At 66.2% G+C, this 56,295-nt stretch carries 57 protein-coding genes, 1 tRNA gene and 1 pseudogene (1 of these 59 only partly in view); 35 read left to right on the top strand and 24 right to left on the bottom strand.

What is annotated here, in order from left to right; all coding sequences use genetic code 11:
• Both AC5Y4T_RS22935 and AC5Y4T_RS22930 read left to right on the top strand, forming a co-directional pair.
• Nucleotides 1-636, top strand: the 3' portion of a protein-coding gene (locus AC5Y4T_RS22935; RefSeq protein ID WP_499949699.1) for a family 1 encapsulin nanocompartment shell protein. 162 nt of this gene lie to the left of the window's left edge; the window shows 636 of its 798 coding nt (coding positions 163-798); its start codon lies off the left edge, out of view; it ends in the stop codon at nt 634-636.
• A gap of 69 nt (nt 637-705) precedes the next feature.
• Nucleotides 706-1,446: an SDR family NAD(P)-dependent oxidoreductase gene (locus tag AC5Y4T_RS22930; protein WP_499955579.1), complete on the top strand. Its 741-nt coding sequence runs from the start codon at nt 706-708 to the stop codon at nt 1,444-1,446.
• 3 nt (nt 1,447-1,449) lie between these two features.
• Here the strand turns inward: AC5Y4T_RS22930 and AC5Y4T_RS22925 are convergent, their stop codons facing one another.
• Nucleotides 1,450-3,162 (bottom strand): MOSC domain-containing protein, encoded by a 1,713-nt coding sequence (locus AC5Y4T_RS22925; protein ID WP_499955577.1) that lies wholly within the window; start codon nt 3,160-3,162, stop codon nt 1,450-1,452.
• Between the two features lie 232 nt (nt 3,163-3,394).
• Between AC5Y4T_RS22925 and AC5Y4T_RS22920 the strand changes: the two genes are divergently transcribed.
• The 10 genes from AC5Y4T_RS22920 (at nt 3,395) to AC5Y4T_RS22875 (ending at nt 11,547) form a co-directional block, all read left to right on the top strand.
• Nucleotides 3,395-4,264: an alpha/beta fold hydrolase gene (locus AC5Y4T_RS22920; protein ID WP_499918893.1), complete on the top strand. Its 870-nt coding sequence runs from the start codon at nt 3,395-3,397 to the stop codon at nt 4,262-4,264.
• Between the two features lie 58 nt (nt 4,265-4,322).
• Nucleotides 4,323-5,018, top strand: coding sequence for a TetR/AcrR family transcriptional regulator (locus AC5Y4T_RS22915; protein ID WP_499918894.1), 696 nt, complete (start codon nt 4,323-4,325; stop codon nt 5,016-5,018).
• Between the two features lie 24 nt (nt 5,019-5,042).
• Nucleotides 5,043-5,714, top strand: coding sequence for a TetR/AcrR family transcriptional regulator (locus AC5Y4T_RS22910; RefSeq protein ID WP_499955575.1), 672 nt, complete (start codon nt 5,043-5,045; stop codon nt 5,712-5,714).
• 121 nt (nt 5,715-5,835) lie between these two features.
• The gene (locus tag AC5Y4T_RS22905; RefSeq protein ID WP_499955573.1) at nt 5,836-6,882 is read left to right on the top strand and encodes a zinc-binding dehydrogenase; all 1,047 of its coding nucleotides are present in this window, start codon (nt 5,836-5,838) and stop codon (nt 6,880-6,882) included.
• 54 nt (nt 6,883-6,936) lie between these two features.
• Nucleotides 6,937-7,818, top strand: coding sequence for a DUF427 domain-containing protein (locus AC5Y4T_RS22900; protein WP_499955571.1), 882 nt, complete (start codon nt 6,937-6,939; stop codon nt 7,816-7,818).
• A gap of 2 nt (nt 7,819-7,820) precedes the next feature.
• Nucleotides 7,821-8,246, top strand: coding sequence for a VOC family protein (locus AC5Y4T_RS22895; protein ID WP_499955569.1), 426 nt, complete (start codon nt 7,821-7,823; stop codon nt 8,244-8,246).
• Nucleotides 8,247-8,285: 39 nt separating this feature from the next.
• Nucleotides 8,286-8,879, top strand: coding sequence for a TMEM175 family protein (locus tag AC5Y4T_RS22890; protein ID WP_499955567.1), 594 nt, complete (start codon nt 8,286-8,288; stop codon nt 8,877-8,879).
• Between the two features lies 1 nt (nt 8,880).
• The gene (locus AC5Y4T_RS22885) at nt 8,881-9,564 is read left to right on the top strand and encodes a haloacid dehalogenase type II (RefSeq protein ID WP_499955565.1); all 684 of its coding nucleotides are present in this window, start codon (nt 8,881-8,883) and stop codon (nt 9,562-9,564) included.
• A gap of 54 nt (nt 9,565-9,618) precedes the next feature.
• Complete coding sequence (locus AC5Y4T_RS22880; protein ID WP_499955563.1) at nt 9,619-11,076, top strand: dihydrolipoyl dehydrogenase family protein; 1,458 nt, start codon at nt 9,619-9,621, stop codon at nt 11,074-11,076.
• A 3-nt stretch (nt 11,077-11,079) separates the two neighbouring features.
• Nucleotides 11,080-11,547, top strand: a complete 468-nt coding sequence (locus AC5Y4T_RS22875; RefSeq protein WP_499955561.1) for a cupin domain-containing protein — start codon at nt 11,080-11,082, stop codon at nt 11,545-11,547.
• Here the strand turns inward: AC5Y4T_RS22875 and AC5Y4T_RS22870 are convergent.
• A complete protein-coding gene (locus AC5Y4T_RS22870; protein WP_499918909.1) occupies nt 11,541-11,939 on the bottom strand; it encodes a VOC family protein in 399 nt (132 codons plus the stop codon). The genes AC5Y4T_RS22875 and AC5Y4T_RS22870 overlap by 7 nt on opposite strands.
• 147 nt (nt 11,940-12,086) lie before the next feature.
• On the opposite strand from AC5Y4T_RS22870, the gene AC5Y4T_RS22865 reads away from it, so the two are divergent.
• Together AC5Y4T_RS22865 and AC5Y4T_RS22860 are read left to right on the top strand one after the other, a co-directional pair.
• Nucleotides 12,087-12,914 carry an Rv0792c family HTH-type transcriptional regulator gene (locus AC5Y4T_RS22865; protein WP_499955559.1) on the top strand — a complete coding sequence of 276 codons (828 nt, stop codon included), beginning with the start codon at nt 12,087-12,089 and terminating at the stop codon, nt 12,912-12,914.
• A 108-nt stretch (nt 12,915-13,022) separates the two neighbouring features.
• Entirely contained in the window at nt 13,023-13,490 is a 468-nt protein-coding gene (locus tag AC5Y4T_RS22860; protein WP_499955557.1) for a hypothetical protein, read from the top strand.
• A 12-nt stretch (nt 13,491-13,502) separates the two neighbouring features.
• On the opposite strand, the gene AC5Y4T_RS22855 is transcribed toward AC5Y4T_RS22860, so the two are convergent.
• Nucleotides 13,503-14,576 (bottom strand): NAD-dependent epimerase/dehydratase family protein, encoded by a 1,074-nt coding sequence (locus tag AC5Y4T_RS22855; RefSeq protein WP_499955555.1) that lies wholly within the window; start codon nt 14,574-14,576, stop codon nt 13,503-13,505.
• 148 nt (nt 14,577-14,724) lie between these two features.
• Here AC5Y4T_RS22855 and AC5Y4T_RS22850 point away from each other — a divergent pair, with 148 nt between their 5' ends.
• Together AC5Y4T_RS22850 and AC5Y4T_RS22845 are read left to right on the top strand one after the other, a co-directional pair.
• Nucleotides 14,725-15,540: a lysophospholipid acyltransferase family protein gene (locus AC5Y4T_RS22850; protein WP_499949715.1), complete on the top strand. Its 816-nt coding sequence runs from the start codon at nt 14,725-14,727 to the stop codon at nt 15,538-15,540.
• A 29-nt stretch (nt 15,541-15,569) separates the two neighbouring features.
• Nucleotides 15,570-16,985 carry a WS/DGAT/MGAT family O-acyltransferase gene (locus AC5Y4T_RS22845; protein WP_499918921.1) on the top strand — a complete coding sequence of 472 codons (1,416 nt, stop codon included), beginning with the start codon at nt 15,570-15,572 and terminating at the stop codon, nt 16,983-16,985.
• On the opposite strand, the gene purQ is transcribed toward AC5Y4T_RS22845, so the two are convergent.
• The 3 genes from purQ to AC5Y4T_RS22830 all read right to left on the bottom strand — a co-directional run bounded on the left by purQ (nt 16,952) and on the right by AC5Y4T_RS22830 (nt 18,661).
• Nucleotides 16,952-17,626, bottom strand: coding sequence for a phosphoribosylformylglycinamidine synthase subunit PurQ (gene purQ / locus AC5Y4T_RS22840; protein WP_499949718.1), 675 nt, complete (start codon nt 17,624-17,626; stop codon nt 16,952-16,954). The genes AC5Y4T_RS22845 and purQ overlap by 34 nt on opposite strands.
• Entirely contained in the window at nt 17,623-17,862 is a 240-nt protein-coding gene (purS, locus tag AC5Y4T_RS22835) for a phosphoribosylformylglycinamidine synthase subunit PurS (RefSeq protein WP_499949719.1), read from the bottom strand. Before purS ends, purQ begins: the two co-directional genes overlap by 4 nt.
• 64 nt (nt 17,863-17,926) lie before the next feature.
• Complete coding sequence (locus tag AC5Y4T_RS22830) at nt 17,927-18,661, bottom strand: ATPase (protein WP_499918927.1); 735 nt, start codon at nt 18,659-18,661, stop codon at nt 17,927-17,929.
• Between AC5Y4T_RS22830 and AC5Y4T_RS22825 the strand changes: the two genes are divergently transcribed.
• Nucleotides 18,638-19,276 carry an MBL fold metallo-hydrolase gene (locus AC5Y4T_RS22825; RefSeq protein WP_499918928.1) on the top strand — a complete coding sequence of 213 codons (639 nt, stop codon included), beginning with the start codon at nt 18,638-18,640 and terminating at the stop codon, nt 19,274-19,276. The genes AC5Y4T_RS22830 and AC5Y4T_RS22825 overlap by 24 nt on opposite strands.
• Nucleotides 19,277-19,420: 144 nt before the next feature.
• On the opposite strand, the gene AC5Y4T_RS22820 is transcribed toward AC5Y4T_RS22825, so the two are convergent.
• The gene (locus tag AC5Y4T_RS22820; RefSeq protein WP_499955553.1) at nt 19,421-21,088 is read right to left on the bottom strand and encodes an FAD-binding dehydrogenase; all 1,668 of its coding nucleotides are present in this window, start codon (nt 21,086-21,088) and stop codon (nt 19,421-19,423) included.
• Nucleotides 21,089-21,135: 47 nt separating this feature from the next.
• Nucleotides 21,136-21,840 (bottom strand): DUF2334 domain-containing protein, encoded by a 705-nt coding sequence (locus AC5Y4T_RS22815; RefSeq protein WP_499918931.1) that lies wholly within the window; start codon nt 21,838-21,840, stop codon nt 21,136-21,138.
• 152 nt (nt 21,841-21,992) lie between these two features.
• Between AC5Y4T_RS22815 and AC5Y4T_RS22810 the strand changes: the two genes are divergently transcribed.
• Nucleotides 21,993-23,612 carry a DHA2 family efflux MFS transporter permease subunit gene (locus tag AC5Y4T_RS22810; RefSeq protein WP_499918933.1) on the top strand — a complete coding sequence of 540 codons (1,620 nt, stop codon included), beginning with the start codon at nt 21,993-21,995 and terminating at the stop codon, nt 23,610-23,612.
• Between the two features lie 27 nt (nt 23,613-23,639).
• Here the strand turns inward: AC5Y4T_RS22810 and AC5Y4T_RS22805 are convergent, their stop codons facing one another.
• Both AC5Y4T_RS22805 and AC5Y4T_RS22800 read right to left on the bottom strand, forming a co-directional pair.
• Entirely contained in the window at nt 23,640-25,760 is a 2,121-nt protein-coding gene (locus AC5Y4T_RS22805; RefSeq protein WP_499918935.1) for a S9 family peptidase, read from the bottom strand.
• Complete coding sequence (locus AC5Y4T_RS22800; protein ID WP_499918936.1) at nt 25,757-26,659, bottom strand: phosphoribosylaminoimidazolesuccinocarboxamide synthase; 903 nt, start codon at nt 26,657-26,659, stop codon at nt 25,757-25,759. Before AC5Y4T_RS22800 ends, AC5Y4T_RS22805 begins: the two co-directional genes overlap by 4 nt.
• Nucleotides 26,660-26,711: 52 nt before the next feature.
• Between AC5Y4T_RS22800 and AC5Y4T_RS22795 the strand changes: the two genes are divergently transcribed.
• Nucleotides 26,712-27,350: a hypothetical protein gene (locus AC5Y4T_RS22795; RefSeq protein WP_499918938.1), complete on the top strand. Its 639-nt coding sequence runs from the start codon at nt 26,712-26,714 to the stop codon at nt 27,348-27,350.
• Here AC5Y4T_RS22795 and AC5Y4T_RS22790 read toward each other — a convergent pair.
• From AC5Y4T_RS22790 to purB, 3 genes are read right to left on the bottom strand one after another with little or no spacing between them, the layout of a single operon-like run.
• Entirely contained in the window at nt 27,297-28,319 is a 1,023-nt protein-coding gene (locus AC5Y4T_RS22790; protein WP_499918939.1) for a tellurite resistance/C4-dicarboxylate transporter family protein, read from the bottom strand. The two genes, AC5Y4T_RS22795 and AC5Y4T_RS22790, sit on opposite strands and share 54 nt — an antisense overlap.
• Nucleotides 28,316-29,572, bottom strand: coding sequence for a cytochrome P450 (locus tag AC5Y4T_RS22785; protein WP_499918941.1), 1,257 nt, complete (start codon nt 29,570-29,572; stop codon nt 28,316-28,318). The genes AC5Y4T_RS22790 and AC5Y4T_RS22785 overlap by 4 nt, the downstream gene beginning before the upstream one ends.
• Nucleotides 29,569-30,987 carry an adenylosuccinate lyase gene (purB, locus tag AC5Y4T_RS22780; protein WP_499918942.1) on the bottom strand — a complete coding sequence of 473 codons (1,419 nt, stop codon included), beginning with the start codon at nt 30,985-30,987 and terminating at the stop codon, nt 29,569-29,571. The genes AC5Y4T_RS22785 and purB overlap by 4 nt, the downstream gene beginning before the upstream one ends.
• Before the next feature lie 49 nt (nt 30,988-31,036).
• Between purB and AC5Y4T_RS22775 the strand changes: the two genes are divergently transcribed.
• On the top strand, nt 31,037-31,819 hold the full coding sequence (locus AC5Y4T_RS22775) for a DUF429 domain-containing protein (protein ID WP_499918944.1): 783 nt from the start codon (nt 31,037-31,039) through the stop codon (nt 31,817-31,819).
• On the opposite strand, the gene AC5Y4T_RS22770 is transcribed toward AC5Y4T_RS22775, so the two are convergent.
• The gene (locus AC5Y4T_RS22770) at nt 31,791-32,408 is read right to left on the bottom strand and encodes a TetR/AcrR family transcriptional regulator (RefSeq protein WP_499918946.1); all 618 of its coding nucleotides are present in this window, start codon (nt 32,406-32,408) and stop codon (nt 31,791-31,793) included. The genes AC5Y4T_RS22775 and AC5Y4T_RS22770 overlap by 29 nt on opposite strands.
• 61 nt (nt 32,409-32,469) lie before the next feature.
• Between AC5Y4T_RS22770 and AC5Y4T_RS22765 the strand changes: the two genes are divergently transcribed.
• On the top strand, nt 32,470-33,387 hold the full coding sequence (locus tag AC5Y4T_RS22765; RefSeq protein WP_499919061.1) for an alpha/beta hydrolase: 918 nt from the start codon (nt 32,470-32,472) through the stop codon (nt 33,385-33,387).
• An 18-nt stretch (nt 33,388-33,405) separates the two neighbouring features.
• Entirely contained in the window at nt 33,406-34,989 is a 1,584-nt protein-coding gene (locus AC5Y4T_RS22760) for a gamma-glutamyltransferase family protein (RefSeq protein WP_499918947.1), read from the top strand.
• Here the strand turns inward: AC5Y4T_RS22760 and purD are convergent.
• Together purD and AC5Y4T_RS22750 are read right to left on the bottom strand one after the other, a co-directional pair.
• Complete coding sequence (purD, locus tag AC5Y4T_RS22755) at nt 34,986-36,254, bottom strand: phosphoribosylamine--glycine ligase (protein ID WP_499918948.1); 1,269 nt, start codon at nt 36,252-36,254, stop codon at nt 34,986-34,988. The genes AC5Y4T_RS22760 and purD overlap by 4 nt on opposite strands.
• Before the next feature lie 53 nt (nt 36,255-36,307).
• Entirely contained in the window at nt 36,308-36,715 is a 408-nt protein-coding gene (locus AC5Y4T_RS22750; RefSeq protein ID WP_499918949.1) for a MarR family winged helix-turn-helix transcriptional regulator, read from the bottom strand.
• A 74-nt stretch (nt 36,716-36,789) separates the two neighbouring features.
• Between AC5Y4T_RS22750 and AC5Y4T_RS22745 the strand changes: the two genes are divergently transcribed.
• The gene (locus tag AC5Y4T_RS22745; protein WP_499955551.1) at nt 36,790-37,884 is read left to right on the top strand and encodes an aldo/keto reductase; all 1,095 of its coding nucleotides are present in this window, start codon (nt 36,790-36,792) and stop codon (nt 37,882-37,884) included.
• Between the two features lie 15 nt (nt 37,885-37,899).
• Here the strand turns inward: AC5Y4T_RS22745 and AC5Y4T_RS22740 are convergent, their stop codons facing one another.
• From AC5Y4T_RS22740 to AC5Y4T_RS22725, 4 genes are read right to left on the bottom strand one after another with little or no spacing between them, the layout of a single operon-like run.
• Nucleotides 37,900-38,328 carry a carboxymuconolactone decarboxylase family protein gene (locus AC5Y4T_RS22740; protein WP_499955549.1) on the bottom strand — a complete coding sequence of 143 codons (429 nt, stop codon included), beginning with the start codon at nt 38,326-38,328 and terminating at the stop codon, nt 37,900-37,902.
• The gene (locus AC5Y4T_RS22735; RefSeq protein WP_499918956.1) at nt 38,328-39,185 is read right to left on the bottom strand and encodes an NAD(P)-dependent oxidoreductase; all 858 of its coding nucleotides are present in this window, start codon (nt 39,183-39,185) and stop codon (nt 38,328-38,330) included. Before AC5Y4T_RS22735 ends, AC5Y4T_RS22740 begins: the two co-directional genes overlap by 1 nt.
• Nucleotides 39,182-39,931, bottom strand: coding sequence for an SDR family oxidoreductase (locus AC5Y4T_RS22730; protein WP_499918957.1), 750 nt, complete (start codon nt 39,929-39,931; stop codon nt 39,182-39,184). The genes AC5Y4T_RS22735 and AC5Y4T_RS22730 overlap by 4 nt, the downstream gene beginning before the upstream one ends.
• Nucleotides 39,932-39,961: 30 nt before the next feature.
• Nucleotides 39,962-41,431: an aldehyde dehydrogenase gene (locus AC5Y4T_RS22725; protein ID WP_499918958.1), complete on the bottom strand. Its 1,470-nt coding sequence runs from the start codon at nt 41,429-41,431 to the stop codon at nt 39,962-39,964.
• Nucleotides 41,432-41,637: 206 nt separating this feature from the next.
• Here AC5Y4T_RS22725 and AC5Y4T_RS22720 point away from each other — a divergent pair, with 206 nt between their 5' ends.
• The 8 genes from AC5Y4T_RS22720 (at nt 41,638) to AC5Y4T_RS22685 (ending at nt 48,174) form a co-directional block, all read left to right on the top strand.
• Nucleotides 41,638-42,267: a TetR/AcrR family transcriptional regulator gene (locus tag AC5Y4T_RS22720; protein ID WP_499918960.1), complete on the top strand. Its 630-nt coding sequence runs from the start codon at nt 41,638-41,640 to the stop codon at nt 42,265-42,267.
• Nucleotides 42,268-43,485: a cytochrome P450 gene (locus AC5Y4T_RS22715; protein WP_499918961.1), complete on the top strand. Its 1,218-nt coding sequence runs from the start codon at nt 42,268-42,270 to the stop codon at nt 43,483-43,485. It begins immediately after the preceding gene.
• Complete coding sequence (locus tag AC5Y4T_RS22710) at nt 43,486-44,310, top strand: SDR family oxidoreductase (protein WP_499918962.1); 825 nt, start codon at nt 43,486-43,488, stop codon at nt 44,308-44,310. It abuts the gene before it with no gap.
• Nucleotides 44,307-45,662, top strand: coding sequence for a lanosterol 14-alpha demethylase (gene cyp51 / locus AC5Y4T_RS22705; protein WP_499918964.1), 1,356 nt, complete (start codon nt 44,307-44,309; stop codon nt 45,660-45,662). The genes AC5Y4T_RS22710 and cyp51 overlap by 4 nt, the downstream gene beginning before the upstream one ends.
• A 12-nt stretch (nt 45,663-45,674) precedes the next feature.
• Nucleotides 45,675-45,884 carry a ferredoxin Fdx gene (fdx, locus tag AC5Y4T_RS22700; RefSeq protein WP_499918966.1) on the top strand — a complete coding sequence of 70 codons (210 nt, stop codon included), beginning with the start codon at nt 45,675-45,677 and terminating at the stop codon, nt 45,882-45,884.
• A gap of 4 nt (nt 45,885-45,888) precedes the next feature.
• A complete protein-coding gene (locus AC5Y4T_RS22695) occupies nt 45,889-46,434 on the top strand; it encodes a nuclear transport factor 2-like protein (protein WP_499918968.1) in 546 nt (181 codons plus the stop codon).
• A gap of 167 nt (nt 46,435-46,601) precedes the next feature.
• The gene (locus AC5Y4T_RS22690) at nt 46,602-47,729 is read left to right on the top strand and encodes an NDMA-dependent alcohol dehydrogenase (RefSeq protein ID WP_499918970.1); all 1,128 of its coding nucleotides are present in this window, start codon (nt 46,602-46,604) and stop codon (nt 47,727-47,729) included.
• Nucleotides 47,730-47,745: 16 nt separating this feature from the next.
• The gene (locus AC5Y4T_RS22685) at nt 47,746-48,174 is read left to right on the top strand and encodes a ketosteroid isomerase family protein (protein ID WP_499918971.1); all 429 of its coding nucleotides are present in this window, start codon (nt 47,746-47,748) and stop codon (nt 48,172-48,174) included.
• A 28-nt stretch (nt 48,175-48,202) separates the two neighbouring features.
• On the opposite strand, the gene AC5Y4T_RS22680 is transcribed toward AC5Y4T_RS22685, so the two are convergent.
• A complete protein-coding gene (locus AC5Y4T_RS22680; protein ID WP_499918972.1) occupies nt 48,203-48,859 on the bottom strand; it encodes a dihydrofolate reductase family protein in 657 nt (218 codons plus the stop codon).
• 160 nt (nt 48,860-49,019) lie between these two features.
• Here AC5Y4T_RS22680 and AC5Y4T_RS22675 point away from each other — a divergent pair, with 160 nt between their 5' ends.
• Entirely contained in the window at nt 49,020-49,424 is a 405-nt protein-coding gene (locus tag AC5Y4T_RS22675) for an HIT family protein (RefSeq protein ID WP_499918975.1), read from the top strand.
• On the opposite strand, the gene AC5Y4T_RS22670 is transcribed toward AC5Y4T_RS22675, so the two are convergent.
• Together AC5Y4T_RS22670 and AC5Y4T_RS22665 are read right to left on the bottom strand one after the other, a co-directional pair.
• Complete coding sequence (locus AC5Y4T_RS22670; RefSeq protein ID WP_499955547.1) at nt 49,412-50,854, bottom strand: sensor histidine kinase; 1,443 nt, start codon at nt 50,852-50,854, stop codon at nt 49,412-49,414. The genes AC5Y4T_RS22675 and AC5Y4T_RS22670 overlap by 13 nt on opposite strands.
• Nucleotides 50,855-50,879: 25 nt before the next feature.
• On the bottom strand, nt 50,880-51,599 hold the full coding sequence (locus AC5Y4T_RS22665; RefSeq protein ID WP_499918980.1) for a response regulator transcription factor: 720 nt from the start codon (nt 51,597-51,599) through the stop codon (nt 50,880-50,882).
• A 153-nt stretch (nt 51,600-51,752) separates the two neighbouring features.
• On the opposite strand from AC5Y4T_RS22665, the gene AC5Y4T_RS22660 reads away from it, so the two are divergent.
• Nucleotides 51,753-52,469, top strand: a complete 717-nt coding sequence (locus AC5Y4T_RS22660) for a hypothetical protein (protein WP_499918982.1) — start codon at nt 51,753-51,755, stop codon at nt 52,467-52,469.
• A gap of 29 nt (nt 52,470-52,498) precedes the next feature.
• Nucleotides 52,499-52,570 (top strand) — tRNA-Thr (locus AC5Y4T_RS22655).
• 125 nt (nt 52,571-52,695) lie between these two features.
• On the opposite strand, the pseudogene AC5Y4T_RS22650 reads toward AC5Y4T_RS22655, so the two are convergent.
• Nucleotides 52,696-54,248: pseudogene (locus tag AC5Y4T_RS22650) on the bottom strand (MFS transporter).
• Nucleotides 54,249-55,027: 779 nt separating this feature from the next.
• Here AC5Y4T_RS22650 and AC5Y4T_RS22645 point away from each other — a divergent pair.
• On the top strand, nt 55,028-56,295 hold a 1,268-nt coding region (locus AC5Y4T_RS22645; RefSeq protein WP_499918983.1), incomplete at its 3' end, for a condensation domain-containing protein.

Here is a 56,295-nt window from a genome sequence, read left to right as displayed (position 1 = left end):
CTCGCCAACGTCGCAGCACCCACGGAAGGCGTAGAGGCTCACCTGCGCGAGAGCAAACCCCTTGTCCGACTGCGGGTTCCGTTCACCCTGTCACGCTACGAGATCGACAACGTCGAGCGCGGCGCCAACGATTCCGACTGGGACCCGGTCAAGGAAGCCGCCAAGAAGCTGGCATTCGTGGAAGACCGGGCCATTTTCGAGGGCTACGCCGCGGCATCGATCGAGGGCATCCGCTCCGCCAGCTCGAATAAGTCACTGACCTTGCCGGCGGACCCGCGGGAGATTCCCGACGTCATCACTCAGGCGATCTCCGAACTCCGGCTGGCCGGTGTCGACGGTCCGTACTCGGTGCTGCTGTCCGCCGACGTCTACACGCGGGTCAGCGAGACGACCGAACACGGCTACCCGATCCTCGAACACATCGACCGATTGGTTCCCGGCGACATCATCTGGGCGCCGGCGATCGACGGCGCCTTCGTGCTGACCACCCGCGGCGGCGACTTCGACCTGCAGCTCGGACACGACGTGTCGATCGGGTACACCAGCCATGACGCGGACACCGTGCAGCTGTATCTCCAGGAGACGCTGACCTTTTTGTGCTACACCGCCGAGGCCTCCGTTCCCCTCAACCCGTAGGAATAATTGGCGGCAAGCCCTTGCTTACCGGGAGAGCAACTGAACTTCTCTCTTGGAGGCAGGGTTTCGATGGCAACAACTTTGGCCGGCTCGACCGCATTGGTCACCGGCGCGACATCGGGTATCGGCCGGGAAATCGCACTGCAGCTTGCGGCTCACGGGGCCGAGGTCGTGGTGCAGGGCCGCAATGCCGAACGCGGCGCCAAGACCGTCCGCGATATTGAAAATGCCGACGGCACGGCACGTTTCGTCGCAGCAGACCTCAACGACGCCGACGATGTGCGGCGATTGGCCGCCGAGGCGGGACCGGTCGACATCCTGATCAACAATGCCGGAATCTACGAATTCGGTCCCACCGCGGACACCGACGACGCGACCTTCGACGAACACGTCAACGTCAACCTGCGCGCGCCGTACATTTTGGTGCAGCAGTTGGTGCCGGCCATGGCCGCTCGGGGTAACGGCGCCGTGGTGAACGTGAGTACCCTGGCCGCTTCCGTGGCAACCCGCGGCGCGGGTGTCTACGGGGCCACAAAGGCCGGCTTGGAGCAGCTGACCCGCGTGTGGGCCGATGAGTTCGGCGAGTCGGGCGTGCGGGTGAATGCTGTAGCCGCCGGACCGACCGAAACGCCTGGGGCCGCGGCCCTTCCGGGTGTCCTGGATACCATCGCGGCGATCACCACGGTGAAACGCGTGGCCGACGCGGGCGAAATCGCCAGTGCCGTGGTCTTCCTCGCATCTCCGGACGCCAGCTATGTCAACGGCGCCATTCTGCACGCGACCGGAGGTCAACGAGCGATTGCCGCGTAAACGCTAGAGGTCGAGAACCACATCGGTCTCCGGGGCCGCCGAGCAGATCAGCACCGACCCCTGGCCGGGCGGCTCCAATGGCCGTTGCACGTAGGCGGTCGTCCCGGCGATGATCCCGGTTACACACAGGTGGCACACCCCGCTGCGGCAGGAAAAACGGGTTGGCACGTCGCAATCTTCGGCCAGGTCGAGGATGCTGTGGTACTGGGGGGACCAGCTTACCGTTAATCCGCTGCGCGCAAAGGTGATCGCGGGCCCCGTGCCCCGCGGTCCTACAGGTTGATGCGGTGGCTTGTGATCACCGGTCTCGACAATGCCCGGGCTGATCGCGGGCAGCGCGCCGAACAGCTCGCTGTGAATGCGCGTGGAGTCGAATCCAATGCCGATCAGGGCCTCGCGCATATTCGACATGAATTGCGTTGGTCCGCAGAGATATACGGTGGCATCGGTGGGCAGGCCCAACGCCGCGATGGATTCGCGCCGCAGGCGGCCTTGTGTTTCGGTGTAGAAGATTTGCTGCCTGGCGTGCGGCAATGACTCGATGAGCGTCGTGACTTCGTCTGCGAAGGCCTGGGTTTCGCGACTGTGAGTGGTGTGCAACCACCAGATGTCGCGACGGCTCGCGGCCGCGGACAGCGCATGCAGCATCGCCAGCACCGGCGTCGCCCCGATACCGGCGGAGAACAGGATGACCGGGCTGGAGTCGTCGGTGAGGAAGAAGGCGCCGCGGGGCGCGGCCGCCGCGATCACCGACCCAGGGTGAATGCGGGTGTGCAACCACCGGCTGACCACACCGTGGTCCTCGCGCTTGACGCTGATGCGGTAATAGCCGGCGCCGGATCCGTCGGACAGCGAGTAGCTGCGCATCGGTGCGGGCTCACCGGCGCCAGCGATCTTGACCGTCAGGTACTGGCCGGGAAGCGCCGGTGGCAGCGGACTGTGGTCGTCGGCTTCCAGTCGGAACGAAAGTACTTGTGGACTCTCCCGGCGTGTTTGGGTCACACGCAAGTTGCGGAAGCCTGTCCATCCCGGTTCGGCTCTGATGGGCGGCGCTAGCGCGGGTGCCGCGCCGTCGTGTGCGGCCAGCAGCTCGTGAAACGACTGTTGCCAGCCGGGGCTGAGCGCCGGAACGTCGATGGCCTTACGCAACATTTCGTCGTCGCGGTCGGGCAGATAGAGCAACGCGTCCACGTCGGCGACGCTGAGTTCGTGGCGGCCTCGGCGGGTCCGCACGATGTCGTCGCCGGCCCGCACGTGGCCGTCGGTGATTACCCGGAAGTAGAAGCCCGGGCGATGTTGAGAGACAAGCAGATTGGGCATGTTCGGCTCGTCGAGTCGGATGCCGACCCGAAAACAAGTGACCCGCGGCTGGGTGACCTCGAACTCGGCATCGCCGATGCGATAGCGGTCTCCGATGCAGACGTCGTCGTCGGCGAGTCCGGTGACGGTGAAGTTCTCGCCGAAGTGTCCGGGTTGCAGGTCGTCACGACCCAGATATGCCTTCCAGAAGTCGTATGCTTCGGTCTGGTACACCATGACGGCGCGTTGCTCCCCACCATGCCCGGCAAGGTCCCCCTGGCCGTCGCCATCGACGTTCAGCCGGCGCACCATGACTGGCCCCTCGATCGGAGCCTTCCAGATCCCGGTGTAGACCGCTTTGTCTCGCCATTGGACGTTCTTGGGCATGCCCACGTTCACCGAGACAAGCCTGCCCACTGTGTCACCTCGAACCGGCTCGTATTCGTACGAGCCCCAACTGGGATGGTTCGCCCAGAATATGGCAGGCCGGTTCGTGCGGCAACACCTCGGCTTCACGGGCTGTCGCGAGCCGCCCGTTTGGTGCATACTGGGTCATACAACCCATAATCTAGAGTCTGGGTTCCGCGCACCTCCATCGGACGCCGCCGAGGCGCACGATGCTGAAATGCATTGACTCAGGAGGAATGCCATGCCTGCGGTTCATCATCGCTACGCCAACGTCGACGGTCATCAGATCTTCTACCGGGAGGCCGGCGATGACGCCGCCCCCGCGGTGGTTCTCCTGCACGGTTTTCCCACCAGCTCGTACATGTTCCGCCACCTGATCCCCGCCCTCGCCGACGAATACCACGTCATCGCACCGGATCACCTCGGCTTCGGGCTGTCCGACGCCCCACCGGTCGACGAGTTCGACTACACCTTCGACGGGCTGACCGACCTCACGGCGGGTCTGCTGGGAACCCTGGGCGTCAACCGGTACGCCATGTACGTTCAGGACTACGGCGCGCCGATCGGCTGGCGACTCGCGTTGCGCGACCCGGCCGCGATCACCGCGATCATCAGCCAGAACGGCAATGGCTATGACGCGGGATTCGTCGAGAGCTTCTGGAAGGTCGTGCAGGCGTACCAACAGGAGCAGACGGCGGATACCGAGGCGGCGGTGCGCCAGTTCCTCACCCTGGATGCCACCCGTTGGCAGTACGTGACCGGCGTGGCCGAGGAGACGCTGGTCGATCCCGAATCCTGGCAACATGACTACGCCCTGATCTCCCGTCCCGGCAACGATCTGGTGCAACTCAAGTTGTTTCGCGACTACGCCACCAATGCGGCCCTGTATCCGCGCCTGCACGACTACTTCCGGGCCGCCCGGGTACCGCTGCTGGCGGTCTGGGGCCGCGGCGACGAGATCTTCGGCCCGGCCGGCGCCGAGGCGTTCGCCGACGACCTGCCCGACGCCGAGATCCATCTGCTCGACGGCGGACACTTTCTGCTGGAATCCGCGTGCGACGACGTCGCCCGGCTGATCCGGAACTTCCTCGCGACCCAAGCCCAGGCCTGAGCCGATGTTTGGGCTGGAGATCCCATGAATGGGGGCGCTCCCGGGTTAGCCTGGCGCGATGGCCCATCCCGATGTTCACGACGAACAACGGTTGACCGCCAAGGGGCGAGCCACCCGCGACCGAATCGTGCAGGCCGCCGCTCAGCTGATCGTTACCGAGGGCCTGTCCGCGTCCAACATGGACAGCGTGCGCCGGGCGGCTTCGGTCAGCGGCTCGCAGCTTGCCCACTATTTCACCGACAAGGCGGCGCTCATTCGCGCGGTGATCAGGCGCCAGATCGGCGTCGTCTTGGATTTTCATCGCCAGCCCACCCTTCGCGGCCTAGGTTCGTTTGACGACTTCGAGCGCTGGATCGATCTGAACATGCGCTACCTGCGGCGCATCGGCTATTTCGGCACCCCTACCTACCACGCCTTGACCGCCCAGTTGGCGAAGTCAGACGACGCCACCCGCGAGGCGCTGGCCGCCGGGTACCGGCAGTGGATTGAATTGCTGGAACGGGCAATTGCGCGGATGAAAGACGACGGGTTGCTGGTTCGCGATGCCGATCCAAACCAACTGGCGTTGGTGATCGTCACCGCGCACCAGGGCGGTGGTGTGCTGACCTTCACCTACCAAGAGGAGTGGCCGCACGCCGACGCCATTCGCTTCGCAATCAACTATTTACGTCTGTTCGCCACCGACCCCGCCGAGCGAGCACCCCGTCCGCCGCGCCGGTCCCGCGCGCGCCGCCCGGCGCGACGGGCCGGGTGAGCGATTGGTCCCGAAGGCGGCGAAGTGACCGAACGCAACCCATCGCGCTTCACCCGCAAGGGACTGGCGACGCGCGCGCGAATCATCGAGGTCGCCGCCCGGTTGATGTTCGAACGGGGCGTCGCCAACACGAGCGTCGACCAGGTTCGTCGCGGCGCCGCGGTGGGTGGATCCCAGATCTCCCACTACTTCGGCGATAAGCGCGACCTGACCCGCCATGTCATCGATGCGCGCCGTAATGACGTGCGAGCCTTCCACACTCGGCCGCAGTTCGCCGGGCTCGACAGCCTCGCTGCCCTGCAGGCCTGGGCCGATGGCTGCGTGGCCGACATCGACGCCGTGTACCGCGTCGGCGGTTGCGTCTATGGGTCCCTGGCCGGTGAGCTGATCGAGGCCGACCGCGAGATACACGATGAGTTGGCCGCGGGATACGACCAGTGGATCGACCTGTTTCGGGCCGGCCTGGAGTCGATGCGTGAGCGCGGCGACCTGCGCCCGGAGGCCGACGCGCGGCATCTGGCCGTATCCATGGTCGCCGCGCACCAGGGCGGCGCGATGCTCACCCACGTCACCGGTGATCCGCAACCGCTGCGGGCCGCCGTCGATGCCGCGGTCGACTATGTGTGCTCCTTCGCGGTGCAACCCCCGCGGCGTAAGAGTCAACCCGCGTCGTCGCGCGCGCAGCGCAGCGTCTGAGTGTTGACGTTTCGCTGGACATGGGGGATATGGTCACCCATAATAATGGGTCAGTTGGCCCATTATTATGCGTCGCGCCACCTGGTGCCGTCGCCGCCGACGATGGTGAAAGAGGCAGCCGATGTCCATGCTCGAGTCACCTCAGCTGCCAACCGCACCGGCGGTCGTACGCGAGCAAGCCGGTGGACAAGCCATGCGGGCGATCATCTTGGAAAAGTTCGGCGGTCTGGACAGCCTGGTCTACACCGAAATTCCCAAGCCGCTGCCGAAAGATGGCGAAGTCGTCATTGCGATAAAGGGTTTCGGCATCAACCATGCCGAGATCCACATGCGTCGCGGCGAATGGGCCGAAGCGGCCGAGGTCAGCGGCATCGAATGCGTCGGCATCGTCGACTCGTGCCCGGGCGGCGAATTCCCGGTCGGGGCCAAGGTCGCGGCGCTGATGGGTGGCCTGGGGCGCACCATCAACGGCAGCTACGCAGAGTACACCCGCGTCCGCGCAGCCAATGTTGCGCCCATCGAATCCGACCTGCCGTGGTCACAGCTGGCGGCTCTGCCGGAAACCTATGCGACGGCGTGGACCTGCCTGTACCGCAACCTGAATCTTGCCGCGGAACAGACCTTGGTGATCCGTGGGGCGACTTCGGCTATGGGTCAGGCCGCTCTAAAGATGGCGGTGATCACCGGCGCCGAAGTCATTGCCACGACGCGCAGCCGGCAACGCTTCGGCATGCTCGAAGAGCTGGGCGCGACCCGGGTGGAGGTGGAGCGCGGTGACCTTGCCGCCCACATCGCGGAAGCCAAGCGTATCGACGCCGTACTCGACCTCGTCGGCAACAGCACCATCCTCGACTCCCTGGACATGTTGCGCCGCGGCGGCACCGCCTGCCTCGCCGGGTGGCTGGGTGGTCTGGCACCCATCCGCGATTTCAATCCCCTCGCGCGAATGGCCAGCGGCGTGAGCTTCAGTTTCTTCGCGAGCCCCGTATTCGGGAACCCCGGGTTCCCGGTTTCGGATGTGCCGTTCGGTCAGATCGCTCAGCAGATAGCCGACGGCAAGCTCGACGCGGCACCGGCGCGGGTCTTCTCGTTCGACGACATCCGCGAAGCGCACCGCGTCGCCGAGGCGGGTGAAGCCGCAGGCAAGCTCGTCGTCGTGCTGGAGTGATGCGGACGAGAAACACTACTGCGCGAACGAATTTCAGGAAAGGAGGGGCTTTCCATGGGTCTGGCATGGCAACAAGGGCCGCTGGCGAAGGGATCGCTCGGACACTTTTTGACCGAGCAGCCGATGCCGCCGCGGTTGCTGTTCGCCGAGCCGTTGCGTCGCCGAATGCGAGTGCGCTTCGCTGATCGATGGATCGCCGACAGCGAGGATGTGATGCTGTTGCACGAGCCGGGTCGCTACCCGGTCGCCTACTTTCCGCGCGGCGATATCGAAGAGGGAACGCTGCTTGCCGAAGACCGGGTGACGCAGCACCGTGACCTCGGGGCCACCCAGTGGTTCACCGTCAACGCATCAGGACGCGAGACCAACCACAGCGCCTGGGAGCACACCGGGCTGCCGGCCCATGCAGCGGTACTCGAGGGCCGGGTGGCATTTGCCTGGCGTGCCATGGACGGGTTCTACGAAGAAGAGGAGCGGATCGTCGGGCACGCCGCTGACGCCTATCATCGCATCGACATCCGTTCCACGGCGCGGCATCTGGTCGTCCGGGATGGCGACCGAGTGATCGCCGATACCCATCGCCCGCTGGCACTGTATGAGTCCGGCTTTGCGCCCCGATGGTACGTGCCGCGCCAGGATATCGATGAGTCAACCCTCAAACCTATTGATATTGAGACTTTTTGCCCATACAAAGGGATTTGTTCGTACTATGACATCGGCAACCACCGGCGCGCGGCATGGTCTTACGTCGGCGCTTGGACGGAGGTCGCGCGGGTTCGCAATCTGGTGTCCTTCGAGCCGGACAAGGTCGATGTGCACCTCGACGGCAAGCAACTTCAACTCGAACCGGGCCAGACCGTCATTCCACACGGCGTGGATCGCGGGCTCGACACAGAGGAGATCTTGGGAAAGAACCCGGCCGGGAGCGCACCATGAGGATGTCCTTGGAAGTCGTGATCCTGCCCGTCGCGGATCCGGACCGGTCGTTGCGGTTCTACCGTGACCAGGTTGGCTTCAACCTCGAGGTCGATTACGCCCCCACGCCCGAGTTCCGGGTCATCCAGTTGACGCCTGAGGGATCGGGCACCTCAATACAATTCGGCGTGGGGCTGACGGATGCGCCGGTTGGCTCCGTGCGGGGCTTGTATCTTGTCGTCTCCGACATCGAAGCCTGCCGCGCCGAGCTCACTGATCGCGGCGTAACAGTCAGCGAGATACGGCATAAGGACACCGACGGCGGCTGGAGCGGCACCTTTCTCGCGGGTGCCGATCCAGATCGCGGCGACTATGCGAGCTTCGCCGATTTCCGCGATCCTGACGGCAATGCTTGGGTGGTCCAAGAGCGGGACCATCAGCCGGCCTAAAAACGGCTTCGGTGCAATGCGGCAGATCGGAAGGTAACGGTGACGGAACAAGGCACCACTCCCGAGCGGGTGCGCGGGTTCTCCGACGGCGTCTTCGCCGTGCTCATCACGATCTTGGTGTTGGCACTCAGGCCGCCGAGCGCACATGGCTTCGGCGCCCTCCTGCCGCTATGGCCCACCGGACTCAGCTATGTGGTCAGCTACCTGTTCATCGCCATCGTCTGGGTTAACCACCACCACGTGTTGAACTACGCGCAGGTCGCGACACCGCGCTTGGTGTGGTCGAACTTCGCCCACCTGTTTTCGGTATCGCTGATCCCTTTCACCACCGAGTGGATCGCCGACAGCAGGCTGGCCGCGGCACCGGTGTCCTCATACGCCGCGGTCTTCGTCCTGGTCAACATCACCTACCTGGCGCTGTGCTGGGAGGCGGTCGATCGGCCTTTGCACCAGAATGCTTCGGCGCGGATGCGACGCATGCTGCGGATGAGGTCCTTCATCACGCTGGGCGTGTTTGTGACGGCGGCGCTGATCGCCTTGTGGTGGCCGGTGGCCGCGATGTTGCTGATTGTGCTGTGCCTGGTGGGTTACCTACGACCGGATATTCCCCAACGAAAGAATGTCGAGCACTAGCATGACAGCACCGTCCGTCCTCGTCTTCGACGTCAACGAGACACTGCTCGACATCGAGTCCATCGCACCGCTTTTCGGTGAGCTGTTCGGCGATGAGCGCATGTTGCGCGAATGGTTCGCTCAACTCGTCATGTACTCGATGTCGATCACGCTGGCCGGCAACTACGTGACGTTTCCGGTGCTCGCCGAGGGGGTGCTGCGCATGCTGGGCGACATCTACCGGGTGAACGTTTCCGAAAGCGACGCGCAGCGGCTGAAGGCCGGGCTGCTCACGATGCCGGCGCACCCCGATGCCGCCGAGGGGCTGGCTGCGCTGCGTGACAACGGCTTTCGGCTGGTGACTTTGAGCAACTCCCCGCCCAATCCGGATGGCCCGACCGCACTGCAGAATTCCGGGCTGGCTAGCTATTTCGAACATCAACTGAGCGTCGATGCCCGCAGCGTCTTCAAGCCTTCGCCCGCCGTGTATCGGTACGCATGCGAGACGATCGGGGTGGCTCCGCCCGATTGCATGATGGTGGCCGCGCACGTGTGGGACACCATCGGTGCGCAGCATGTCGGATTCGGCGGGGCCCTCATTACCCGGCGCGGCAACGCACCGCTGCCGATCGACGGCCTGCCGCAGCCGAACATCGTCGCCAGTGATGTGCGTCAGCTCGCCGAGCAACTGACCAATCTCCGATGAATACCCGGAGCGGGGCCTCGGCGCCGCGGCCACCACGCGAGAGGATCGTCGACCATGGCAGCAGCTGAGGCAGAAGAGTTCGACGTCGTGGTGCTCGGCGCCGGCCCGGTCGGCCAAAACGCCGCCGAACGGGCCCGAGCCGCAGGACTGCGCGTTGCTCTGATTGAGCGCGAACTCGTTGGCGGCGAGTGCTCGTATTGGGCGTGTGTGCCCAGTAAAGCACTGCTGCGCCCCGTGATTGCGCTTTCCGACACCCGCAGGATCGACGGCGCGCGGGAGGCGGTCACAGGCTCGCTGAGCACCGACGGCGTATTCGGCCGCCGCAACCGCTACGTCACCGACTGGGACGACAGCAGCCAGGCCCACTGGGTGAGCGGGACCGGCGCGACCCTGATACGCGGGCACGGGCGATTAGACGGGCCGCGCCGCGTCGTCGTCACCGACGCCACCGGCGACCAGTTGGCGGTCGCCGCACGGCACGCGGTGGTCATCTGCACCGGAAGCCGCACCGCGTTGCCCGACCTGCCCGGCCTCGCCGAGGCGAGACCATGGACCAACCGGCGGGCCACCGATAGCAGCGCCGTCCCGGAGCGGCTGGCGGTCGTCGGCGCCGGCGGCGTAGGTGTCGAAATGGCCACGGCGTGGCGGGGATTGGGCTCCGAGGTGACCCTGTTGGTGCGAGGTTCGGGACTGCTGCCCAGGATGGAGCCCTTCGTGGGCGAGCTGATCGGGCGCGGCCTCGCCGAGGCGGGCGTCGACTTGCGCACGGGGATATCGGTCCGCGCGTTGCGCCGCCCGGACGATTCCCATGTCGTCCTCGATTTGGATGACGGCACCGAGTTGCCCGTCAACGAGGTGCTCTTCGCCACCGGCCGCGCCCCGCTGACCGACGACATCGGTTTGGAGACAGTGGGATTGAGGCCGGGCAGCTGGCTCGAGGTGGACGACACCTGTCTGGTGCGCGGCGCCGTCGACGACGGCTGGCTCTACGCGGCTGGCGACGTCAATCGCCGGGCGCTGCTCACCCATCAGGGCAAGTACCAGGGCCGCATTGCCGGTGCGGCCATCGGCGCCCGTGCTGCGGGAAAGCCGTTGGACACCAAACCGTGGGGTGCGCATGCCACGACCGCCGACCATCACGCGGTGCCGCAGGCCTTTTTCACCGACCCCGAAGCGGCTGCCGTGGGACTGACGGCTGAGCAGGCCGGCCAAGCCGGACACCGAATTCGCACAGTCGACATCGAAATCGGCGATGTGGTAACGGGAGCCAAACTTTACGCGGACGGCTACACGGGCCGCGCGCGGATGGTGGTAGATGCGGATCGCGGCCACCTGCTCGGCGTCACCATGGTCGGCCCGGGCGTGACGGAGCTCCTGCACTCGGCCACCATCGCCGTCGCAGGCCAGGTGCCGGTCGACCGGTTGTGGCATGCGGTACCGTGCTTCCCCACCATCAGCGAGCTATGGCTGAGACTGCTCGAGGCGTATCGAGACGCCCCGGACGATAATTGACCCGTGGCCACTTCAGACGGATTCCATCCAGACTTCGACAGCACGGCGACGCCGCCCGCGCGCAACCGGGTGCGTCACGTCAAGGCGTCGGAGATCAGCTCCGACACAGCGCAATCGGAGGGGCTGCGGCACTTCGCCGCCCTGTCGGGCAGCTCGGTCGGCGCGGAGAAGCTCTGGATGGGCGAGACGCACGCGGCGCCGCAATCGGCTTCGGACAACCACCATCACGGCGACTCCGAGACCGCCATCTATGTCCGAAAGGGCAACCCGGGGTTCGTCTTTCATGACGGCACCGGAGAGGTCCGCATCGCCGCCGCTCCCGGCGACTACGTTTTCATCCCGCCGTACCTGCCGCACCGGGAGGAAAACCCCGACCCCAACACCACCGCCGAGGTGGTGATCGCGCGCAGCAGCCAGGAAGCCATCGTGATCAATCTCCCGGCCCTGTATCCGCTGGCCGACCCTCAGTAGACGGCGATCTCGATCAGGTTGCCGTCGGGGTCACGGCAGTAGTGCGAAGTCATCTCGCCCAGCGCCCCCACCTTGGTCACCGGTCCGGAGATCACCTTCACTCCGCACGCGGCCAGGTGGGCGCGCACGTCATCCGGGCCGGAACGGGTGACGAAGCACAGGTCTTCGGAACCGGCGGCCTCAACGGACCCGGTGAACCAGTCGGGATCGTCGGCCAATGCGCCGACTTGCCGCAGATTGATCTTCTGATCCCCAAAACACAGCGCCGTCCGACGCGAGGGCCCGAACGTCTCGCGCCGCATCCCGAGCACGCGCTCGTACCATGCGGCGGTGGCCTCAACGTCGCGGCAATTCAGGACAATGTGGTCGAACCGTTCCACCGCGATCGCCACCCTTGACCCTCCTGACCCGCGCAAACCCGTCCATCGGCTGCTCACGCGCGAAAACCGTTCGCTACCAGAGTAATCCGTCCAACGCGTGTCGCCCGCGCCTGGGAGCGCCGCTTTACGCCCAGTGGATAGGACGTTTTAATACATCTCATGGGCCCCGACCAGCTGGACCTCGACGTTGCCGACCTCCGGATCTCCCGCGGCAGCGTGCCGGCCAGCACCCAACTCGCCGAAGCCCTCAAGGCGGCCATCGTCAAACAGCGCCTGCCGCGCGGAGCGCGATTGCCGACCGAGCGAGAACTCATCGATCGCACCCGCGTGAGCCGGGTCACCGTGCGCGCGGCTGTCGGACTTCTCGAACGACAGGGATGGCTGGTGCGCAAGCAGGGCCTGGGCACGTTCGTGGCCAACCCGGTGAAGCAAGAACTCGGGCCCGGCGTGCGCACCATCACCGAGGTGCTGGCCGACTCCGGGATCACGCCGAACGTCGACGTCCTGTCGCATCGCGTCGAAGACGCGCCACAACGCATCGCCGAAACATTGGGGCTATCCAAAGTTTTGTGCGTGCACAGGCGTTTTCGTGACGGGGACCAACCCCTGGCCCTGATGATCGCCTACCTGCCAACGGATTTAGGCAAAGCCACGGAACCACTGCTGAAGAGCGCGATCGACGAGCAGACCGCGCTTGCGATGGAAAGCACCTACACCATGTGGGAGCGGCGACTGGACGTTCCCATCTCCCGCGCCAACTATGAGATTCATGCGGCCGGTGCCTCCCTGGAAGTGGCCGGCGCGCTGAATCTGCCGCTGGGCTCTCCGGTGCTGGTGCTCGAACGCACCAGCTACGACCAAGACGGAAAGCCGATCGAGGTCGTGGAATTCCACTATCGCCCCGAGCGGTACAGGTTTTCGGTCACGCTGCCGCGCACCGTGCCCAGCCCCGGCGCCGGCATCGTGGAACGGCGCGAGCCGACCTGAGCGCGGGACCAAATCCGGGGTCGACTCAGCGAATTCTCAACCGATTCTTCGGCGCCGCTTGGCTTGCCTCCAAGCATTCCCAAAGTCACAGGCCGCACCATCGAACGCATGACGAACGAGCAGCTGTGCGCGGACCGGGTCGAACGTTACCTACGCACCCGCGGGCGGCGATACTTTCGCGGCCACCACGACGGCGAATACTTCTTCGTCAGCAACGCCCCGCGGCGGTTGCATGTTCACTTCGAGATCTCTCCCGCGCACGACGACGTGCTGATCATCCGCGTCAATCCCGGATGCTATTTCCCGGCAGCCGACCGCCCCTGGGTGACGTACTTCTGCGACCGGTGGAACCGTCTCGACCGCCAGGTCACCGCGGTCGTGCACGGTTCGTCGGATCCGCAGCGCATCGGTGTGATGGCCCGAAAGTCGCAATGGATCCGAAACGACCTCTGCTTCAACGAGTTCGCCGCCTTCCTCGACAACACCATCGCGGACGCCACCGAGTTGTTCGAGGAATTGAACCCGCCGGTCGAATTGCCGCCCACCGAACGGCCGTTGCTGCGCGACGCCGGCTGAACTACGGGCGGGCTACCCGCCGGCCGGAGCATCCGGGCGCGGATCACCCAGCCTGGCCCGGATCGCGCCCCACGGGTCGGCGTAGCGTCCAGGGGTATCCCGGTAGGCCGCACGGCTTTTGAGGAACCGTCGCGCCACTGGCGAGATCAGCCGCATCGGGTACCGCCGCCACCCGGCCGCGGCCCGCATCTCGGTGAGCATGTCCGGCCACGAGTGGCGCTGGAATCGCAGAACCTGCTGGGAACGAACCGTATCCATCCAGTCCGTGACAAACCAGTCGTCATCGCTGTCCGGATCGCCCGGCCGGCCGACGGGCAACACATCGACCAGGCCGCGGGCGGCGGCCAGTGCCTTGCCGACGTCGCCCTGCCGCAGCAGGTGCGATTCGTCGCCGGCGATCAGCAGCGTCTCACCGGCGACGTCGGCGGTGACCGCTGCGGCGAATGCCCGCGCGACGTCGCGGACGTCGACGGTGTGGATGCGGCCGTCGGCCGGCAGGGCGCTTTCGAAGAACAACGCATCGACGCTGAACGGCATGGCGTCCGGTTCGACGCTGATCACTCCGGCCAGGCGCAGGATGACCCATTCGAGATTCGACGCGCGGAGGTGCTGTTCCGCTTCGGCCTTGTGAGCGCCGTAGAGGTCGGCCGGGTTCGTCGGGGAGTCCGGGCGCAGCAGCTCGCGAGAGCGGTGCGGGTTGCGCGCGCCGTACACGGCGTTGCTCGAGGCCAGGATGAAGCGCACCGGCTGATGCATTGATTGGGCCGCCCGCAGCAAGGTGACGGTCGCGTCGACGTTGACGCGGCGCCCCAGCGCGGGCTGACGATAGATCATCGGTGGGATCACCGCGGCCAGGTGCACGATGGCGGTGGGCGACGTGTCGGCGAGTAGCCGGTCGACCTGACCCGGGTCGGTCAGGTCCGCCCAGCGCGGCTCGGCGCCGGCCGGCAGCGCTCCCGCGGCTTTGCGCTGGGCGGCGGTGCCCAGGTCGGTCGCGACCACGCGGTGGCCGTCGGCCACCAGCCGGCGCACCGTTTGCGAGCCGACCAGCCCGAAACCTCCGGTTACCAGGACCTTCTCGGACATGCCTCCCCCATCGGCCGTTCGCTTTCCAGCAAACGGATATGACATTCTCCTAAACGGAGAGTAGCATATGCCGATCGGCGGCTCAGGTTTGAGACTGGCGTCACACCGGCAACAAGTAGCGAAGAGCAGAAACAGACAGCGGGGAGCCATGACGGGCGACGGTGTTGACGCGGCGGACAACCACGAAACCGCCAAGTGGGATCCGGCTTTCACCGAACAGGTGGCAAAGGTACTGGGACCGGTGATCAAGCGGTACTACCGGGCCGAGGTGCGAAACATCGACAACGTCCCATCCTCGGGCGGGGCTCTGGTGGTCTCCAACCACTCGGGCGGCATGCTGACCCCGGACGTGCTGATCTTCTCCCCGGCCTTCTACGACAGGTTCGGCTACGACCGCCCCGTCTACACGCTGGGCCATTACGGGCTGTTCATGGGACCGTTGGACGGCTGGTTGCGCCGCCTCGGGGTGATCGAGGCCAGCCGCGAAAACGCCGCCACCGCCCTGCATTCCGGTGCGGTGGTGCTGGTGTTCCCCGGCGGCGACTACGACTCCTACCGGCCGACTTTCACTGCGAACACCATCGACTTCAATGGACGCACCGGGTACGTGCGGACCGCTATCGAAGCCGGGGTGCCGATTGTGCCGGCCGTATCCATCGGCGCCCAGGAGACACAGCTGTTTTTGACCCGGGGCAACTGGCTGGCCCGCAAGCTGGGGCTGACCAAGGCGCGAATGGACATTCTGCCCATCAGCGTCGGATTCCCCTTCGGTTTGAGCGTCATCTTCCCGCCCAACGTGCCCCTGCCGGCAAAGATCGTCACCGAGGTTCTCGAACCGATCGACATCACCGCCCAGTTCGGCAGCGACCCCGACGTCGACGAGGTCGACGCCCACGTACGCGCCGTCATGGAAGATGCGCTCAAGCGGCTCGCCGGCGAGCGCCGGTTCCCGATCCTGGGCTGACGGTGTCCGGGGCCGCTGGAGGTGGCGTGGTGAAGAGACTCAACGGCATGGACGCGATGCTGCTCTACAGCGAGACGCCCAACCTACACACGCACACGCTCAAGGTGGCCGTGATCGACCCGGCCGACTGCGACGGAGAATTCGGTTTCGAGGTCTTCCGCCGGCACGTGCGTCGTCGGCTTCATCTGCTAGAACCGTTGCGCTACAAGCTCGTTGACATTCCCTGGCATTTGCATCACCCCATGTGGCTGGAGAACTGCGACGTCGACCTCGACTATCACCTGCGGCAAGTGCGGGTGCCCGCGCCCGGCGGTCGGCGCGAGCTCGATCGGGTGATCGGCGAGGTGGCGTCCACTCCTCTGGACCGCAGTCGTCCGCTGTGGGAGTTTCATTTCGCCGAAGGGCTGGCCGGTGGCCGATTCGCCATGATCGGCAAGGTGCACCATGCGCTCGCCGACGGGGTCGCGTCGGTCAACCTGCTGGCGCGCGCGATGGATCTGCGCGACGGGCTCACCGACGAGCGCGACAACGACGAAGCAGGCGTCACCACCTCCAACGCAGACCTGCTGCGCGCGGCGGCCCGCGACCACGTCCGGCAGATCGGCGCCCTGCCCGGGCTGCTCAAGGACGCGGCCGTCGGAATGACGCGGGTGCGGCGCCGGTCCCGGGAGCGCGGGGGCCACCCCGACCTGGCCGACGCGTTCGACGCACCGCCGACGTTCCTCAACCATGTCGTGTCGCCGCGGCGCTGGTTCGCCAGCACGTCGCTGTCGCTGCCGGAGGTGAAGGCGACGGCAAAGGCATTGGGAATCACGGTGAACGACGTGGTGCTGGCCATGGCGACCGGCGGATTGCGAACGCTGTTGCTGGCTTACGACGGTGCGGCCGACCGCCCGATCATCGCCTCGGTGCCGACGGCCACCGACAAGTCGGACCGCATCACCGGCAATGAGATCAGCGGGCTGATGGTCTCGCTCCCGGTCCACGTCGGCGACCCCGTGGAGCGGGCCCGGCTGGTCGCCCTGGCCACCAAGATCGCCAAGGAAGACCACGAAGTCCTCGGCCCGGAGCTCTACGGGAAGATGATGGCCTACCTTCCGACCGCATTCGCCCCTGCCGCATTCCGGTGGCTGGGTCGGCGCGACGCGCCGAACAAGCTGATGAACGTAGCGGTGTCCAGCGTGGTGGGGCCGCGCGAGCGGGGCCACTTCGGCGGTGCAGCCGTCAGCGAGATCTATTCCACCGGCGTGCTGTCGCCCGGCGCCCCAGTCAACATCACCGTGTGGAGTTACGTGGACCGGCTCGGCGTCGCAGTGCTCACCGACGACCAAACCTTCAACGACCCGCACGAGGCGACGGACGCCATCGGCGCGTCCTTCGCCGAATTACGGGATGCCGCAGGCGTTTCCGCTCAGCCGGCGAGCACGCCGTCCAGCACCGAGTAGAACAGGCCGAGGCCGTCATCGGACGGCCCGGTCAGCGCCTCGATGGCGTGCTCGGGGTGGGGCATCAGACCCACCACGCGGCCGTCGGCGGAACTCACCCCGGCGATGTCGTGCAGCGACCCGTTGGCGTTCTCGTGGTAGCGGAACACCACCCGCCCCTCGCCCTCGAGCTCCTCGATCACCTCGGCCGGCGCCACGTAGCGTCCCTCTCCCGATTTCAGCGGGACCAGCAGGTCGGCGCCGAGCTCGAAGCGCGACGTCCAGGCGGTCGACGTCGAGGCCACCCGCAGCCACACGTCGCGGCAGATGAAGTGCAGGCCCACGTTGCGGGTCAGCGCCCCGGGCAACAGGCCGGCCTCGCAGAGCACCTGAAAACCGTTGCAAATGCCCAACACTGGCATGCCGCGCCGTGCGGCCTCCACCACCTCGGTCATCACCGGGGCGAACCGGGCGATCGCACCGGCCCGCAGGTAATCGCCGTACGAGAACCCGCCGGGCACCACCACGGCGTCCACGCTTTTCAGATCGGCGTCGGCATGCCACAGGTTGACCGCCTCGGCACCGACCCGCCGCGCCGCGCGCGCGGCGTCCACGTCGTCGAGCGTGCCGGGAAACGTGATGATCCCGATGCGTGCCGTCACTGGTTGTCCCGGCTGATCGTCCAGTCTTCGATCACGGTGTTCGCCAACAGCGATTCCGCGATCTCGGCGAGCGCGGAATCGTCGACGCTGTCATCCACCTCTAGCTCAAACCGCTTGCCTTGCCGCACTTCTGAGATTCCCGGATGTCCGAGGCGACCCAGGGCACCCACAATCGCCTGACCCTGCGGGTCGAGAATCTCCGCTTTGGGCATCACGCTTACGATCACCCGGGCCACCGGCGGTCCTCCTGAGAAGTTGGCGTTTCGGGCGCCACTCTACCGGCGAAAGCGCAGCTCGGCGTCACGGGCACGAGGCAATGTAGGCCTCGCAGAGGGGCGCGTTCATGGCATTGAGCACCGGATCGTCCGCCATCGCCGGCCACGCCGTCTGCGGCGGTGCCGTCGACCACAGCGTGACCTCGCTGATCGTGCTGCTGGCCGGGTGGGCGAACAGATAGGTGTGCATCACCACCGGGCCGCTGATCACGGCGGCCATCCGATTGGCTTCGTCGGTGGTCAGCGACGGTGACTCCTGCGGTGCGCGCTGCTGGCAGGCCCGCAGGGCGGCGACGGCAGCGCTGAAGGCCGCGGCCGCGCTGGCCCCACCGCGAGCGGTGTCACCCCGCCAGTGCAGGACCTGGGCCTGCAGCTGCCACTGTCCGTCGGGATGCTGAACCGTCGAGCGCGCCGCGACGGCCGAGTCGCGGGGATCCTGGGTTACCGGCGGCGCGGCGCACAACTCCTCGAATCGGAACCGGGGACCGGGCGCCGAACCGGTCGTCTGCACGGCCTGACCGGCGAGCGCGGGCCAGTGGTACACGCCGTCCAGCGGCAGGGCATGCTGATCGATCCACGCGGTGTTCGGGATCCGGTCGCACACGGCCGGGCACGTCTCCGGCTCTGCGTACGCAGGGATGACGACGATCAAAGCGAAGGCGAAACTGCCGGCGACCAGCATCATGGCCAAAATCACGCGCGTCGGCAGCTTGTCCATCAAGGCACAATCGTAGATATGCAACTGACGCATTTCGGCCATTCGTGCCTACTTGCCGAGTTTGACCACACCCGCGTGCTCTTTGACCCCGGAACTTTCGCGCACGGCTTCGAGGGAATCACCGGCTTGACCGCCATCTTGATCACCCATCAGCACCCCGACCATGTCGACGTCAAACGGCTGCCCGCCTTGCTCGAGGGTAACCCGGAGGCGGCGCTGTACGCGGACCCGCAAACCACCGCGCAGCTGGGTGCCCCCTGCCGCGAGGTCCATGTCGGTGACGAGTTGCCCATCGGCGAACTGACCGTTCGCGCCGTCGGCGGAAAACACGCGGTCATTCACCCGGAAATCCCTGTGATAGAAAACATTTCGTTCCTAGTCGGCGACGCCGACCACCGGGCCCGGTTGATGCATCCCGGTGACGCGCTCTTCGTGCCCGACGAGCCGGTCGACGTCTTGGCCACGCCGGCGGCCGCGCCCTGGATGAAGGTGTCCGAGGCGGTCGACTACCTGCGTGCGGTGGCCCCGCAGCGCGCCGTTCCCATTCACCAGGGGATCATCGCGCCGGATGCGCGGGGGATCTACTACGGACGGCTGACCGAGATGACCAGCACCGACTTCCAGGTGCTGCCCGAGGAGGACGCCGTCACGTTCTAGCTGCGGTCACGCTGGCGTGACACACGCGTCCGGCGGTCACGCTGGCGTGACGCACGCGTCCTGCGGTCACGCTGGCGTGACACACGCGTCCTGCGGTCACGCTGGCGTGACGCACGAACGCAAGCGGGGCTGTCTGCCCTGCGGCTACGTGAGGTCGTCGGCGGCGCCGCGGCCGGCGGCGCGGCCGGAGAAGATGCAGCCGCCCAAGAACGTGCCTTCCAGGGCGCGGTAGCCGTGCACGCCGCCGCCACCGAACCCGGCCACCTCACCCGCGGCGTACAGACCGGTCAGCGGAGTGCCGTCGGCCTTCAACACCCGTGAGGCGAGATCGGTTTCGATGCCGCCCAACGTTTTTCTGGTCAGGATGTGCAGCTTGATTGCAATCATCGGCCCCGCCTTCGGGTCGGTCAGCCGGTGCGGCGCCACCACCCGGCCCAGCCGATCGCCCAGATAATTGCGGGCGGCATGGATCGCCGTGATCTGCCCGTCCTTGCTGAACTTGTTGGCCACCTCGCGATCCCGGGCCGTGACCTCGGCCTCCACGGTTGCGTAGTCCAGCGGCTGCACATCGGGCAGCTTGTTCATCGCGGTCACCAAGTCGCGCAACGAGTTCGCGCTGACGAAGTCCACACCCCGGTCGACGAACGCCTGCACCGGGCCCGGCGGCCCGGAACGTGCCCGATTTCGCAGCAGCTCGCGGATACTTTGCCCGGTGAGGTCCGGATTCTGCTCCTGGCCAGAAAGCGCGAACTCCTTCTCAATGATTTTGGCGTTCAACACAAACCAGGTGTAGTCGAACCCTGACTTGGTGATGTATTCCAGCGTGCCCAGCGTGTCGAAGCCGGGGTAGAGCGGGACCGGCAACCGCCTGCCACTGGCATCCAGCCACAGCGACGACGGGCCGGGAATGATCCGGATCCCATGCAACGGCCAGATCGGGTCGTAGTTGGTGATGCCCTCGGTGTAGTGCCACATCCGGTCGGGGTTGATCACGCGCGCGCCGGCCTGCTGCGTGATGGCGATCATCCGGCCGTCGACATGAGCCGGAACGCCGCTCAAAAGTTGCTCGGGGACGCGGCCCATGCGCTTGGGCCAGTTCTTCCGCACCAGTTCGTGATTGGCGCCGATGCCGCCGCTCGTCACAATCACCGCGTCGGCACGAAATTCGAACTGCCCTATCGACTTCCGTGATGAAGCGACCCCCCTCGGCGTGGCCGTGGGCTCGAGCACCGTGCCGCGGACACCCGTCACCGCCTCACCCTCGACGATCAACTCGTCGACCTGGTGGCGGTGCGCGAAGCGCACCGCTGACCGGTCGCGCAGTTGCCGGGCGAAGATCTCGACCAGCGCGGGCCCGGTACCCCAGGTGATGTGGAAGCGGGGAACCGAATTGCCGTGCCCCTGAGCGTCATACCCGCCGCGCTCGGCCCAGCCCACCAACGGGAAAAGCTTGAGCCCGCGCGACCGCAACCAACTGCGCTTCTCCCCGGCGGCGAAATCGACATAGGCGTGTGCCCATTGGCGTGGCCAGTAGTCCTCGGGGCGATCGAAGGCCGCCGTGCCGAGCCAGTCCTGCAACGCAAGTTCATGGCTGTCACGGATGCCCAGCCGGCGCTGCTCGGGGCTGTCGACGAAGAACAGGCCGCCGAAGGACCAGAACGCCTGCCCGCCCAGGTTGGCGCTGTTCTCCTGGTCGACGATGAGCACCCGCAAGCCGCGATCCACCAGTTCGCAGGCGGCGACCAGACCGGCCAGGCCCGCCCCGACGACGATGGCATCAGCGCCGAACCCCGCAACCGAAGAATCGCTCATGTCGGACCAGGGTAGTGCCCCGACGAGCAGGTCAGGCAGTCGCTGCGTCAGGCGGCGTCGAGCACGGCCTTGGCCTGCTGCCAGCGGTACACGGTGGGCGTGCAGCCGTGCATCAACGCCAGGTCGACGGCGTCCACCATGGCCTGCAGCGGCCCGGGTTTGCGCAGGTGGCGGGCCGCGACCGCTACCCGCACGACGCCCCCGCGCCGGGCGATCCGCTCGGCGGACAGCACCACCATCCGGCACCACCACGGCTCGGTGAGGAAGCCCTCGCCGATGCCGAGCACCCGCGCGCGAACGGTGGTGTGACGAACCAGGTCGGTGATCCCGTGCAGATCCGCCAGCAACCGGAACCCGTTGTCCGGCAACGCTTTGACGACACCCGGCGACACCACCCAGCCGGGCGCCGCGAACAGTCGGGTACGCAACCCGAGGTGCTCGAGCACCCGGTCGGCGGCCATCAATCGCAGGTTGGCCTCATGCGCCCGCAGGATCGCGAATTCGCCGCGACGCTTCTTGGTGGCCGGGTCGTCATAGCCGTGCAGCACGATGGCGTCACCGCCGGCGCGACGGTTGCTCAGCCACCCGACGGTTTGCGGGTCGCGGTCGAGCCGGTAGTCACCGGACAGGCGGGGAGCCACGAGTAACGACACCGGTACGTTGCGGGCATCCATTTGCGCGCAGAACGCCTCGACGTCGGGCAGGGTGCGTTCCCCGATCCCCGAGACCGAGACGATCAATTTTCCAGACACACCAGCAGTTTGCCGATCCCAAGTGTCGGAACGGTGAAGGACACGCAGACAGCAGGCGTATACGCACCCGCCTGAGCACAAAGATTTCGGCGGCGGCCGGACCTGCCCAGCCCACCACCGCCGCGAGCGTCAACCGACGAGATCAGTTCGATATGCTAAGCAACGCCATGGACGAGGCCTCGTACGCAGCGGCCAAAACGCCGCTGCCGCACGCCCCCACCGGACAGCCGGGCGTCGAGGAACGGGAATATCCCGACAAGCTCGATGCCCCGCTGTTGCGGATCTCCGGTGTGTGCATCTTGGCCACCGTGATGGCGATCTTGGACGTCACCGTCGTCAGCGTCGCGCAGCGCACCTTCATCGACCTATTCTCGTCTTCGCAGGCCGTCGTCGCCTGGACGATGACCGGCTACACGCTCGCGTTGGCGACCGTGATCCCGATAACCGGTTGGGCGGCCGACCGGTTCGGCACCAAACGGCTCTTCATGGGTTCCGTGGTGGCCTTCATGCTGGGTTCGCTGCTGTGTGCGATCGCCGCAAACATCTTGCAGCTCATCGTCTTTCGCGTGGTGCAGGGAATCGGCGGCGGCATGCTGCTGCCATTGGGCTTCATGATCATGACTCGCGAGGCGGGTCCGCGGCGGCTCGGACGCCTGATGTCGATATTGAGCATCCCGATGCTGCTCGCCCCGATCGGCGGGCCGATCCTGGGCGGCTGGCTGATCGACACCTCGAGTTGGCGGTGGATCTTTCTGATCAACGTGCCGATCGGCTTTCTCACCATCGCGCTGGCCGCCGTCGTCTTCCCGCGGGATCACCCGGCGCGGGCGGAGACCTTCGACGTCGTCGGCGTGCTGCTGCTCTCGCCGGGCCTGGCGACGTTTTTGTTCGCGGTGTCCTCCATCCCGGGCCGCGGCACGGTGGCCGACCGCCACGTGGTGATACCGGCGATGATTGGACTGGCGTTGATCGCGGGGTTCGTCGTGCACGCGTGGCATCACGCCGACCATCCCCTGATCGATCTGCGGCTATTCCGCAATCCGGTGCTCACCCACGCCAACGTGACGATGCTGGTCTTCGCCGGCGCATTCTTCGGCGCCGGCCTGCTGCTGCCGAGCTATTTTCAGCAGGTGGTGCACCAAACGCCGATGCAGGCGGGCGTGCACATGATCCCTCAGGGGCTGGGCGCCATGCTGACCATGCGCCTGACCGGACCGCTGGTGGACAGGCAGGGGCCGGGCAAGATCGTGTTGGTCGGGATCGCGCTGATCACCGCCGGCCTGAGCGCCTTCGCCGTGGGGGCCGCGACCCAGGCCCACTATCTGCCCACGCTGCTGGTGGGGCTGGCGATCATGGGCCTGGGCATGGGCTGCACGATGATGCCGCTCTCGGTGGCCTCGGTGCAGGCGCTGGCGCCCCATCAGATCGCCCGGGGAACGACGCTGATGAGCGTCAGTCACCAGGTGGGCGGCTCGATCGGGACCGCGCTGATGTCGATGATCCTGACGAACCAGTTCAATCGAAGCCCCGACATCGTCGCGGCGAACAAGCTGGCCGCCCTGCATCAGCGGGCTGCGGTCGACGGGGTGCCGGTCGATCGATCCGCGATACCGCCGCGGTCGCTCGACCCCGGATTTTCGACCAACGTGGTGCACGATCTTTCCCACGCGTATACCGCGGTGTTCGTGATTGCCGTTGCGCTGGTGGTGTGCACCCTCATTCCGGCGTGGTTCTTGCCTAAGAAGCCGGCGAGCGAAACCGTCGGCGCCTAGCGCAACCGCCCGGCCTGGTTGGGTGCATTACGACGACACGGCCTCGGCGGCGGCCAATAGCCACGCGTACTGGAAGGCGGTTTCCTCCCAGCCCTTGTAGCGGCCGCTGACGCCACCGTGCCCGGCGTTCATCTGAGTCTTCAACAGGACCGGATTACCGTCACCGTTGGCGTGGCGCAGCGCCGCAACCCACTTGGCCGGCTCCACGTAGTAGACCCTCGTATCGTTCAGCGACGTCATCGCAAGAATCGCCGGATACCGTTTGGCCTCGACATTCTCATACGGCGAATAGGACTTCATGTAGGCGTAGACGTCCTTGTCCGCCAAGGGGTTTCCCCATTCGTCCCATTCGGTGACGGTCAGCGGCAACGAAGGATCCAGGATGGTGGTCAGCGGGTCGACGAACGGGACCTGCGCGAGAATGCCCGCGAAAAGCTCCGGGGCCAGATTGGCCACCGCCCCCATCAACAAACCGCCGGCGCTGCCCCCCAGCGCCACCAGCTGACGCGCCCGGGTGACGCCGCCCTGCACCAAATGCTCTGCGACCGCAACGAAGTCGGTGAAAGTGTTCTTCTTCTCCAAAAGCTTGCCGTGCTCGTACCACAGCCGGCCCATCTCACCGCCGCCACGCACGTGGGCGATGGCGAACACCATGCCGCGGTCCAGCAGCGACAGCCGGGCGATGGAAAAGCTGGGGTCGGTGCACAGCTCATAAGCGCCGTAGCCGTAAAGCAAAGCCGGTGCCGGGAACTCGACGTCCGCGCGGTGCACGATGGATACCGGGATGCGGGTGCCGTCATCGGCGACCGCCCAGTCACGCCGTTCCACATAGTCGCCGGTTCGGTAGTCGCCGAGCACGGGCTGCTCGCGCAGCAAGGTGCGTTCACCGGTCGCGAGGTCGATGTCATAGACCCGAGCCGGAACCACCAGCGAACCCGCCCTGATCCGCAGCTTGGGCGCCGCCCAATTGGGATTGCCGGCCGGACCTGCCGTCATCAGCTCGGAATCGAACGAAATCTCCTCGGGCTGTGCGTATGTGCCGTCGGCATTGATGGGCCACAGCTGCATCCGGGGCAGTGCCTCGCGCCGATAGCTGACGACCAGGAGGCCGGCGAAAGCGTCGACCCCGTCGAGCCGGACGTCGTCGCGGTGCGGGATCAGGGTGCGCTGCCGTGCCGGATCGCTGACCGGCGCCTCGGTGAGGGTGAAGTTGACCGCGCCGTCGTTGTGCAGGATCAAGAACCGGTCCTGTCCGCCGACGACCGCGTGCTCGACCGAGTACTCGACGCCTTCGCGACGCGGTAGCACGACGGTGAACTGGCCGTGCGGATCGGCGGCGTCGGCGTAGCGATACTCCGAGGTGATCGAGGATCCCGAGGCGATGAAGACGTAGGCCTCGCTGCGGGTGAGCCCCACGCCAAGCCAATACTTTTCGTCCGCTTCGTGATACACCAGCTCCGGTTCGGCACCGTCGCCCACCCGATACCGCCACACCTTGTCGGGGCGATGGGCGTCGTCGAGGGTCAGGAAATACACGGTGTGGTTGTCGGCGGCCCACGTCGCACCGGCCCCGATGTCGGCGATCTCGTCGGAAAACAGTTCTCCGGTTCGTAAGTCTTTGAACCGCAACGTGTATCGCTCATCACCGAGAGTATCGACCGAGTACGCCAGCAGGTTCCCATCCAAGCTCACCGTTGCGGCGCCCAGGGAGAAGAACTCGTGACCCTCGGCTTCGGCATTGGAATCGAGCAGGATCTGCTCGCCCGGGATCTCGGTGTTCTCGTCCAGGGTCGGCGGATCCCAATCGTCGGATCCCCTGATCGGACAACGGCATTGGACGCGGTATTGCTTTCCCTCATAGGTGCGCGCGTAGTACCACCACTCGCCCTTGCGGGTCGGCACCGACAGATCCGTCTCCTTGGTGCGCGCCTTGATCTCGTCGAAAATCTGCTGCCGCAGCGGCCCCAGGTGCTCGGTCATCCGATCGACGTAGGCGTTCTCCGCCTCGAGGTGGGCGATGACTTCGGGGTCGGTTTTTTCGCGCAGCCACTCATACGGGTCGATGAAGACGTCGCCGTGATGTTCGCGCCGGCTCTCCACTCGCTTGGCGACAGGGGGCAACGACCCGTCCAGCTGCACGTCGGTCATGCGGTGGGACCGATCCAGTCGTCGAAGCTCAGGCCGGAAATGCGTTCGTAGGCTTCGATGTACCGATCCCGGGTGGCATCGATGATGTGCTCGGGCAGCGGTGGCGGCGGTTGTGAGCCGTGGCGGTCCCAGCCCGACTCGGGGCCGGTCAGCCAGTTGCGGACGAACTGTTTGTCGAAGCTGTTCTGGACGACACCCTCCTGGTACTCGTCGGCCGGCCAGTAGCGGGACGAATCCGGGGTGAAGATTTCATCGGCCAGCAGCAGGTTGCCGTCTCGGTCGGCGCCGAACTCGAACTTGGTGTCGGCGATGATGATTCCCTTCCTCAGCGCGTGATCGGCGGCCTGAACATAGATTTGCAGTGTGCGGTCGCGGAGTTGATTGGCGGGCACGGGACCGACCATCTCGATCACCCGTGCGAACGGAATGTTCTCGTCGTGGTCGCCCAGTGCGGCTTTCGTCGCGGGGGTGAACAGGGGTTGGGCGAATCTGCTGGCTTCAACCAGTCCCGGCGGCAGGGGGATGCCGCAGACCTTTCCGGTCGCCTGGTAGTCCAGCAATCCGGAGCCGGTCAGGTAGCCGCGCGCCACGCATTCGACCGGAAGCATTTCCAGCTGGCGCACCACCAGCGCGCGGCCCAGGACCTCGTCGGGAATGCGTGGATCATCCGGCGGCCCGGCCAAGTGGTTGGGGGCTTGGGCAAGCTCCGAGACGAGTCCGAAGAAGAAGACGCTCATCGCGGTGAGGATGCGGCCCTTGTCCGGAATGGTGCTGTCCAGGACGAAGTCGTACGCAGAGATCCGGTCGGTGGCGACGAGCAGCAGGTGCTCGTCGTCGACGCGATACAGCTCGCGGACCTTGCCGCTGGCCAGATGCTGGTAGTCGGACAGTGCAGGCATCCGGTCAGCCTATCGGGCACCCGCAAACGGGCTTTGTGCTGGGATCGGGGCTATGACATCGCGGTTTCTGCCCTACTCCACCAGGCCCGGCCGGCTGGCGGCTCAGCTGTTCAGCGACCTCGCCGTCGTCCTGTGGACGGTGCTGTGGCTACTCGTCGGGCTGGCGGTCTACGACGCCATCGCGACGATCGCCGACGCCGGCCGGCAGGTCGAGAGCGGCGCGCACGGCATCGCCGGCAACCTCGCGTCAGCCGGCCACGGCGCCCAGCACATTCCGGTCGTGGGCGACACGGTCAGCAAACCGCTCAACTCGGCCAGCCAAGCCGCGCTGGACATCGCGGGCGCGGGTCACGACCTGGACATCGCGGCGAGTTGGCTCGCAGTGCTGCTGGCGATGGCGGTTGTCGCGGTGCCGATCCTCGTCGCGGTGCTGCCGTGGTTGTTTCTGCGGCTCCGATTCTTTCGACGCAAGTTGACGGTGACCGCTCTGGCCGCAACCCCGGCCGGCGCGCAACTGCTTGCGCTGCGCGCGCTGACCAACCGTCCGCCGCGGAAGCTGATCGCCGTCAGCGCGGATCCGGTCGGCGGATGGCGACGTGAAGACCCGGCCACCATCGGGGCCCTGGCCGCGCTCGAACTACGGTCGGCCGGTATCGCGATTCGCGGGAGTGAGCAGCAACCGCCGCGATAACAGCAGCAGCCCGGCGACGACCACAGTGAGCCACGCCGCCAGCGCATCCCAGAAGAAGACCAGCGAAACGGTGAACAGCGACGGCTGATTGATCTCGAGTGCCATCGCGAAGCTGGCCGCCGAATACATGCCCAGCGGGAACACGAACGCCCACCACACACCGGCGAAGCGCAGCATGTTGGGATAACGCCTGATGCGGTGCAACGCGAAATAGATCAGCGGCGGTATCCACAACGTGGCCGTCACCCAGGTGACGATGGTGACCGCACGCACGGGTCCGGCCAGCCAGGCGGGAGCCACGGCGTGGATGTTGTCACCGGCCAGCGTCGCAATCGCCATGCCTCCCATCAGGATCCAGGTATCGGGTTCGAAGCCGTCCCGGTCCTGCCGTTCGTTCACGACGCGCCACATGGTCAGCCACGTCATCAGGCCGTAGATGCACAGCGCCGCGACCCATCCGGCCACGGCCACCGCGAGCCACCAGTGATGACCGGTGTGACGAGCCGCGCGGGCGATCACGATCGCCAAACCGGAGGTTCCCACGCTGCCCAGCTGCCAGGCCCCGTGTGCGCGGTCGCGCAGCTCTGTCCACCGGTGCGCCAACATGTTTCGCGCGCTGAACAGGATCAGTATCAGCCAGGACGCCAGGCCGACCCCGCCAAGTATCCGCGCCACCCATACGTTCGACGACAAGCGAGTGTCGATCACCGCACACGCTGCCACGAAAGTGATGAGTCGCAGGGTGACGTCGGGATCGGTCAGGTCCCAGCACAACCTCTGGCCGGGCACACAGGCCTTCGCGACGACCAGGGCGAGCAGCAGCACCAGGCCGAGGGTGGCGATGACACCCATCGTGTCGCTGATCAATCGGTAGCCGTGATTGCGCGCGCCGATCGACAAGATTCCCGTTGCCATCACCGCGGCGAACACATCGGGTGAGGGCTCGACATCAGCGAACCGGATCGTCACGGTTGCTCGCGGAGCTCCACGACGAGATGCCGGATGCCGGTATGCCGATTGCTGCGCGTCCACTCGACCGGCCGGACAACTTGCACCGCGCCGAACCGGGACAGCAGCTCTTCGAACAACACCCGCAGCTCCAGCCGGGCCAGATTCGCACCCAGGCAATAGTGCACTCCCTGACCGAAGCCCAGGTGCGGATTCGGTTTTCGGCAGATATCGAATTCGTCGGCGTTCGCGAACACCCCGGCGTCGCGATTTGCCGAGCCCTCCCAGATCTGTATCTTCTGCCCCGCCTCGATCGACTGCCCGGCCAGCGTGACGTCGCGGGTGGCGGTGCGGCGCTTGGAGGGCGACGGCGAGGTCCACCGCACCATCTCCTCGACGGCCGTGGGCAGCGCATCGAGATCGCCGCGCAGCGACTGCAATTGGAGCGGATGGTGGGCCAACGCCAGCAGGCCGCCCGCGACCGCGTTGCGGGTGGTCTCCGCGCCGGCGCTGAACAACAGACTGAAGAACAGGTAGAGCTCCATGTCGGACAGGGCCGATCCGCCGTGGCCGTCAGCGTCATCCAGCATCGCGTTCGCCACGGCCGACAACATGTCATCGGTCGGGTGCTCGCGCTTGGACGCGATCAGCTGCTGACCGTACTGATACATCCGCGACCCGGCCTCCTCGACGGAGAGCTGCGATAGCGCGGCCTTGCGTGAACCACCGAAGTCGAACTGCGGTTCGATCGCCTCGAAGAGCCAATGCCGTTCGGATTCAGGCACTCCCAACAGGATGCAGATCATCTGCATCGGCAATTCGGCGGCGATGTCGACCAAGAAATCGAACGGCTCGCCCGGAACCACCGCGTCGAGCAGCCGGCGCGCCCTGGTCCGCAGGTCGTCCTCGACCAACCGGATCATCCGCGGCGTCAGCCCCGAGCTGACCAGCCGCCGAATCTGCGAATGCCGCGGATCGTCCATCATGTTGAGCACCTGACCCGCAATCGCCAGGTCCTGCAACAGCGTGCCACCGTACGGCCGCGGGCCGCCCGTGACCGACGAGTACGTCACCGGATCCTTCAGCACCTCAAGCGTTTCCGCGTAGGTGGCCACCGACCAGAAGCCTTCACCGTCCGGGGTGTTGTCGGTCGGTGCGTGCCAGTACACCGGCGCCTCACGACGATGGATCGCGAACAGATCGTGGGGAAATCCGTTGGCGAAGTTGTCCAGATCGGTGAAGTCGATCTCGGCGAGTGCGCCCGCCAGCGTCACAGGATCGCACCCGGGGCGTACTTGGCCGCGTCCGGGTAGCGGTTCACCAGCGCGTCCACCTGCGCCGCCACCTCGTCCACCTGGTCACCGGCGGCGCCGGTGAATGCCTTCTTGTCGGCCAGCGCGGCGTCCAGCGCGGCCCGGTCCAGCGGCAGGCGCTCGTCGGCGGCCAGCCGCTCCAGCAGGTCGGGCTCGGCGCCGCGCTCGCGCATCGCCAGCGCCGTGGCCACCGCGTGTTCGCGGATCACGTGATGCGCGGTCTCGCGCCCCACGCCGGCGCGTACCGCGGCGATCAACACCTTGGTGGTGGCCAGGAACGGCAGGTAGCGATCCAGCTCGCGGCCGATCACCGCGGGATAGGCGCCGAACTCGTCGAGCACCGTCAGGAAGGTCTCGATCTGCCCATCGATGGCAAAGAAGCTGTCCGGCAACGCTACTCGGCGCACTACCGAGCAGAACACGTCGCCCTCGTTCCACTGCGCCCCCGCCAGTTCGGCTGCCATCGAGGCGTAGCCGCGCAGCACCACCTGCAAGCCGTTGACCCGCTCGCAGCTACGCGTGTTCATCTTGTGCGGCATGGCCGAGGAGCCGACCTGTCCGGGCGCGAATCCCTCGGTCACCAGTTCGTGCCCGGCCATCAGCCGGATGGTGTGGGCCATCGACGACGGTCCCGCGCCCAGCTGCACCAGCGCCGAAACCACGTCGTGGTCCAGCGAACGCGGATACACCTGCCCGACGCTGGTCAATACCGTTGCGAAACCCAAGAATTCGGCTACGCGCCGCTCGAGCTCGGCCAGCTTGGCCGCGTCACCGTCCAGCAGGTCGAGCATGTCCTGCGCGGTGCCCATCGGGCCCTTGATGCCGCGCAGCGGATAGCGGTCGATCAGTTCGCGCAGCCTGGTCAACGCGATCAGCGTTTCCTGGGCCGCCGAGGCGAACCTCTTGCCCAGCGTGGTCGCCTGCGCGGCGACGTTGTGGCTGCGTCCGGCCATCACCAGGTCGCGGTAGGCCACGGCCCGCTCGGCGAGCCGCGCGGCAACGGCCACGCCGTGATCGAAGACCAGCTCCAGCGAGCGCCGAATCTGAAGTTGCTCCACGTTCTCGGTCAGGTCGCGACTGGTCATGCCCTTGTGCACGTGCTCGTGACCGGCCAGCGCATTGAACTCCTCGATCCGCGCCTTGACGTCGTGGCGCAGCACCCGTTCCCGGTCCGCGATGGAGGCCAGGTCCACGTCCTCGAGCACCCGCTCGTAGTCGGAAATGGCGTCGGCAGGCACCGCAACGCCCAGTTCCGCCTGCGCGCGCAGCACCGCGAGCCACAGCCGCCGCTCAGCGACGACCTTGGCCTGCGGCGACCAGATCGCGACCATCTCGGCACTGGCGTACCGGGTGGCCAGCACATTCGGAATGTTCACTTGGTCCTCACGAACACACAGCTTACGGTCGCGCTCGTAGCCTATGCGGATGTACTTCGCCGGCGTCGACCTTGCGTGGGCGGGTCGTAACCCGACCGGCGTCGCGGTCGTGGACTCCGGCGGTGTGCTGGTGAGCGTGTGCGCGGTGCGCGACGACGACGAGATCCTGGCGGCGTTGCACCCCTATGTCTGGGGCGATTGCGTGGTGGCCTTCGATGCGCCGCTGGTGGTGAACAATCCGACCGGCCAGCGCCCGGCCGAGACCGCGCTCAACCGCGATTTCCGCAGGTACGAGGCCGGTGCCCACCCCTGCAACACCGGAAAGCCCGAGTTCGCCGACGGTCCCCGCGCGGGCCGTCTGGCCGCGACGCTGGGGCTCGATCTCGATCCGCGGTCGCCGGCCGCCCGGCGCGCAATCGAGGTCTACCCGCATGCGGCCACCGTCGCCTTGTTCCGCCTGGAGCGCACGCTGAAGTACAAGGCAAAGCCCGGGCGCACCGTCGAGCGACTCAAATCCGAGCTGTTGCTGCTGATGGACGGCGTCGAGCGGCTGGCGCACGCTCCGGTGCCGCTCCACGTGAACGGGCACGAGGGGTGGATCGCGCTGCGCCGGGCCGTCGCGGCCGCGCAGCGCAAAAGCGAGCTGCGCCGCGCCGAAGATCCCGTCGACGCGGTCGTTTGCGCCTACGTGGCGCTGTATGCGCAGCGCAAGCCGAAAGATGTGACGATCTACGGCGACCCCGAAACCGGATACATCGTGACGCCGTCGCTGCCGGTGGATCCGGTGCGCGCGGAGGGCTCGGTCAGATCTGCACGGGCCGCTGATCGATAGGGGCGAGCACCTCGATGAGGTCGACCACCGCACCCTGCGCCGCCGCGCGCGGATCCCGGCCCTCCACCAGGGCCGACACCACCGAGCCGTCGACCGCGCAAATCAGCGTGCACACCAGCTCGATGTGCACCGAGCGACCCGAGCGCTCGATGGCCTCGGCCACCGCCTCCGCGCGCTGGCGCAGGCTGCGACGCATGGTCTCGCGCAACGCGGGCAGACGGATGCACGCGACGTGGCGCTCGTAGCGCGAGATCAGCTGTTCGGTAAGGCCCGGGCCGGACACGTCGCCCACGAGCAGGTCGGCCAGCACCTCGGCGATGGTCTCCGGTCCCCGGCGCCGGCGCGACAAGGCGCCGACGCGCGAACGCAGCTGCGCCACCTCGATCATGGCGATGTGTTCGACGGCGCGTGCGATCAGATCGTCGAGGGAGGAGAAGTAATACGTGGTGGATGCCAACGGCAATCCGGCCCGCCGCGCGACCGCCCGGTGCCGCACCGCTTCGAACCCGCCCTCGGCCAGCAGCTCGGCGGCGGCGCTGACGAGCGCATACCGCCGGCGTTCTCCTTTTGGAGTAACCGCTGCTGTCACGAGTAGCCATCGTGCCAGCCAAAGTGGTACTGCGATGCCATTTCGGCCAAACGGCCAAGGCATAATGGCCCGCATGCCCGACTTGAGCCGACGCGCCCTGCTCGGCCTCGGCGCCAGCGCGGCCGTGGGGGCGGCGGGCGCCTACGCGCTCGACATCCTGTTAGAGCCCCGCACATCTCGCGCCATGCCGGTGTCGGAGACCGGCACCCAGGCGCCGTTGGCGCCGCCGCCGAGCCCGCCTCGCGATCCGGCTCCCCCGGCGGCCGCCGCACCCACCATGGTGACCGGTTCCTTCGTCTCCGCCGCCCGTGGCGGCGTGAACACGAATTGGGCGATCGCGCGTCCGCCGGGCCAGACCAAGCCGCTGCGACCGGTGATCGCGTTGCACGGCAGGGGCAGTGACGCGTCCACGGTGATGGCGGGTGGTGTCGAACACGGTCTCGCACAGGCCGTCGACGCCGGACTACCGCCCTTCGCGGTGGTCGCCGTCGACGGCGGCGGCGGCTATTGGCACAAACGGTCTTCCGGTGAGGACAGCGGCGCCATGGTGCTCGACGAGCTGATCCCGATGCTGGGCAACCAGAACCTGGACACCTCACGGTTGGCGTTCCTGGGTTGGTCGATGGGCGGCTACGGCGCATTGCTGCTTGGCGGCCGGTTGGGACCGGCCCGCACCGCCGCGATCTGCGCCGTGAGCCCGGCGCTGTGGATGTCCTCGGGCGCGGCCGCACCGGGAGCCTTCGACGGCCCGGAGGACTTCGCGGCGAACTCGGTGTTCGGCATGCCGGCGCTGGCCTCGATCCCCATCCGGATCGACTGCGGTGACAGCGACCCGTTTTACAGCGCGACAAAGCAGTTCATTGCGCAACTGCCCAATCCGCCCGCCGGTGGTTTCTCGCCCGGTGGGCACGACGGGGCATTCTGGAGCTCGCAGTTGCCCGCCGAGCTGACCTGGATGGCACCGCTGCTGACGGCGTAACGAGTTACGCTCGCGGAGGTGACGGCACCTTTCGACTGGACCTTCCCGTACGCCTGGCCACGCAAGCCCATAGTGGCGGAAAACGTTGTGTGCACATCGCAACCGCTTGCCGCCCAGGCGGGCCTGCGGATGCTCGCGCAGGGCGGTAGCGCGGTGGATGCGGCCATCGCGACTGCCATCGCCCTGACAATTGTGGAGCCGGTATCGAATGGCATCGGTTCGGACGCCTTCGCGATCGTATGGGACGGCAAGCAACTGCACGGGCTGAACGCTTCGGGTCGCTCGCCCGCGGCGTGGACACCGGAATACTTCGGCGGCAAGGGCGTTCCGATTCTCGGCTGGAATTCGGTGACCGTGCCGGGCGCGGTGTCGGCGTGGACCGAACTGCATGCGAAGTTCGGCAAGCTGGCGTTTGAGCGGCTGTTCGAGCCCGCAATTGCGTACGGCCGCAACGGGTTTCTGGTCTCACCGACGGTCGCAGAACAGTGGGCCGCGCAGGTACCGCTGTTTGAGAAACAGCCCGGCTTTGCCCCTGCGCTCCTGCCCGGCGGGCGAGCGCCCAGACCCGGCGAGCGATTCAGCTGGCCGGATCATGCTGCCACGCTCGAGTCGATCGCCGCGACCAACGGCGAGGCGTTCTACCGTGGCGAACTGGCCGCCGAACTCGAGGCGCACGCGCTGGACAACGGGGGCGCCATGCGGGCAACTGACCTGGCTGCTCACCGTGCCGACTGGGTCGGCACGGTCGACGCCGGCTACCGCGGGTACACGGTGCACGAGATCCCGCCCAACGGGCAGGGGATCGTCGCGCTGATCGCACTGGGCATCCTCGAACATTTCGACATGGCCTCGCTGCCAGTGGATTCCGCCGACAGCGTGCACCTGCAGATCGAAGCGATGAAGCTGGCATTCGCCGACGCCCAAGCGTACGTCTCCGACATCGAGCACATGCCGTTGGCGCCCGAACGTCTGTTGGACAAGGAATATCTCAAGCAGCGCGCGGCACTGATCGACCGCGGACGCGCCAGGCCGGCGTCCGCCGGAACCCCGCCGGGCGGAACCGTCTACCTGACCGCCGCCGACGCCGCAGGGATGATGGTGTCGATGATCCAGTCGAACTACATGGGGTTCGGATCGGGCGTGGTGGTACCGCGCACCGGAATCTCGCTGCAAAACCGCGGCGCGAATTTCGTTGCGGCTCCGGGACACCCGAACACCGTGGGCCCGAACAAACGCCCGTACCACACCATCATCCCGGCATTTGTGACCAAGGACGGCGCCGCGGTGATGAGCTTCGGGGTGATGGGCGGAATGATGCAACCCCAGGGACACGTGCAAGTGATGGTGCGCATCGCCGACCATGGGCAGAACCCGCAGGCGGCGTGCGACGGCCCGCGGTTCCGCTGGGTCGAGGGCATGCAGGTCAGCTGCGAAAAGGGTTTCCCGGATTCGACGTTGAATGAGTTGCGCCGGCGCGGACACGATCTGGTTGCCGTCGACGACTACAACCAATTCGGCAGCTGTCAGGCGATCTGGCGTCTCGAGGGCGGCTACTTCGCGGCCAGCGATCCGCGCCGGGACGGCCAGGCCGCCGCGTTCTAGACGCGGATCCTGCCGTCGGCCGCCAACAGGGCGATGTCGCTGCGGAAATGACTGCCCGGCAGTCGAATTGAACGTACTACCTCGTAGGCCTTCGTCCGCGCGGCCGTCAGGTCTGCACCCGTGCCCACCACCGACAGCACCCGCCCGCCCGACGAGACGACCTCGCCGTCGTCGCGCCGCGCCGTTCCGGCGTGCAGCACCCCGTCGGCTTCCGAGCCGACGATGACGTCACCTACCCGGGGGCGTCCGGGGTAGCTCTCCGCCGCCACCACCACCGTCACGGCGGCACCGTCCTGCCAGCGCAACTCGCCGAAGTCGGCCAGTGTGCCGCTGCCGGCCGCGAACAACAGCTGCCCGAGCGGCGATTCCAGTAACGCCAGCACCGCCTGCGTCTCGGGATCGCCGAAGCGGCAATTGAATTCGACCACCGCCGGTCCGTTCGCCGTGATGGCGAGGCCGGCATACAGCAGTCCGCTGAACGAGCTGCCCCGCGCAACCATCTCGGCCGCAACGGGTTCGACGATGTTGCTGACCACGTCGCGATACATCTCGTCGGGGAGCCACGGCACCGGCGCGTAGGCACCCATCCCGCCGGTATTGGGCCCGCTGTCGCCGTCGCCGACCCGCTTGAAATCCTGTGCGGGCAGCAAAGGCACCACGGTTTCGCCGTCGACCACGCAGAACAGCGACACCTCCGGGCCGTCCAGGAAGGACTCCAACAGAACCGGGTGCCCCGCCTCGAGGAGCCCCGCGGCGTGCGCGCGTGCGAGACCGCGATCCGCGGTCACCACGACCCCCTTACCGGCGGCCAGGCGGTCGTCCTTCACCACCCAGGCCGCGTCCCCCGCCGGGGGGCCGAACCGGTCCAGGGCGGCGTCCAAATGCGCCGGGGTGTCGACGATTTCACTGGTCGCGGTGCGCACCCCCGCCGCGGCCATGACCTCTTTGGCGAACGCCTTGGAGCCTTCGATGCGGGCGGCGTCCTTGCTGGGACCGAAGCAGACGATGCCCGCGGCCCGTACCGCATCGGCGACCCCGAGGACCAGCGGCACCTCGGGTCCGATGACCACCAGGTCGGCACGGACCTCGCGCGCCAGGGCGACCACGTCGTCGGCCGAGGTGATGTCGACCTCGTGCTGGTCGGCCAGCCGCGCTGTGCCGGCGTTGCCCGGAGCGATCGCCAGCCCCGTCACCTCGGGGTCTTTGCGGAGCGCCAGCAGCAACGCATGCTCACGGGCTCCGGAACCAATCACCAGGACGCGCACGACACGTCAGACTAGCCCGGTCAGACGACCCACGCCCACCGTCCCCGGTGGATTCAGACGATTTTCTCCAGCAGCGCCCTGAGGTCGTTGCGCTGAGCGGCGGTGAGGCGTCCGAGGCGCTTGTCGAACTCGTCGGACAGCAGGCTCATGCCCTTCCTGGCGGCCTGGCGTCCGGCCGGGGTGAGCAGCAGCTTGTGGCGACGCAGATCGCACGGGTCGATCTCGCGGCGCACGAACCCCGCGGCCTCGAGCCGCTTCAGGTACAGCGTCACCGTCGCCTTGGGCATGCTCAGCGTCGCGGCCAGTTCGGCCGGATAGGGATGATCGTCGATCTCGGCCAGCAGAAACAGTTCCTTGGACTCGAGGCCCAGCGCGCAGATATCGGCCTCGGCGCACGAGATGACCGACAGCAGCACTCGGTAGTTCAGTGACCAGATCCTGGCCGCATCGACTGCAGACATTCGACTTGCCAGATCGTTCAGCTATGAACTAGTTTTGTTATGAACAACCTCATAACCGAACAATCTACCAGGGAGTGGGCCTCATGCCGCTGGATCAATACGTGACACTCGGGCGATCCGGTCTGCGCGTTAGCCCCCTGTGCCTGGGCGCCATGACGTTCGGCGAAGACCTCGGCTGGGGCACCAGCGTGGAAGAGTCGCAACAAATCATCGACCGCTACCTCGAGCTCGGCGGCAATTTCATCGACACCGCCAACTTCTACACCCGAAGCCACTCCGAGAAGATCATCGGCGACCACATCGGGCGCCACCCCGCGCGCCGCGATCGGCTGGCGATCGCGACCAAGTTCAGCGGCAACCTGTATCCGGGTGATCCCAACGGCGGCGGCTCGGGCCGCAAGTCGTTGATCAACGCCTGCGAAAACTCGTTGCGGCGCTTGCAAACCGACTACATCGACCTGTACTGGCTGCACATCTGGGACTCCAACACCCCCATCGAGGAGACCATGGCGGCGCTCGAGGACCTGGTGCGCGCCGGCAAGGTGCGCTACATCGGCGTCTCGGACACCCCGGCGTGGAAGATCGCCCAGGCCAACCTGATCGCCGGTTTCCGCGGGTGGTCGGCGTTCGTCGGGCTTCAGGTCGAATATTCGCTGCTGGAGCGCGCCATCGAACAGGATTTGGTGCCGATGGCGTCCGAATTCGGCCTCGGCATCACGCCGTGGTCGCCGTTGAAAGGTGGCGTGCTGAGCGGCAAGTACACCCGGGCCAACGGCGGCCAGCGCAACGCGGACCGCGGCGCCATGGTCGACGCCTTTCTCAACGAAAACACCTACGCCGTCATCGACGAGCTCGCGGCCATCGCGAAGGCACACGAGACGAACGTCGCCAGCGTGGCGCTGGCCTGGGTGCGCGCGCAGCGCGCCGTCTCATCGGTCATCATCGGGGCACGCCGGCTCTCCCAGCTCGAGGACAACGTCCGGGCCGTCGACGTGAACCTCGGCGCCGATGAGCTGGAGCGGCTCGACACGCTGACCAAACCGAGGTTCGGCTTCCCCCACAACATGTTGGAGATGGCCCCCGGCATCATGAACGGCGGAACAACGGTCAACGGGACTTCCGCGCCGATCTCCGAATACGTGATGCCCGAAGGCATTCAGCCGTATTGATACGGCGGGTCACTCTCAGTCACCCCTGTGCATCTTCACCGCGGCGTCCACATTGGCCTTCTTGTCCTCTCCAGATCCCTTCTCCGCGGCCTTCTTGCGTTTGGCAACGACGGCGTCGACCGCGCCGTTGAGCGCCGAACCCAGCGGGAAGCCCAGGTAGTGGGTGAGGAAGACGGCCATTTCCTTCAGTTCGGTCTCAGTGAGTTCACCGTTGAGAAGGGCTGCGTTGATTTGGATTTCGGCCAGGTCACGGTTTCCGATCGCGGTCACCGCCGTCAGCGTCATGATGCGCTTGTCGCGCATCGACAATCCCGGTCGCGTCCAGATGCTGCCGAACAGGTGGTCGACGGTCAGGTCGAAGTACGCGTCGCCTTCGATGTTGGGCATCTCCCAGCCGTACACCTCGTTCATCTTCGCGAGGCCCTTGCTGCGCAGCTCGTCCATTACGCCTCTTTCTCTGTGTGCGGTACTCCGAGGCCTGCGGCCAGCCGCTGAAAGGCCAGCTGGGCAAACGGCAGATCGACCGAGACCGCCTCGCCGAGAGCCAACGCCAGGCTCAGGTCCTTCTCCCCCAGGCCGCGGGCATGCACAAAAGACTGGTACAGGAAGTTCTCCGGCTCAATGTCTTTCATGTTGTCACGGACCATGATCGCCCCCGGGCCCCCGGTGAGGGCGTCGGTGTGACGGACCACCCGACCCAATGCCTGCAGGTCGAGTCCGGCCGCCTCGGCGAGTTTCATGGCCTCGCACGCAACGGCGTACGAGGTGAACGTCAACATGTTGCGGGCCAGCTTCATTCGCGTCCCGGCACCCGGATCGCCGGCGTGGATGACCATCGCGGCCCAGTGCTTGAAGGCCGGCTTGATCCGCTCGTACACGTCGCGCTCGGCGCCCACCATCGTGGCGAGCTCACCCTTCGCTGCCGCGGCGGCCCCACCGCTCACCGGCGCGTCGACGATGTGCATGCCGTTGGGCTTGTGCTCGGCCGCGAGGTCGACCGCGGTGGTGTCGCTGATGGTCGAGTGGATCGCGATGACGGTGCCGGGTTTCGCGTGGGCCGCCAGCTCGCCGACCACCTCACGCACCTGGGCGTCGTTGAGGACGGTGATGTGGATGATGTCGGCGGCGGCGACGTCGACGACGCTGTCGGCCAGGGCGGCGCCCCTTTCGGCCAGCGGGGTCATCGCCTCGGTCCTGATGTCGTAAACCGTTATCCCGCCGGGCCATTCGGTCATCTTTGTGGCCATCGGCGCGCCCATGTTGCCCAGGCCGATGTAGCCGAGCTTCGCGTGATCGCTCATGATCGAATTATCTGTCCGCCGTCAACATTGAAGATCTGCCCGGTGATCCACGATGCCTCGTCGGAGAGCAGGAACAGACACATGCCGACCAGATCCGCAGGCGTGCCCATGCGCGACAGCGGCAGACCCTTGACGATGTCGTCGACCATCTCCTTGGGCGTGGTGGTCCGGTTGGCCTCGGTGTCGATGGGGCCCGGAGCGATCGCGTTGATCCGGATCTTCTGGCCACCCAGTTCGCGGGAGAGCTGCTGGGTCAGGCCGTTGAGCCCGACCTTGGCCAGGCCGTAGTAGTTCGCGTAAAGCCAGGCGGCGGTGGATGATTGGTTGACGATCGCCCCGCCGCCACGCTTGGCCATCTTCTTGTACACCGCGCGGGTGCACCACAGCGCCCCGTCGAGGTTCACGCTCATGAACCTGCGGTAGTACTCCGGGTCGATGGTGAGCAGGAAGTCCAGCTTCATGCCGCCGAAGATCGCGGCGTTGTTGACCAGGTAGTCGATGCCGCCGAATTCGGCCAGCGTGCGGTCGGCCATTTCCTTGGCCGACGCGGGGTCGGATACATCGACCGGAATGCTGATGGCGGTTCCGCCGTCGGCGACGATTTGCTTGGCGACCGCGTCGGCGGCCTCGACGTTGATGTCGGCGACCACCACCGCCGCGCCCTCGCGGGCCAGCGCCTCGGCGTATGCCTGCCCGATGCCGCCACCGGATCCGGTGACGATGCCGACTTTATTCTCGAATCGCATGGTTTCCTCTCGGTCGCCTGATTGGCGCGGTCACTGCACGGCTGTGGCAATGGTTTTGACTTCCAGGTACTCCTCGAAGCCGGCCAGGCCCATTTCTCGCCCGTTCCCGGACTGTTTGTATCCGCCGAACGGCGCGTCGGCGGAATACCAGACGCCGCCGTTGACATTGACGGTTCCCACCCGCATCCGCGCGGCGAAGTTGGCCGCACGTTCGGGGTCGGCACCGAACACGGTGCCCGACAAGCCATATGGCGAGTCGTTGGCGATGCGCAGTGCGTCCTCTTCGCCGTCGTAGGCGATCACGGTGAGCACCGGCCCGAAGATCTCCTCCCGGGCGGGACGCGCGTCGTTGGTCAGACCCGCGATCACGGTGGGCTCGATGAAGAACCCGCGGTCCTTGTCCGCCGGCCGGCCGCCGCCGCAGGCGAACGTTCCGCCCTCGGCGATCGCCAGGTCGAGATAGCTCTGCACGCGGTCCCGTTGCCGCGCGGAAATCACCGGGCCGCACACGGTTCCGGAGTCGTCGGGGTCGCCGGGCTTGATCGAGCCCATGGTTCCCGCCGCGATGGCGACAGCCTCGTCGTAGCGGGCCCGCGGCACCACCAGCCGGGTCGTGATGGCGCAGCCCTGCCCGGCGTGCATGGCCGCGGTGAACGCCGACATCGAACACGCCCCGCCCAGGTCCGCGTCGTCGAGAACGACGAACGCCGACTTGCCGCCCAGTTCCAGGAACACTCGCTTGATGGTCGCGGCGGCGTCAGCCATGACGCTGCGCCCCGTCGCGGTCGACCCGGTGAACGAAACCATGTCCACCCGAGGGTCTTTGGAGAGCAGCGCCCCCATCCGGTGGTCGTTCGAAGTGATGATGTTGACGACACCGGGCGGGAAGTCGGTGTGCTCGGCGATGATTTCGCCGAGCACGGCGGCGCACCAGGGCGTGTCCGGTGCGGGCTTCAACACCACCGTGTTGCCGGCGGCCAGCGCGGGCCCCAGCTTGGCGAGGTTGATCTGGTGCGGGAAGTTCCACGGGGTGATCGCACCGACGACGCCGACGGCTTCGCGCGCGATCGTGCGCCGGGTCGGGATGCCCATCGGCGAAGCCTGGCCGAGGTCCCGATTCCACTCGTAGGCCTCGGCGGTGTCGGCGGCGAAGCTCAGGTCGCCGACCGGTCCCTCCAATTGCGCGGCCGAGGTGAGCATCCGCGGGGCGCCAACCTCGGCGATCGTGATGTCGCGCAGTTCCTCGATGTGGTCGCGCATCGCGTCGCGCAGCTGCCGTATGCAATGCACCCGCAATTCGGTGTCACGGGACCAGTCCGTCTCGTCGAAGGCGCGCCGCGCGGCGTCGATGGCGCGGTCCATGTCGGTGGCGTTGGCGTTGGCGGCGACGCCCAGCACCTCCTCGGTCGCCGGGTTCACCGTAGGGAAGTTGCCGGCGCTACCGGCCGACAGCCTGCCGTCGATGAACAGTTCACTCACGCCGTCGGCCAACAAGGCCATGTCCCGCTCCCGTCTGCGCGCGGCAACCGCCACGCCATCTAGTGGACAGCTGTCCGATATTGTCCGATCGAACCATAGTCGTCGGCTAGCCGAAGGTGCAAGAGCCTATCTGGGATGTTGCCCGCCACACGGCGCAGAACGCCGATAAGCTGCGATTTTGCCGACCGGGCTTGCTTCTCCCCGTTTTGGTCCACTAGCTTGGACATGTGTCCAGCGACGCACTGGTGACTATCACATCCGACGGCGACCGCCAGACCGGTCAGCCGCCGCGCAACCGTCGTCAGGAGGAGACCTTCCGCAAGGTGCTGGCAGCCGGCATCGAAACCCTGCGGGAAAAGTCGTACGCCGACCTGACGGTCCGCGCCGTAGCCGCCCGCGCCAAGGTCGCCCCGGCAACCGCGTACACCTACTTCTCATCGAAGAATCACCTGATCGCCGAGGTCTATCTGGACCTGGTGCGGCGGGTTCCGTTCTTCACCGACGTCAACGACCCGATGCCGGTCCGGGTGGACAAGGTGCTGCGTCACCTGGCGCTGGTGGTCGCCGACGAGCCGGAGGTTGGCGCCGCGTGCACGACGGCATTGCTCGGCGGCGGCACCGATCCGGCCGTTGGCGCCGTGCGCGATCGTATCGGCGCGGAGATCCACCGCCGCATCGCGACGGCGATCGGACCCGGAGCCGACCCCAATACGGTGGCCGCGCTCGAGATGGCGTTCTTCGGCGCATTGGTACAGGCCGCCAGCGGCCAGTTCACCTATCACCAGATCGCCGACCGATTGGCCTATGTAGTGAGCCTGATCCTGCCCGGGACGACAAGCCAGGAGACACGAACGTAAATGACCGTCCATGTGGGCGACCACGAGCTGGTCCTCGATCCCTACGACTACGACTTCCACGAAGATCCGTACCCGTATTACCGGCGGCTGCGCGACGAGGCCCCGCTGTATCGCAATGACGAGCTGAAGTTCTGGGCGCTGTCGCGGCACCAGGACGTGCTACAGGGATTCCGCAACAGCACAACGCTTTCCAACAAGTACGGCGTCTCGCTGGACCCCGCGTCCCGAGGCCCGCACGCCAGCAAGACGATGTCGTTCCTGGCGATGGACGACCCCGCCCACCTGCGGCTGCGGACGCTGGTCTCAAAAGGCTTCACCCCGCGCCGGATTCGCGAACTCGAGCCCCGGGTCACCGAGATCGCGACCCGGCATCTCGACACGATGCTGGCCAAGGCCGAAGACGGTGCGGTCGACTACGTCGACGAGTTCGCCGGCAAGCTGCCGATGGACGTCATCTCCGAGTTGATGGGAGTCCCCGAGCCGGATCGCGATCAGGTTCGGGCCTGGGCCGACGGGGTGATGCACCGCGAGGAAGGTGTCACCGACGTGCCGCCGGAGGCGGTGGAGGCCTCGCTCAACCTGATCGTCTACTACCAGCAGATGGTGGCCGAGCGGCGCGAGAAGCTGACCGACGACCTGACCTCGGCGCTGCTGGAGGCCGAGATCGACGGTGACCGGCTCACCGACGACGAGGTGCTCGGCTTCATGTTCCTGATGGTGATCGCCGGCAACGAGACCACCACCAAACTGCTTGCCAACGCCGCATTTTGGGGCCACAAGAGCCCGGACCAACTGACGCCGGTCTACGAGGATCTGTCGCGGGTGCCGCTGTGGGTCGAGGAGACCCTGCGCTACGACACCTCCAGCCAGATCCTGGCTCGTACCGTGTCCGGTGAGCTCACCCTCTACGACACCACCATCCCCGAGGGCGACGTACTGCTGCTGTTGCCCGGTTCCGGCCATCGGGACGAGCGGGTCTTCGACCACCCTGACGACTACCTGATCGGGCGCGAAATCGGGCCCAAACTATTGAGTTTCGGTAGTGGCGCACACTTCTGCCTGGGCGCGCATCTGGCGCGGATGGAAGCCCGGGTCGCGCTCACCGAGTTGTTCAAGCGAATCCGCGGATACGAGGTGGACGAGGCCAACGCCGTCCGCGTCCACTCGAGCAATGTCCGCGGATTCGCTCACCTACCGATGAGCGTGGAGGTCCGCTGAATGCCCCGGTTTGAACCCTTGCCCGAACGCCGGCCCGCCATCGTGGCCGGTGCTTCCTCCGGCATCGGAGAGGCCACCGCCATCGAGCTCGCGACGCACGGCTTCCCCGTCGCCCTGGGTGCGCGCCGCGTCGAAAAGCTCGACGACATCGTCGGCAAGATCAACGCCAACGGCGGCGAAGCGGTCGGCTTCCACCTGGATGTGACCGATCCGAACTCGGTGAAATCCTTTGTCGCACAGTCGACCGATGCCCTCGGCGACATCGAGGTGCTGGTGGCCGGGGCCGGCGACACCTACTTCGGCAAGCTCGCCGAAATCGCAGGCGACGAGTTCGAGTCGCAGCTGCAGATCCACCTCGTCGGCGCCTTCCGCCTGGCCTCAGCCGTCCTTCCGGGCATGCTCGACCGCCAACGCGGCGACCTGATCTTCGTCGGTTCCGACGTCGCCCTGCGGCAGCGCCCACACATGGGCGCCTACGGCGCGGCCAAGGCCGCGCTGGTCGCGATGGTCACCAACTTCCAGATGGAGCTCGAGGGCACCGGCGTGCGGGCCTCGATCGTGCACCCCGGCCCGACGAAGACCTCGATGGGCTGGGGCCTGCCTGCCGAGAAGATCGGCCCCGCGCTGGAGGATTGGGCCAAGTGGGGCCAGGCGCGCCACGACTACTTCCTAAGGGCGGCGGACTTGGCGCGAGCGATCACGTTCGTCGCGGAGACACCGCGCGGCGGCTTCATCGCCAACATGGAGCTTCAGCCCGAAGCCCCGTTGGCCGACAACAAAGATCGCCAGAAACTCGCGCTGGGCGAAGAGGGGATGCCGTCATGACGACCACAACTGTGGTGCCCCGGGTTTCCGGCGGCGAGGAAGAACACGGTCACCTCGAGGAATTCCGCACCGACCCAATCGGTTTGATGCAGCGCGTCCGCGACGAGTGTGGCGACGTCGGGTGGTTCCAGCTGGTCGACAAGCACGTCATCCTGCTCTCCGGCGCGGGTGCCAACGAGTTCTTCTTCCGGTCCGCCGACGAAGACCTGGACCAAGCAGCGGCGTACCCGTTCATGGCGCCGATCTTCGGCAAGGGCGTGGTGTTCGACGCCAGCCCGGAGCGGCGCAAGGAGATGCTGCACAACTCGGCGCTGCGCGGCGAGCAGATGAAGGGCCACGCCGCGACCATCGAAGCTCAGGTGAAGGGGATGATCGCCGACTGGGGCGACGAGGGCGAGATCGAGCTGCTCGACTTCTTCTCCGAGCTGACCATCTACACCTCGACGGCCTGCCTGATCGGCGTGAAATTCCGCAACCAGCTCGACCACCGATTCGCCGAGTATTACCACGAGCTCGAGCGCGGCACCGACCCGTTGTGTTACGTCGATCCCTACCTGCCGATCGAGAGTTTTCGGCGTCGCGACGAGGCGCGCGTGAAACTCGTTGCGCTGGTGCAGGAAATCATGAACGAGCGGCTATCCAACCCGCCCCAGGATAAAAGCGACCGTGACATGCTCGACGTGCTCGTGTCCATCAACGACGAGGACGGCAACCCGCGGTTCTCCGCCGACGAGGTCACCGGCATGTTCATCTCGCTGATGTTCGCCGGGCACCACACCAGTTCGGGGACCTCGGCGTGGACTTTGATCGAGCTGATCCGCCATCCCGAGGTTTACGCCGAGGTGCTGGCCGAGCTCGAGGAGCTCTACGCCGATGGCCAGGAGGTGAGTTTCCATGCGCTGCGGTCGATTCCGAAGCTGGACAACGTGGTCAAGGAAACCCTGCGGCTGCATCCGCCGCTGATCATCCTGATGCGGGTCGCCAAGGGCGAGTTCGAGGTCGAGGGTTTTCCGATTCACGACGGCGACTACGTAGCGGCATCCCCGGCGATCTCGAACCGCATCCCGGCGGACTTCCCCGACCCCGACGCGTTCAAGCCGGACCGCTACAACAAGCCCGAGCAGGCCGACATCGTGAACCGGTGGACTTGGATTCCGTTCGGGGCGGGCCGGCACCGCTGCGTCGGCGCCGCGTTCGCCCAGATGCAGATCAAGGCGATCTTCTCGGTCCTGTTGCGCGAGTACGACTTCGAGATGGCGCAGCCGGCGGACAGCTATCACAACGACCACTCCAAGATGGTGGTGCAGCTCGCCCGGCCGGCGAAGGTGCGCTACCGCAAGCGCAGCGCGTAAGGAGTAAGTCCGATGGGCGGATTCAGGATCGAAGCGGATCTGGATTTGTGTCAGGGCCACGCCATGTGCGAATTGGAGGCGCCGGACTACTTCCGGGTGCCCAAGCGGGGCAAGGTCGAAATCGTCGACCCCGAACCGCCCGAGGACGCCCGCGACGAAGTCGAGCGCGCGGTCGAAATGTGCCCAACGCAAGCACTATTCATCAAAGAGAAGGAAGATTAGGACAATGGCGTCACACTCGCGCGAAGATCTCGAGGCATGGGTCGACCGCTGGCTCCAGGCCAACCAGGACTGCGAGAAGGCCGGTGACTGGCGACCGTTGGCGGACTTCTACACCCAAGACGCCACCTACGGCTGGAACATCGGCCCCAAGGAAGACGTGATGTGCGTGGGCGTCGACGAGATCCGCGACGTCGCCCTGGGCCTGGAGATGGAGGGCCTGGAGAACTGGGTGTACGAGTACCAGAAGGTGCTCATCGACGAAAAGCAGGGCGAGATCGTCGGCTTCTGGAAACAGATCGTCAACAAGGCCGACGGCACCCAGGACGAGATCTACGGCATCGGCGGCAGCTGGTTTCGCCTCAACGGCGACCAGCTCATCGAGTGGCAGCGCGACTTCTTCGACTTCGGTCACGTCGCGTACATGTTCGGCAAACTCATCGAGTCCGGGGACCTGAGCGCCGGCATGCAGAGGCGCATCGAGCGCAGCCTCGCCGGCGAAAAGCTGCCCGGCTACTACCCGCTTGGCGAGGCGCCCGTCCCGATTTGGTGACCGCTGAGCTCGTGGCGGCGCCCGCGGGAGCCAACCAAGCATTTGATTTGTTGCACGCGCTATGCTGACGCGACAAGGGTGCCTGTGGCACTCGTCACTCAGCTGGCCGGCATGAAGGGGCCGGTCAGCTCTGATCGATTCAAAGGCGAAATGGGGTCAGGACCATCGTGAAGACAAAAGGCGCACTGATCTGGGAGTTCAACCAACCCTGGTCTATCGAGGAAATCGAGATCGGCGACCCGCAAGCGCATGAGGTCAAGATCCAGATGGAAGCGGCGGGCATGTGCCACTCCGACCATCACCTGGTCACCGGGGGCATCCCGATGGCCGGTTTCCCGGTGCTGGGCGGCCACGAGGGCGCGGGCATCGTCACCGAGGTCGGTCCGGGCGTGGAAGACATCGCCCCGGGTGACCACGTGGTGCTGTCGTTCATCCCGTCGTGTGGTCAGTGTCCGACCTGTCAGGCGGGCATGCGTAACCTGTGCGACCTGGGCGCCGGCCTGCTGGGCGGCGCCGCCGTGTCCGACGGCACCTTCCGCATCCAGGCCCGCGGCGAGAACGTCTACCCCATGACGCTGCTGGGCACGTTCTCCCCCTACATGGTTGTGCACCGCAGCTCGGTGGTGAAGATCGACCCGTCCGTGCCGTTCGAGGTTGCCGCGCTGGTCGGTTGCGGCGTCACCACCGGCTACGGTTCGTCGGTCCGCACCGCCGACATCCGCCCGGGACAGGACGTCGCCATCGTCGGCGTCGGCGGGGTCGGCATGGCCGCGCTGCAGGGCGCCGTCAACGCCGGCGCCCGCTACATCTTCGCGATCGACCCCGTCGAGTGGAAGCGCGACCAGGCGCTCAAGTTCGGCGCCACCCACGTCTACCCGGACATCATGGCCGCGATGGCGGGCATGGCCGAGGTCACCTACGGCCTGATGGCCCACAAGGTCGTGGTCACCGTGGGCGAGCTGCAGGGCGCCGATATCGACAACTACCTGAACATCACCCAAAAGGGCGGCACCTGCGTGCTGACGGCCATCGGCAGCCTGCTGGACACCAATGTCACCTTGAACCTGGCGATGCTGACGCTGATGCAGAAGAACCTGCAGGGCACCATCTTCGGTGGTGGCAACCCGCAGTACGACATCCCGCAGCTGCTGTCGATGTACAAGGCCGGCAAGCTGAACCTGGACGACATGATCACCCGCCAGTACAAGCTGGAACAGATCAACGATGGCTACCAGGACATGCTGGACGGCAAGAACATTCGCGGCGTCATCCGGTTCACCGACGCCGACCGGTAGGCCGGCGGCGAAGAAAATGACCGAAACCGCTGAGGCCCAGGCATTTCCGGCCCTCGCCGCGTCGCAGTCGTCGTGGCGGTGCGTTCAGGCGCATGACCGGGAGGGCTGGCTGGCGCTGATGTCCGACGACGTCGTCATCGAGGATCCGATCGGCAAGTCCGTCACCAACCCGGACGGAACGGGGGTCCGGGGCAAGGAGGCCGTCGGCGCGTTCTTCGACACCAACATCGCGGCCAACCAACTCTCCATCACCTGCGAGGAGACCTTCCCGTCGAGTTCGCCCGACGAGATCGCCCACATCCTGGTGCTCAACAGCAAGTTCGAGGGCGGCTTCACCAGCTCGGTGCGCGGCGTGTTCACCTACAAGGTCGATGACGCGGGCCTGATCACCAACATGCGCGGGTACTGGAACCTCGACATGATGCAGTTCGGCAAACAGGACTGAGCCGGCCCTTCGACCGACGGCGATCTTCTTAGCGGCGCGTGAAGATCAGATGCACGACGCCGCTGGGGCTGCTCACCGACTCCACGTCGAATCGCTGTTCGAGGCTTTCGAGCCCCGCCCACAACGACTCGCCGAGCCCCAAGACGATCGGCACCACCGCGATATGCAGGTGGTCGACGAGATCGGCTTCGAGGAACTGGCGGACGCTCGACGGTCCCCCGCCCAGGCGAATGTCGCTGTCGCCGGCGGCTTTTCGGGCTATCTGCAGGGCTTCGACGGGGCTTGCGTCGATGAAGTGGAAAGTGGTGCCACCGTCCATCTCGATCGGGGGTCGTGGGTGGTGCGTGAGCACGAAGACCGGTGTGTGAAACGGCGGCTCGGCGCCCCACCAGCCCTGCCATTCCTCACCGCCGTCTTGGCCGGCCCATGGTCCGCGCTGCGGACCGAACTTGTTGCGTCCCATGATTTCGGCGCCGATGCCCGGCGCCCATTGGCTGGCCAAGGCGTCATCGATGCCGGTGGCCCCGCCCGACTCGCCGTGCATGGCGCGGAACGTCCGCGTCGCGAAGAACCACTCGTGCAGCCGTCCGCCGGCGTGCCCGAACGGCGCGTCCATGCTTTGGCCGACACCGGTGCCGAAGCCGTCGAGGGACACCGAGAAGTTGTGCACGCGCACTCGTGACATGGGGAGGTCTCCTGAATCCATCCGCGTTGTAAGGCGTCGCAGGATTGACCCGCGAACGCGGCCGAACTCATCGGTGCGTCGCCGAGATTGCCTTGGCGGCTCGGGGCGCGAGCTCGACCAGGACCGCTGCCGCAATGTCGACACCCCTATGCTGGGGCCCATGGCGTCGATCTTCACCAAGATCATCAACCGTGAACTCCCCGGCCGTTTCGTCTACGAGGACGACGACGTCGTCGCGTTCCTGACGATCGAGCCGATGACGCAGGGGCACACGCTCGTCGTGCCGCGCGCCGAGATCGACAACTGGCAGGACGTCGACGGGTCGGCCTTCGCCCGGGTCATGTCCGTGAGCCAGTTGATCGGCAAGGCCGTGTGCAAGGCCTTTCGAACCGAGCGTTCCGGCCTGATCATCGCCGGGCTAGAAGTGCCGCACCTGCACGTGCACGTCTTCCCCACCCGCAGCCTGAGCGACTTCGGCTTCGCAGGAGTCGACCGCAACCCGTCAGCGGAATCGCTGGACGACGCCCAGGCCAGGATCAAGGCGGCGCTGGCTCAGTTGGCGTGAACCGGCTCGTGCGCCGTCACGTCACTGATGCGAGGCAGCGTCACCCGGAACCGGCAGCCCTCTCCGGGCGCGGTGGTCACGCTGACGACACCGCCGTGCGCGCGCACCAACGACTCGACGATGGATAGGCCCAGACCGGTGCCGCCGCTGGCCCTAGCCCGCGACGAGTCGGTCCGATAGAACCGCTCGAACACGCGCGACGCGTCCTCCTGGTTCATGCCGGGACCCTGGTCGGCCACTTCGAGCACCGCGTTGTCGCCGTCGGTGCCCACCCGCACGGTGACGTCGGCGGTTTCCGGCGTGTGCTGCAAAGCGTTGGCGACGAGGTTGCTCAGCACCTGGCGGATCCGCGCTTCGTCACCCAGGACCTCCGGGGTGCCGGGGCCGTCGAGAACCTCCATGGTGATGGTGCGCCCGGGGTCCATCGCCTGCCCGTCGTGCACGGCATCGCTGGCCAGCGCCAGCAGGTCCACCCGATGGTTTTCCAGGGGGCGCTGCACATCGAGGCGGGCCAGTAGCAGCAAGTCGTCGACCAGCAGGCCCATCCGCGACGCCTCGCTTTCGATTCGCGACATCAGCATCGCCACGTCGCGCGCGGCGCCCTGGCGATACAGCTCGGCGAAACCGCGGATGGTGGTTAGCGGGGTGCGCAGTTCGTGGCTGGCGTCGGTGATGAACCGCCGCATCCGGTCCTCGGAGCCGCGGGCCTTGTCCGCGGAGGACTCCGAGGACGCCAGCGCTTGCTGAATCTGCGCGAGCATCCCGTTGAGCGCCTGGGACAGCCGGCCCACCTCGGTCCGCGGATCTCGTTCTGGCACACGGCGATCCAGCTGGCCTGACGCGATTGCCGCGGCCGTCTGCTCGACCTCGACGAGCGGCCGCAGGCTGCGCTGCACCACCGCGAAGCTGGCGATTCCGACGACGGCAAGCACCGCCACCCCGATGCCCATCTGCAACCAGACCAACGAAGTGAGCGTGTGCTGGACGTCCGACAAGTCGATCGCGACCGTGGTAAGCCCGTGCGGACCGTGCACCGAGACCGCCCGCCACTGAATGTCCGAGCCGTTCACCGAGGGCAGCGTCGTCGGGTTGGGACCCACGTCGTTGTCGGGCGGTAGCGCCGGTTCGGCGTTGCGGTCGTTGATGGCGGTGAACGGGGTGCCGTCGGTGCTGACGCCGCGCACGTAGAACTTCGACGGCGGCCGGCCCGGGTCGGGACCATTGAAGGGCGGCGGCGATTGCCGCCGCGGGGCCTGCGCCCAGCCGCGGGACGCGTCGAGCAGCGTGGAGTCGATGCGGCTGACCAGGCTGTGCCGCAGGATAGACGTCACCGCGACACCGGAAACGGCGAGGCCGCAGGCGACCAGGGCCAGGGTGGCGGCGACGAGCCCTATCCGCAGGGGCAGTCCACGTCGAGGCTTGGTGACCATCTACCTACTTCTTCGCTACCGCTGCTCACCGCGGTTCTCGCAGCACATAACCCACTCCGCGCAGCGTGTGCAGCAGCCGCTTCTCGCCCGTATCGATCTTGCGACGCAGATACGACACGTAGGACTCGACGACATTGACGTCACCTCCGAAGTCGTAGCGCCACACGTGGTCGAGGATCTTCGGTTTGCTCAACACCGTGCCGGCATTGATCACAAAGTAACGCAGCAGCGTGAATTCGGTAGGCGACAGCGATACCGGCTGACCGGCCTTCCACACCTCGTGGGTCTCCTCGTCGAGCTCGATGTCGGCGAAAGTGAGGCGCGCGCTGCGCGGTTCGGCCCCCGCTTTGCCGGCACGGCGAAGGATGACCCGCAAGCGGGCGACGACCTCCTCGAGACTGAACGGCTTCGTCACATAGTCGTCGCCACCCAGCGTCAGGCCGGCGATCTTGTCCTGCAGTGAATCCCGGGCGGTCAGAAAGAGGGCGGGGGCGTCGATGCCGTCGGCGCGCAGCCGCCGCAGCACCCCGAACCCGTCCATGCCCGGCATCATCACGTCGAGGATCACGGCGTCGGGACGCGCCTCGCGCGCCCGATCCAGCGCCTGGGCGCCGTTGGTGGCCGTATACACCTCGAACCCCTGGAATTTCAGACTCACCGACAGCAGCTCGACGATGTTGGCTTCGTCGTCGACCACGAGGACCCGAGCCTCGGATTTCGAGTCGTTGGGGGTTGCCGATGTCATGCCCATGTCCCTTACTTGAACGTTTGCTATGTGAAGGTTGTGCGCTTCCTGAAAGCTCAGTGCCAACAAACTGATAGTAGTCTGCCAGGGATCATCGCATTGCCTTGGGACATAAAGGTCTTGCCCGGTGTGCGTCGTGAATAGACTCTTGGAATGAACCTCACCAGAAGCATCGTGTCGGCTGCGACCGCGCCCGCCCGGGTGGGTCTGGCCGCCGCGGATGCGGGTCTGAGCGTGGCGAGCGCGGCCGTCGGCGTGGCAAAGCGGGCTGTGGGTGAGAGCGGGGCCGCCGGCACCACCGCAATGACGTCGATGCTGGGGATCGACGACGCGATCGTCCGGGCCAATCGGCTGGCCCGACTGCTCGACGACGACGCCCCGCTGGGCCGGGCCGTCGCCCCGGACGGTCCGATCGATCGCCTGCTGCGCCCCGGCGGGGTGGTCGACATGCTGACGTCGGAGGGCGGGCTGCTGGACCGCCTGACCGCCGAGGGCGGCGCCCTGCAGCGCACCCTGCAGCCGGGTGGGCTGGCCGATCAGCTCGTCGCCGAAGACGGTCTGATCGAACGGCTGCTGGCCGAGGACGGCCTCGCCGACCGGCTACTGAGCGAGGGCGGGCTGATCGACAAGCTGACGGCGAAGAACGGGCCGCTCGATCAGCTCGCCGACGTCGCCGACACCCTGGCTCGACTGACACCCGGGATGGAGGCCCTCGAACCCGCCATCGCCACCCTGCAAGACGCCGTCATCGCGCTCACCATGGTGGTCAACCCGCTGAGCAACATCGCCGACCGGATTCCGCTGCCCGGGCGGCGGCGCCCGTCGTCGCGGGCGGTGCGCTCCGCGGGCGTGATCGACAGCGACCGGTGACCGATTAGGCTGGGTCCGGTTCTAACCCCGCCTCCTTAGCTCAGTGGTAGAGCACTCGCCTTGTAAGCGAGCGGTCGTCAGTTCAATCCTGACAGGGGGCTCCGCGCAGTTGGCCGGGTCGCGCACCGGTTCAGGCTGTGATTGCTGATGGCCTCGCGCAACCTGACTGCGCGAAGGGGTCTTGGAGCGGCGGCCCAGCCAATGCTCTTGTGCCCGTTGGCTTTAGCTAGAGTTCGCCGGCGTCGTAGGCTTTCTTGACTTCCGCCGCATGCGCCACCTGCTGCGCACTGTAGCCGATGAGCAGCGCCACCCCACACACCAGCACGGCCACCCCGGCCAGCCACTGCAGACCGTAGGTGTAGCCATGGTCCAGCGCGTGCAACTGGGCGGCGTTCATGGACTTTGCCGGCCCGGTGGTGCCGCCGAGTTGCAGCGTGCGCCAGGTGATCACGCCCTGGATCACGGCCAACACCACCGGCCCGCCGAGGCGGGAGAGCATGAGCGAAATCGCGGATATAGGCCCAATCTGGTCCAGTCCGACGCTGGCGATCAGCGAAAGCGCGAGCGGCACATTGATCACGCCGATACCGATGCCGGAGACGACGAGCGGCACCACAAGGTTCGGGAAGTACGGTATGCCCCGGTGCAGCGTCGAGGCGTAAAGCACCGCCCCCAGCACGAGCAGGCCGCCGATGATCACCACCACCCGCGGCGGCAACGACATGACCAACCGCGACGCGGCGCCGGCCCCAATGCCCACGGCGACGGCGAACGGGATGAACGCCACGCCCGCGCGCAGCGTGCTGTAGCCCATGATGTCCTGCACGTACACGCCGATCAGCAGGGTGAGGGTGAACATGACCCCACCGGCCAGAAACATGGCCGCGAACATAGCCAGCCGGTTGCGATCGAGGAACAAGCCAAACGGCACGACCGGGTTCTCTGCCCTGCGCTCCACCACCACGAACGCCAGGAAAGCGCCCAGTGCCACCACGCCCGAACCGATCGTGACCGGCGACAGCCACCCTTTCTCCGGCCCCATCGAAAAGCCGAGCACCGCCGCGGTGAAGACCAACGTTGCCAAACCTGCCCCAGTCGCGTCGAGCTTTGTGCGCTCCTTTTGCGTTTCCCGCAGCGAGGCGTAGGCCAGATACAGCACCACCACTCCGATCGGCACGTTCACCAAAAACACCAACCGCCACGACACCTCGGTGAGCAAGCCGCCCACCACCAGGCCCAGCACGGAGCTGAGGCCGCCGATCGCGCCCAATACCGCCATCGCAGCATTGCGCAGCGGCCCCTTTGCGAAAGTCGTTGCCACCAGCGCCATACCGGTCGGTGCGATGATCGCGGCGGACACACCCTGCAGCAGCCGCGCCAAAACGAGAACGCCCCCGTTCCAGGCGACGCCGCATATCGCCGAGACGACGGTGAACAGCGCGACGCCGACGATGAAGGCGCGCTTGCGCCCGATGGTGTCACCGAGACGACCGCCCAGCAGTACCAGCCCGCCAAAGGTCAGCACGTACCCGGTGATGACCCAGCTCCGTCCGGCATCAGACAGACCCAGGTCATTCTGGATCCTGGGAAGAGCGACGACCGCGATCATCCCGTCCATCGTGGCCATCAGCTGCATCCCGCCGATCGCGATAACTGCTGCGACGAACCAGCGAGGCGGGAGCTTTGTCGGCAAGTCTTTGTTGGTACGGCCTGGGGTGGTCGGTTTGACGGGCATCGGACTCGTTTCGTGCGTTGTGTCGTCCAGTGATGTACTGCCACTCCGCAAGAGCGAGAGTCGGCTTAGCGGGCACCCTACGGAATCTGAAGAGTTGTTATCCGGGAAACTGATCAGATAAACATGCTGGGTCACCGAGTAAGCCCCGAATAACGCTCAATGCGCGTGGGCAGGCAATCCGGGGGCAAGTTAGGCAGCAAGCTGACCATCGGAGTCGACTGGGCGCCGTACGCGCGCCAAGCCCTCCAGGATTGCGCCAATAAGTACGCAGTCGGCCCCGCTAATTAGGCGTGCGTCAAATATGTCGGAAGTGTGTGCCCACAGCGACTAGTTGCACGACCAATCGCTCGGCGAAGTGCAGGGGAGCCGTTGATTTAACGCTGCGCCAATAAGCGGCTGTCGCCGAGCATCGCAGGCAACGACTCCATAAAGCGGTAACTGTTTTCTTCATTCGGATCGCAGGGCTGAAAGCACCGCGAAGGTGATGCACGCACTGAGGCGTGTACGCCGCCCGGGGTCGGCGCACACAGCGCTCAGGAGCGTCGAACAATTTCGCACTTTGGAAAGACTTTGGGGCTCGCCGGCCGCCCCACGCCGCAAGTCGTCAATCGCCAGATCCACAGTGAGGGAAGCGCAACCGGCCCAATCCTGCGGCGGGGGCATCGGTCAGAAAGAAGCCACAGAGTCTTTTCAGAACTTTGCCGAAACGCCGGACCGAGCTCGTTTGGCAGCAGTAGGGTTGGTTTCTCAAATCGACTCAGGTCTGCGCGGGGCGGACGCGGTGAGCCGAGGCAATGGGAAGTTGATCTTCGGGGGTAGAAGAGTGCAACTTGATGGCCGGGCCTTACCGCTGACGCGCGGACAGCTAGACATCTGGCTCGCGCAAAAAACGGGTCGCTTCGGCGCGAAATGGCAGCTGGGTGAACTGCTGCGAATAGAGGGCCCGATAGACCCTGATTTGCTTCAGCAGTCGATCGTTCACGTTCTGCGTGAAGCCGAACCACTTAGGGCTTCCTTTTTCGAAGTGGATGGCAGGGTTTTCCAAAAGCCGGTTGACTACCCCGATGTCGAGCTAGCCCAATACAACCTCATTGGCTCGCGTGATCCTGCACAGGACACCTATCGGCTTGCATCATCGATCCAATCGACTCTGATGCCCCTGGATGGCCCGCTGTTCAAATTTGCACTATTCCAGACGCAACCCGAAGAATTTCATTTATTCGCGTGCTGCCACCATATAGTAGTAGACGGAATCGGACTTACTTTTGTTTGTCACCGCATCGCGAATGTATATTCTGCAATGGCCGCAGGCGAGCCGATTCCACCCGCTTTTTTCGGACCGTTGAGTGACCTGGTTGATTGCGAATTAGCATACGAAGCGTCTGACGATTATGCCGCTGATCGAACCTATTGGACGAGGAATCTTCCGCCGGAAATCGAACCAAGGTACAGGTTGGCGGACTCGAACCGGGGCGGGGGCGATCAGCGGGCTTCTGAGCCCGTTCAGTTGGACCCGTCGTTCGTTGCCGGGGTTCAAGAGCTGTCACACGCCTTGCAGATCCGACGATCGTCAGTGATTACGGCCGCCTGTGCCCTCTTGGTGCGCGCGTTCGACACCGAAAGCCCGGAGGTGGTGCTCGACTTTCCGGTGAGCAGGCGCGTTGATCCGAAGACGCAGATGGTGCCCGGAATGGTTTCCGGATTCCTGCCGCTGGTATTGCCAACATCTCCTGAATCGGACGTTGCTAGTTTTTGTAAAGTCGTCGACACGCGAATGCGCGAAGCGCTGAAACATCAGCGGTTCCCGGTGCACGCTATTGATGACAAGACACGTCTCGGCAGTTCTGGGCAGGCGTCTAACCGGGTCGCCGTCAACATCATTCCGGCAACACACACGGGGCATTTCGCCGGCGGCCGGACGACGGGAACCCTCACCCATGCCGGCCCGTTACATTTCGGTCTGGTCTTTTTCCGAGACGACGATCAGCTTTTCCTCACCACGGTGGGTGACGGTCAGTTCTTTTCCAATTGTGACGTGCGAGATCTCGCCGAGCGGTTGGAGCGGGTGTTGGCGGCGATGACCGCCGAGCG

This window comes from Mycobacterium sp. NGS11 (assembly GCF_059813315.1).
Note: the sequence above shows the minus strand (reverse complement) of the source record. Positions and strands in the feature narration are given on the sequence as shown.

Coding starts and splice junctions, on each gene's coding strand:
- AC5Y4T_RS22930 (WP_499955579.1), top strand. CDS start 706: ATGGCAACAACTTTGGCCGGCTCGACCGCATTGGTCACCGGCGCGACA.
- AC5Y4T_RS22920 (WP_499918893.1), top strand. CDS start 3,395: ATGCCTGCGGTTCATCATCGCTACGCCAACGTCGACGGTCATCAGATC.
- AC5Y4T_RS22915 (WP_499918894.1), top strand. CDS start 4,323: ATGGCCCATCCCGATGTTCACGACGAACAACGGTTGACCGCCAAGGGG.
- AC5Y4T_RS22905 (WP_499955573.1), top strand. CDS start 5,836: ATGTCCATGCTCGAGTCACCTCAGCTGCCAACCGCACCGGCGGTCGTA.
- AC5Y4T_RS22900 (WP_499955571.1), top strand. CDS start 6,937: ATGGGTCTGGCATGGCAACAAGGGCCGCTGGCGAAGGGATCGCTCGGA.
- AC5Y4T_RS22895 (WP_499955569.1), top strand. CDS start 7,821: ATGTCCTTGGAAGTCGTGATCCTGCCCGTCGCGGATCCGGACCGGTCG.
- AC5Y4T_RS22885 (WP_499955565.1), top strand. CDS start 8,881: ATGACAGCACCGTCCGTCCTCGTCTTCGACGTCAACGAGACACTGCTC.
- AC5Y4T_RS22880 (WP_499955563.1), top strand. CDS start 9,619: ATGGCAGCAGCTGAGGCAGAAGAGTTCGACGTCGTGGTGCTCGGCGCC.
- AC5Y4T_RS22865 (WP_499955559.1), top strand. CDS start 12,087: ATGGGCCCCGACCAGCTGGACCTCGACGTTGCCGACCTCCGGATCTCC.
- AC5Y4T_RS22860 (WP_499955557.1), top strand. CDS start 13,023: ATGACGAACGAGCAGCTGTGCGCGGACCGGGTCGAACGTTACCTACGC.
- AC5Y4T_RS22855 (WP_499955555.1), bottom strand. CDS start 14,576: ATGTCCGAGAAGGTCCTGGTAACCGGAGGTTTCGGGCTGGTCGGCTCG.
- AC5Y4T_RS22850 (WP_499949715.1), top strand. CDS start 14,725: ATGACGGGCGACGGTGTTGACGCGGCGGACAACCACGAAACCGCCAAG.
- AC5Y4T_RS22825 (WP_499918928.1), top strand. CDS start 18,638: ATGCAACTGACGCATTTCGGCCATTCGTGCCTACTTGCCGAGTTTGAC.
- AC5Y4T_RS22830 (WP_499918927.1), bottom strand. CDS start 18,661: ATGGCCGAAATGCGTCAGTTGCATATCTACGATTGTGCCTTGATGGAC.
- AC5Y4T_RS22820 (WP_499955553.1), bottom strand. CDS start 21,088: ATGAGCGATTCTTCGGTTGCGGGGTTCGGCGCTGATGCCATCGTCGTC.
- AC5Y4T_RS22810 (WP_499918933.1), top strand. CDS start 21,993: ATGCTAAGCAACGCCATGGACGAGGCCTCGTACGCAGCGGCCAAAACG.
- AC5Y4T_RS22805 (WP_499918935.1), bottom strand. CDS start 25,760: ATGACCGACGTGCAGCTGGACGGGTCGTTGCCCCCTGTCGCCAAGCGA.
- AC5Y4T_RS22800 (WP_499918936.1), bottom strand. CDS start 26,659: ATGCCTGCACTGTCCGACTACCAGCATCTGGCCAGCGGCAAGGTCCGC.
- AC5Y4T_RS22795 (WP_499918938.1), top strand. CDS start 26,712: ATGACATCGCGGTTTCTGCCCTACTCCACCAGGCCCGGCCGGCTGGCG.
- AC5Y4T_RS22775 (WP_499918944.1), top strand. CDS start 31,037: ATGTACTTCGCCGGCGTCGACCTTGCGTGGGCGGGTCGTAACCCGACC.
- AC5Y4T_RS22750 (WP_499918949.1), bottom strand. CDS start 36,715: ATGTCTGCAGTCGATGCGGCCAGGATCTGGTCACTGAACTACCGAGTG.
- AC5Y4T_RS22740 (WP_499955549.1), bottom strand. CDS start 38,328: ATGGACGAGCTGCGCAGCAAGGGCCTCGCGAAGATGAACGAGGTGTAC.
- AC5Y4T_RS22735 (WP_499918956.1), bottom strand. CDS start 39,185: ATGAGCGATCACGCGAAGCTCGGCTACATCGGCCTGGGCAACATGGGC.
- AC5Y4T_RS22730 (WP_499918957.1), bottom strand. CDS start 39,931: ATGCGATTCGAGAATAAAGTCGGCATCGTCACCGGATCCGGTGGCGGC.
- AC5Y4T_RS22725 (WP_499918958.1), bottom strand. CDS start 41,431: ATGGCCTTGTTGGCCGACGGCGTGAGTGAACTGTTCATCGACGGCAGG.
- AC5Y4T_RS22715 (WP_499918961.1), top strand. CDS start 42,268: ATGACCGTCCATGTGGGCGACCACGAGCTGGTCCTCGATCCCTACGAC.
- AC5Y4T_RS22710 (WP_499918962.1), top strand. CDS start 43,486: ATGCCCCGGTTTGAACCCTTGCCCGAACGCCGGCCCGCCATCGTGGCC.
- cyp51 (WP_499918964.1), top strand. CDS start 44,307: ATGACGACCACAACTGTGGTGCCCCGGGTTTCCGGCGGCGAGGAAGAA.
- fdx (WP_499918966.1), top strand. CDS start 45,675: ATGGGCGGATTCAGGATCGAAGCGGATCTGGATTTGTGTCAGGGCCAC.
- AC5Y4T_RS22695 (WP_499918968.1), top strand. CDS start 45,889: ATGGCGTCACACTCGCGCGAAGATCTCGAGGCATGGGTCGACCGCTGG.
- AC5Y4T_RS22685 (WP_499918971.1), top strand. CDS start 47,746: ATGACCGAAACCGCTGAGGCCCAGGCATTTCCGGCCCTCGCCGCGTCG.
- AC5Y4T_RS22680 (WP_499918972.1), bottom strand. CDS start 48,859: ATGTCACGAGTGCGCGTGCACAACTTCTCGGTGTCCCTCGACGGCTTC.
- AC5Y4T_RS22675 (WP_499918975.1), top strand. CDS start 49,020: ATGGCGTCGATCTTCACCAAGATCATCAACCGTGAACTCCCCGGCCGT.
- AC5Y4T_RS22670 (WP_499955547.1), bottom strand. CDS start 50,854: ATGGTCACCAAGCCTCGACGTGGACTGCCCCTGCGGATAGGGCTCGTC.
- AC5Y4T_RS22665 (WP_499918980.1), bottom strand. CDS start 51,599: ATGACATCGGCAACCCCCAACGACTCGAAATCCGAGGCTCGGGTCCTC.
- AC5Y4T_RS22660 (WP_499918982.1), top strand. CDS start 51,753: ATGAACCTCACCAGAAGCATCGTGTCGGCTGCGACCGCGCCCGCCCGG.